At 73.3% G+C, this 46,570-nt stretch carries 44 protein-coding genes; 31 read left to right on the top strand and 13 right to left on the bottom strand.

What is annotated here, in order from left to right:
• Positions 1–645 (top strand): MFS transporter (locus tag V6U81_RS22300; protein ID WP_477463607.1); only part of this gene is annotated, 645 nt, incomplete at its 5' end.
• 9 nt (positions 646–654) lie between these two features.
• On the opposite strand, the gene V6U81_RS22305 is transcribed toward V6U81_RS22300, so the two are convergent.
• Positions 655–1,011, bottom strand: a complete 357-nt coding sequence (locus tag V6U81_RS22305) for an STAS domain-containing protein (RefSeq protein WP_334491838.1) — start codon at positions 1,009–1,011, stop codon at positions 655–657.
• A gap of 160 nt (positions 1,012–1,171) precedes the next feature.
• Between V6U81_RS22305 and V6U81_RS22310 the strand changes: the two genes are divergently transcribed.
• From V6U81_RS22310 to V6U81_RS22335, 6 genes are read left to right on the top strand one after another with little or no spacing between them, the layout of a single operon-like run.
• Positions 1,172–2,032, top strand: a complete 861-nt coding sequence (locus V6U81_RS22310) for an STAS domain-containing protein (protein WP_334491839.1) — start codon at positions 1,172–1,174, stop codon at positions 2,030–2,032.
• A complete protein-coding gene (locus V6U81_RS22315) occupies positions 2,032–2,454 on the top strand; it encodes an STAS domain-containing protein (RefSeq protein WP_334491840.1) in 423 nt (140 codons plus the stop codon). Before V6U81_RS22310 ends, V6U81_RS22315 begins: the two co-directional genes overlap by 1 nt.
• Positions 2,451–2,870 (top strand): ATP-binding protein, encoded by a 420-nt coding sequence (locus V6U81_RS22320; protein WP_334491841.1) that lies wholly within the window; start codon positions 2,451–2,453, stop codon positions 2,868–2,870. The genes V6U81_RS22315 and V6U81_RS22320 overlap by 4 nt, the downstream gene beginning before the upstream one ends.
• Positions 2,867–3,883, top strand: a complete 1,017-nt coding sequence (locus V6U81_RS22325; protein ID WP_334491882.1) for a SpoIIE family protein phosphatase — start codon at positions 2,867–2,869, stop codon at positions 3,881–3,883. Before V6U81_RS22320 ends, V6U81_RS22325 begins: the two co-directional genes overlap by 4 nt.
• Positions 3,884–3,906: 23 nt before the next feature.
• Positions 3,907–5,232 carry a sensor histidine kinase gene (locus V6U81_RS22330; RefSeq protein WP_334491842.1) on the top strand — a complete coding sequence of 442 codons (1,326 nt, stop codon included), beginning with the start codon at positions 3,907–3,909 and terminating at the stop codon, positions 5,230–5,232.
• Positions 5,229–6,773, top strand: a complete 1,545-nt coding sequence (locus V6U81_RS22335; protein ID WP_334491883.1) for a SpoIIE family protein phosphatase — start codon at positions 5,229–5,231, stop codon at positions 6,771–6,773. The genes V6U81_RS22330 and V6U81_RS22335 overlap by 4 nt, the downstream gene beginning before the upstream one ends.
• A gap of 346 nt (positions 6,774–7,119) precedes the next feature.
• On the opposite strand, the gene V6U81_RS22340 is transcribed toward V6U81_RS22335, so the two are convergent.
• Positions 7,120–7,932: a DUF6597 domain-containing transcriptional factor gene (locus V6U81_RS22340; RefSeq protein ID WP_334491844.1), complete on the bottom strand. Its 813-nt coding sequence runs from the start codon at positions 7,930–7,932 to the stop codon at positions 7,120–7,122.
• 31 nt (positions 7,933–7,963) lie between these two features.
• Between V6U81_RS22340 and V6U81_RS22345 the strand changes: the two genes are divergently transcribed.
• The 5 genes from V6U81_RS22345 to V6U81_RS22365 all read left to right on the top strand — a co-directional run bounded on the left by V6U81_RS22345 (position 7,964) and on the right by V6U81_RS22365 (position 12,533).
• Complete coding sequence (locus V6U81_RS22345) at positions 7,964–8,530, top strand: TIGR03086 family metal-binding protein (protein WP_334491845.1); 567 nt, start codon at positions 7,964–7,966, stop codon at positions 8,528–8,530.
• A gap of 47 nt (positions 8,531–8,577) precedes the next feature.
• Positions 8,578–9,114, top strand: a complete 537-nt coding sequence (locus V6U81_RS22350) for a PadR family transcriptional regulator (protein WP_334491846.1) — start codon at positions 8,578–8,580, stop codon at positions 9,112–9,114.
• Positions 9,111–9,857 (top strand): ABC transporter permease, encoded by a 747-nt coding sequence (locus V6U81_RS22355; protein WP_334491847.1) that lies wholly within the window; start codon positions 9,111–9,113, stop codon positions 9,855–9,857. Before V6U81_RS22350 ends, V6U81_RS22355 begins: the two co-directional genes overlap by 4 nt.
• Positions 9,858–9,975: 118 nt before the next feature.
• Positions 9,976–10,410 (top strand): hypothetical protein, encoded by a 435-nt coding sequence (locus V6U81_RS22360; protein ID WP_334491848.1) that lies wholly within the window; start codon positions 9,976–9,978, stop codon positions 10,408–10,410.
• A gap of 2 nt (positions 10,411–10,412) precedes the next feature.
• Entirely contained in the window at positions 10,413–12,533 is a 2,121-nt protein-coding gene (locus V6U81_RS22365; RefSeq protein ID WP_334491849.1) for a bifunctional polysaccharide deacetylase/glycosyltransferase family 2 protein, read from the top strand.
• A 75-nt stretch (positions 12,534–12,608) separates the two neighbouring features.
• Here V6U81_RS22365 and V6U81_RS22370 read toward each other — a convergent pair whose 3' ends face one another.
• On the bottom strand, positions 12,609–14,705 hold the full coding sequence (locus V6U81_RS22370; protein WP_334491850.1) for a S9 family peptidase: 2,097 nt from the start codon (positions 14,703–14,705) through the stop codon (positions 12,609–12,611).
• Between the two features lie 91 nt (positions 14,706–14,796).
• Here V6U81_RS22370 and V6U81_RS22375 point away from each other — a divergent pair, with 91 nt between their 5' ends.
• On the top strand, positions 14,797–16,170 hold the full coding sequence (locus V6U81_RS22375; RefSeq protein ID WP_334491851.1) for an FAD-binding oxidoreductase: 1,374 nt from the start codon (positions 14,797–14,799) through the stop codon (positions 16,168–16,170).
• A gap of 230 nt (positions 16,171–16,400) precedes the next feature.
• Here the strand turns inward: V6U81_RS22375 and V6U81_RS22380 are convergent, their stop codons facing one another.
• Positions 16,401–18,467 carry a SpoIIE family protein phosphatase gene (locus V6U81_RS22380; protein ID WP_334491852.1) on the bottom strand — a complete coding sequence of 689 codons (2,067 nt, stop codon included), beginning with the start codon at positions 18,465–18,467 and terminating at the stop codon, positions 16,401–16,403.
• Positions 18,468–18,651: 184 nt separating this feature from the next.
• Here V6U81_RS22380 and V6U81_RS22385 point away from each other — a divergent pair, with 184 nt between their 5' ends.
• Positions 18,652–23,022 (top strand): HAMP domain-containing protein, encoded by a 4,371-nt coding sequence (locus V6U81_RS22385; protein WP_334491853.1) that lies wholly within the window; start codon positions 18,652–18,654, stop codon positions 23,020–23,022.
• Positions 23,019–23,579 carry a response regulator gene (locus tag V6U81_RS22390; protein WP_334491854.1) on the top strand — a complete coding sequence of 187 codons (561 nt, stop codon included), beginning with the start codon at positions 23,019–23,021 and terminating at the stop codon, positions 23,577–23,579. Before V6U81_RS22385 ends, V6U81_RS22390 begins: the two co-directional genes overlap by 4 nt.
• Positions 23,580–23,583: 4 nt before the next feature.
• Here V6U81_RS22390 and V6U81_RS22395 read toward each other — a convergent pair whose 3' ends face one another.
• Positions 23,584–24,093: a GbsR/MarR family transcriptional regulator gene (locus V6U81_RS22395; RefSeq protein WP_334491855.1), complete on the bottom strand. Its 510-nt coding sequence runs from the start codon at positions 24,091–24,093 to the stop codon at positions 23,584–23,586.
• A 94-nt stretch (positions 24,094–24,187) separates the two neighbouring features.
• Between V6U81_RS22395 and V6U81_RS22400 the strand changes: the two genes are divergently transcribed.
• Both V6U81_RS22400 and V6U81_RS22405 read left to right on the top strand, forming a co-directional pair.
• Positions 24,188–25,096 carry an ABC transporter ATP-binding protein gene (locus tag V6U81_RS22400; RefSeq protein WP_334491856.1) on the top strand — a complete coding sequence of 303 codons (909 nt, stop codon included), beginning with the start codon at positions 24,188–24,190 and terminating at the stop codon, positions 25,094–25,096.
• Entirely contained in the window at positions 25,093–26,685 is a 1,593-nt protein-coding gene (locus tag V6U81_RS22405) for an ABC transporter permease (protein ID WP_334491857.1), read from the top strand. The genes V6U81_RS22400 and V6U81_RS22405 overlap by 4 nt, the downstream gene beginning before the upstream one ends.
• A 27-nt stretch (positions 26,686–26,712) precedes the next feature.
• Here the strand turns inward: V6U81_RS22405 and V6U81_RS22410 are convergent, their stop codons facing one another.
• Complete coding sequence (locus V6U81_RS22410; RefSeq protein WP_334491858.1) at positions 26,713–27,045, bottom strand: STAS domain-containing protein; 333 nt, start codon at positions 27,043–27,045, stop codon at positions 26,713–26,715.
• A 140-nt stretch (positions 27,046–27,185) separates the two neighbouring features.
• On the opposite strand from V6U81_RS22410, the gene hemL reads away from it, so the two are divergent.
• The 6 genes from hemL to ccsB are packed head-to-tail and all read left to right on the top strand — an operon-like array spanning position 27,186 to position 33,183.
• The gene (gene hemL / locus V6U81_RS22415; protein ID WP_334491859.1) at positions 27,186–28,526 is read left to right on the top strand and encodes a glutamate-1-semialdehyde 2,1-aminomutase; all 1,341 of its coding nucleotides are present in this window, start codon (positions 27,186–27,188) and stop codon (positions 28,524–28,526) included.
• Entirely contained in the window at positions 28,523–29,170 is a 648-nt protein-coding gene (locus V6U81_RS22420; RefSeq protein WP_334491860.1) for a histidine phosphatase family protein, read from the top strand. Before hemL ends, V6U81_RS22420 begins: the two co-directional genes overlap by 4 nt.
• The gene (locus V6U81_RS22425) at positions 29,170–29,742 is read left to right on the top strand and encodes a TlpA family protein disulfide reductase (RefSeq protein ID WP_334491861.1); all 573 of its coding nucleotides are present in this window, start codon (positions 29,170–29,172) and stop codon (positions 29,740–29,742) included. The genes V6U81_RS22420 and V6U81_RS22425 overlap by 1 nt, the downstream gene beginning before the upstream one ends.
• Positions 29,742–30,581 carry a cytochrome c biogenesis CcdA family protein gene (locus tag V6U81_RS22430; protein ID WP_334491862.1) on the top strand — a complete coding sequence of 280 codons (840 nt, stop codon included), beginning with the start codon at positions 29,742–29,744 and terminating at the stop codon, positions 30,579–30,581. The genes V6U81_RS22425 and V6U81_RS22430 overlap by 1 nt, the downstream gene beginning before the upstream one ends.
• The gene (gene resB, locus V6U81_RS22435) at positions 30,581–32,197 is read left to right on the top strand and encodes a cytochrome c biogenesis protein ResB (protein ID WP_334491863.1); all 1,617 of its coding nucleotides are present in this window, start codon (positions 30,581–30,583) and stop codon (positions 32,195–32,197) included. Before V6U81_RS22430 ends, resB begins: the two co-directional genes overlap by 1 nt.
• The gene (gene ccsB / locus V6U81_RS22440; RefSeq protein ID WP_334491864.1) at positions 32,197–33,183 is read left to right on the top strand and encodes a c-type cytochrome biogenesis protein CcsB; all 987 of its coding nucleotides are present in this window, start codon (positions 32,197–32,199) and stop codon (positions 33,181–33,183) included. The genes resB and ccsB overlap by 1 nt, the downstream gene beginning before the upstream one ends.
• Before the next feature lie 71 nt (positions 33,184–33,254).
• On the opposite strand, the gene V6U81_RS22445 is transcribed toward ccsB, so the two are convergent.
• Positions 33,255–33,725 carry a MarR family winged helix-turn-helix transcriptional regulator gene (locus V6U81_RS22445; RefSeq protein WP_334491865.1) on the bottom strand — a complete coding sequence of 157 codons (471 nt, stop codon included), beginning with the start codon at positions 33,723–33,725 and terminating at the stop codon, positions 33,255–33,257.
• A 63-nt stretch (positions 33,726–33,788) separates the two neighbouring features.
• Here V6U81_RS22445 and V6U81_RS22450 point away from each other — a divergent pair, with 63 nt between their 5' ends.
• Positions 33,789–34,349, top strand: coding sequence for a carboxymuconolactone decarboxylase family protein (locus tag V6U81_RS22450; protein ID WP_334491867.1), 561 nt, complete (start codon positions 33,789–33,791; stop codon positions 34,347–34,349).
• Between the two features lie 4 nt (positions 34,350–34,353).
• On the opposite strand, the gene V6U81_RS22455 is transcribed toward V6U81_RS22450, so the two are convergent.
• Complete coding sequence (locus V6U81_RS22455) at positions 34,354–35,226, bottom strand: alpha/beta fold hydrolase (RefSeq protein ID WP_334491868.1); 873 nt, start codon at positions 35,224–35,226, stop codon at positions 34,354–34,356.
• 156 nt (positions 35,227–35,382) lie between these two features.
• Between V6U81_RS22455 and V6U81_RS22460 the strand changes: the two genes are divergently transcribed.
• Positions 35,383–36,843, top strand: coding sequence for a menaquinone biosynthesis decarboxylase (locus tag V6U81_RS22460; protein ID WP_334491869.1), 1,461 nt, complete (start codon positions 35,383–35,385; stop codon positions 36,841–36,843).
• Complete coding sequence (gene mqnP, locus V6U81_RS22465; RefSeq protein WP_334491870.1) at positions 36,843–37,754, top strand: menaquinone biosynthesis prenyltransferase MqnP; 912 nt, start codon at positions 36,843–36,845, stop codon at positions 37,752–37,754. The genes V6U81_RS22460 and mqnP overlap by 1 nt, the downstream gene beginning before the upstream one ends.
• A 33-nt stretch (positions 37,755–37,787) precedes the next feature.
• Here mqnP and V6U81_RS22470 read toward each other — a convergent pair whose 3' ends face one another.
• Complete coding sequence (locus V6U81_RS22470) at positions 37,788–38,753, bottom strand: terpene synthase family protein (RefSeq protein WP_334491872.1); 966 nt, start codon at positions 38,751–38,753, stop codon at positions 37,788–37,790.
• A gap of 143 nt (positions 38,754–38,896) precedes the next feature.
• Here V6U81_RS22470 and V6U81_RS22475 point away from each other — a divergent pair, with 143 nt between their 5' ends.
• Entirely contained in the window at positions 38,897–39,526 is a 630-nt protein-coding gene (locus V6U81_RS22475) for a UbiX family flavin prenyltransferase (protein WP_334491873.1), read from the top strand.
• 81 nt (positions 39,527–39,607) lie between these two features.
• Here V6U81_RS22475 and V6U81_RS22480 read toward each other — a convergent pair whose 3' ends face one another.
• Positions 39,608–39,874, bottom strand: coding sequence for a BldC family transcriptional regulator (locus V6U81_RS22480; protein WP_088976967.1), 267 nt, complete (start codon positions 39,872–39,874; stop codon positions 39,608–39,610).
• A 268-nt stretch (positions 39,875–40,142) separates the two neighbouring features.
• Between V6U81_RS22480 and V6U81_RS22485 the strand changes: the two genes are divergently transcribed.
• The 3 genes from V6U81_RS22485 to cds1 are packed head-to-tail and all read left to right on the top strand — an operon-like array spanning position 40,143 to position 42,590.
• Positions 40,143–40,601 carry an Lrp/AsnC family transcriptional regulator gene (locus V6U81_RS22485; RefSeq protein WP_334491875.1) on the top strand — a complete coding sequence of 153 codons (459 nt, stop codon included), beginning with the start codon at positions 40,143–40,145 and terminating at the stop codon, positions 40,599–40,601.
• A gap of 47 nt (positions 40,602–40,648) precedes the next feature.
• Complete coding sequence (locus V6U81_RS22490; protein ID WP_334491876.1) at positions 40,649–41,476, top strand: SDR family NAD(P)-dependent oxidoreductase; 828 nt, start codon at positions 40,649–40,651, stop codon at positions 41,474–41,476.
• A 22-nt stretch (positions 41,477–41,498) separates the two neighbouring features.
• A complete protein-coding gene (gene cds1 / locus V6U81_RS22495) occupies positions 41,499–42,590 on the top strand; it encodes an L-cysteine desulfhydrase Cds1 (RefSeq protein WP_334491877.1) in 1,092 nt (363 codons plus the stop codon).
• Between the two features lie 37 nt (positions 42,591–42,627).
• Here the strand turns inward: cds1 and V6U81_RS22500 are convergent, their stop codons facing one another.
• The 3 genes from V6U81_RS22500 to V6U81_RS22510 form a co-directional block, all read right to left on the bottom strand.
• Positions 42,628–43,245 (bottom strand): putative glycolipid-binding domain-containing protein, encoded by a 618-nt coding sequence (locus V6U81_RS22500; RefSeq protein WP_334491878.1) that lies wholly within the window; start codon positions 43,243–43,245, stop codon positions 42,628–42,630.
• Between the two features lie 99 nt (positions 43,246–43,344).
• Positions 43,345–45,408, bottom strand: coding sequence for a DEAD/DEAH box helicase (locus tag V6U81_RS22505; protein WP_334491879.1), 2,064 nt, complete (start codon positions 45,406–45,408; stop codon positions 43,345–43,347).
• Positions 45,409–45,606: 198 nt separating this feature from the next.
• On the bottom strand, positions 45,607–46,065 hold the full coding sequence (locus V6U81_RS22510; protein WP_334491880.1) for a hypothetical protein: 459 nt from the start codon (positions 46,063–46,065) through the stop codon (positions 45,607–45,609).
• On the opposite strand from V6U81_RS22510, the gene V6U81_RS22515 reads away from it, so the two are divergent.
• Positions 46,034–46,561, top strand: a complete 528-nt coding sequence (locus V6U81_RS22515; protein ID WP_334491881.1) for a hypothetical protein — start codon at positions 46,034–46,036, stop codon at positions 46,559–46,561. The two genes, V6U81_RS22510 and V6U81_RS22515, sit on opposite strands and share 32 nt — an antisense overlap.
• Positions 46,562–46,570: the final 9 nt, after the last annotated feature.

The raw sequence follows: 46,570 nt of genomic DNA on the forward strand, positions 1-46,570 counted from the left end.
CCTCCGACTTCCCGCGCCGCCCGGCGGGCCGCGCCCCCGACGGCGGCCCCGGCGCCCCGCACCCGGGTCCGGCCCGGGCGCACCCGGCTCGGCTGGGCGATGGCGGTCTACTTCGGCGCGCAGTCGCTCAGCGGGTACGCGATCATGGGCTGGCTGGCCCAGCTCTTCCGGGACGCCGGCTACCGCCCCGAGACCGCAGGCCTGCTGCTCGCCGGCGTCACCGCGCTCGGCGTGCCGGTCGCGCTGGCGATGCCGGCCCTGGCCGGTAGGCTGCGCACGCTGCGGCCGCTGGTGTTCTCGCTGACCGCCTTCTCCGCGGCGTCCTACCTGGGCCTCGCGCTCGCGCCGCACGGCCTCGCGCCGCTCTGGGTCCTGCTGCTCGCGCTCGGCCAGGGCGCCTTCCCGCTGATCCTGACCACCATCGGCCTGCGCGCCCGCACCGCCGAGGGCACGGTCGCGCTCTCCGCCTTCGCGCAGAGCACCGGGTACGTCATCGCCGCGCTCGGCCCGCTGCTGGTCGGCATCCTCTACGAGGCCACCGGCGGCTGGACCGCGCCGATCGGCTTCCTGCTCGGCGCGCTCGCCGTGCAGACGACCGCGGGCATGGTGATCGCTCGCCCCCGGTTCGTCGAGGACGAGCGCTGAGAGAACCGGTCAGGAGGAGGCCGGTGTGGGGTCGCCCGCCACGGCCTGCTCGACCGTCGGGTAGGTGTGCAGCACCTCGACCAGGCCGCTGACCTCGAGGATGCGCAGCACGCCGCGCTGCGGGGCGGCCAGTCGGACCACGCCGCCGGCCTCGTCGCAGCTGTTCTTCGCGCGCACGAAGACCGACAGGCCGGTCGAGTCGCAGAACGACACGTCTGCGAGGTCGAACACGAGGCGGCTGCGGCCCTTGTCGAGCAGATCGGTGATCTGGTCCTGCAGCTGCGGCGCGGTCGCCATGTCGAGCTCGCCCGCGACCGACACCACGACCACGTCGCCGTGCTGTTCCGTGTGCACCGTCAAGGACATTCGGACCTCCTGTTATCGGGTGGAACGGTATCCCACAACGGGGGTCGCACGCAGAACGGGAGCGGGTTCCGGTGCGCCTGATCATTCCTTTGCAGCGTGACAACTACCGGGCGGGGTGCCAGTGATAGAGTCCGGCCGGCCCAGCTCACAGGAGGTAACCATGGCGTTGACAGCTGAGGAGAGCAGCCGGCTCGCCGGCCTGTTGAGCTCACACACCGATCGAGTCGTCCAGCTCTGGACGGAGACCGTCACCGCATCGCTGCGTGGCCGGCTCAGCCAGGCCGAGCTGCGACTCCAGGTGCAGGATCTGCACCGTAGCATGATCAATGCCGGCGCGGAGGGGCTTCGGGACATCCGCGCGGAGGAGGCCGGCGAGCTGCGCGCGCTGCTCTCCGACCTCTCCCGCAGCCGCGCCCGCCAGGGCTTCTCCGCCACCGAGACCGCGATCAGCATCTACGCCCTCAAGGACGTGCTGATCGAGCTGATGGAGGCCGGCGAGGTCGAGTTCTCGCTGCGCGACTTCGTCGCCGCCACCTCGGTGATCGACCAGATGGCGCTCTACACCTTCGAGAGCTACGTGCAGGCCCGCGAGGGCCACATCGCCGACCAGGCCGAGCAGCTGCTCGAGCTCTCCACCCCGGTGGTCAAGCTCTGGGACGGCGTGGTGGCCGTGCCGCTGGTCGGCACGCTGGACTCCGCCCGCGCCCAGGTGGTGATGGAGCGGCTGCTCCAGACCCTGGTCGACACCGGCTCGCCGTACGCGATCATCGACATCACCGGCGTGCCCGCGGTGGACACCCAGGTCGCCCAGCACATCCTCAAGACGGTCGTGGCCGCCCGGCTGATGGGCGCTGACTGCATCATCTCCGGTATCCGCCCGCAGATCGCGCAGACCATCGTCGCGCTGGGCATCGAGTTCGGAGACATCGCCACCAAGGCCAGCCTCGCCGACGCGCTGCGGCACGTGCTGCGCCTGCGCGGTGTCGAGACAGCCCGTCGCCACCCGCGTCGGGAGGCGTGATGGAGCGGGTGCCGATCCTCAAGATCGGCGACATCCTGCTCGTCTCCATCCAGATCGACATGTCCGACCAGACCGCGGTCTCCCTCCAGGAGGACCTGGCCGAGCGGATCGTGGTCACCGGCGCGCACGGCGTCATCATCGACATCACCGCGCTGGACATCGTCGACTCCTTCGTCGGCCGGATGCTCTCCACCATCGCCTCGATCTCCAAGGTGCTCGACGCCGAGACGGTGGTCGTCGGGATGCGTCCCGCGGTCGCCATCACCCTGGTCGAGCTGGGCCTGTCGCTCAACGGCATCCGTACCGCGCTCAACGTCGAACGGGGCATGGAACTCGTCGCGGCGACCCGCGACGAGGAGGACCTGGACTGGGACGACGAGCCTGAGGAGACGGAATCAGGAACGGCGGCGACATCAGCATGACCGCCGGCCTCGACCTGGGACGTCCGCAGGCGCAGACGATCAGCAGCGACGAGGACGTCGTCCGGGTCCGGCAGTTGGTGCGTACCGTGGCGGTGGCGGTGAAGCTCTCCCTAGTGGACCAGACCAAGCTGGTCACCGCAGCCAGTGAGCTGGCCCGCAACACGCTGATCTACGGCGGGGGTGGCAGCGCCGAGGTGACCGCGGTGGAGGACGGCCGCCGGCGCGGCGTCCGGATCGTCTTCGCCGACACCGGGCCCGGCATCCCCGACCTCGACCTCGCCCTCACCGACGGCTACACCACCGGAGGCGGCCTCGGGCTCGGTCTCAGCGGCGCCCGCCGGCTCGTCGACGACTTCGACCTGCACAGCGCCGTCGGCGAGGGCACCAGGATCACCATCACCAAGTGGTCCCGATGACCGCCGAGGTGATCGCCGACCCGGGCATCTGGTTCCGGGTCGAGAACGGCAGCGCGGCCAGCGCCGTCCGGCGGGCCGCCGAACGCCTCGGCGCCCAGCTCGGCCTCAGCGACGGCCGGATCGCCGACCTCGCCATCGTCGCCGCGGAGCTGACCAGCAACCTGGTCAAGCACGCCGAGGAGGGCACCCTGCTGCTGCGCCCGGTACGGAACGGCGACGTCGCCGGCGTCGAGCTGGTCGCGGTCGACGCCGGCCCCGGCATGGCCGACCTGACCGCCTCCGCGCGGGACGGCCACTCCACCACCGGCACCCTCGGCATCGGACTGGGCGCCATCACCCGCCAGGCGAGCTGGTCCGACGCCTGGTCCTGGCGGGGGAAGGGCACCGTCCTCGCCGTACAGGTCTGGCCGTCGCGGGTGCCCCCGCCGGCGGTCTGGGCGGCCGGCCTCGTCCGGCCGATCACCGGTGAGCAGATCAGCGGCGACGCGCAGGCCATCCGGGTCGTCGAGGGACGGCACCAGGTGCTGGTCTGCGACGGCCTCGGGCACGGCGCGCTGGCCGCCTCCGCCAGCGACGCCGCCCTGGCCGCCTTCCGGAACGCCCCGGCCGGACCCCCCGTCGCCGTGGTGCAGCACCTGCACCGGTCCATGTCGCACACCCGCGGCGCGGCCCTCGCGGTGGCCGAGCTGGACCGGTCGGCGGGCCTGCTGCGCTACTCCGGCCTCGGCAACATCGCCGGTGCCGTCCTCGGCGCGGACGGCAGCCGCCGCGGGCTGGTGTCGCTGCCCGGCATCGCCGGCCACCACCGCCCCGCCGTCCGGGAGTACGACTACCCCTTCCCGCCCGGCTCGCTGCTGGTGATGCAGAGCGACGGGGTGGTCGACCGGTGGCGGATCGAGGACTATCCGGGCCTCGCCGGCCGTTCGCCGCTGGTGGTGGCCGCGACCCTGCTGCGGGACGCGGGCACCCGGCGCGACGACGCCTGCGTGCTGGTCGCGAGGACACCGGAATGAGACCGCCGGAGCCGCTTCTGCAGATGGCTCTCCGGGTAGAGCAGGACATCTTCCTGGTCCGCCAGCGCGGCCGGGAGGTCGCCGCCGCCGTCGGCCTGGAACACCAGGACCAGGTGCGGGTCGCCACCGCGCTCAGCGAGGTCGCCCGGGACCTGCTGCGGATCGCCGACGGCGCGGACGTCACCTTCCTCGCCACCGGGGAGTCCGGCGGCCGGTCCGCCCTGCGGATCGACCTGGTTCCGGTACGTCCACTGCCCGGCGACCGGTACGAGCCGCAGTCGGGCGCGGTGTCGCGTCTTGTGGACACCCTGGCGGTGAACAGGGACGAGGGGGATACGGTCGTGAGGATGTCCCGACGTGTCCCCGCCACCGCCCCGGAGCTGACCGCGGCGCGCCTCGCCGAGCTGCGCGCGGAGCTCGGTCGCAGCGCGCCCGCCAGCGCCCTGGACGAGCTGGCCGCCCAGAACGGTCAGCTGATCGCCGCCCTGGACGAGGTGCGCAGCCAGCGGGACGAGCTGGCCGTGCTCAACTCGGAGCTGGAGGAGACCAACCGGGGCGTGATGGCCCTCTACACCCAGCTCTCCGAGGAGCTGGAGGAGACCAACCGCGGCGTGGTGGCGCTCTACGCCGAGCTGGACGAGAAGTCCGCGCAGCTGCGGGCGGCGAGCGAGTCGAAGAGCCGCTTCCTGGCCAACGTCAGCCACGAGCTGCGCGCCCCGGTGACCGCGATCATCGGGTTGGGGCGGCTGCTCACCGACTCCGCGTCCGACCCGTTGACCGCCGCGCAGTCCGAGCAGATCGAGCTGATCCGGGCGTCCGCCGCCGACCTGCTCTCGCTGGTCAACGACCTGCTGGACCTGGCCAAGGCGGAGTCCGGTCGGATCGAGCCGGAGTGGGCCCCGGTCGACCTGCGGGCGCTCTTCGGGCAGTTGCGCGGCACGCTGCGGGCGCTCGCCACCAGGTCGGCCGTGGAGCTGATCGTGGAGGAGCCGCCGACGCCGGCCGTGCTCCGCTCCGACGAGGTGCTGCTCGCCCAGGTGCTGCGCAACCTGCTGCACAACGGGCTGAAGTTCACCGCGTCGGGCGAGGTCCGGATGCGCGCCGAACGGGACGGCGACCGGTGGCGGATCTCGGTCTCGGACACCGGCGTCGGCATCCCGCCCGAGCTGCACGAACGGATCTTCGAGGAGTTCTACCAGGTGCCGGGCGCGACCCGGGCCGGCGGCACCGGCCTCGGCCTGCCGTACGCGCGGCGGCTGGTGACATTGCTCGGCGGCACACTGGAGCTGACCAGTGAGCCCGGGAGGGGCAGCACCTTCACCGTCGTCCTGCCCACGGACGAGGTCTGACCGTGGCCGGCGACCAGGCGACCGTGCTGGTGGTCGACGACAGCCGGACCAAGCGGTACCTACTGGTCAGCTGGCTCACCCGGGCCGGGTTCGACGTCCGCGAGGCGGAGACCGGCGCCGAGGCGTTGCAACGGGTCGGGGTGGATCCGATCGACCTGGTGGTGCTCGACGTACGGCTGCCGGACCTGAGCGGTTTCGAGGTCTGTGAGCGGATCAAGGCGGAGTATCCGGCGATGCCGGTGATCCACGTGTCGGCGCACGCGGTCGACGTCCAGGACCGCGCCCAGGGGCTGACCCGTGGCGCGGACGCGTACCTGGCCGAGCCGATCGAGCCGGAGGAACTGGTCGCCACCGCCCACGCGGTGCTCCGCTACTACCAGGCGCGGCAGCGGGCGGAGTTGCTCGCCGAGCGGCTCACCGGGCTGGCCGACACCACCGTCGCCGTGCACGCCGCGCCGAACTTCACCCGGCTGCTGGAGGCGGCGGCGGCCGGCGCGGCGCAGATCTTCAAGTCGCCCGCGGCCGTGGTGGCGGAGACCTTCGACGGGGACTGCCTGGCCGGGGTCGCCGCCGGCCCGGACGCCGCGCCGGTGATCGTGCCGTGGGTGGTCGACGACACCGGGATAGGGACCGGCTCGACCGTGCGGGAGTACGACCCGAGCGCGTGGGATCTGGTGCCGTGGCCGGCGGGTGACACGGTGACGGTGGCCGCCGCGAAGCTGCGGGAGGACCGCGCCCCGCTCTACGTGGTGGTCCCTTCGGCCACCCAGACCGCCCGGACGCCGGTGCTGGTGCAGCTGTCGCAGGCGGTCGCGGCGGCGGTGGAGGCGCAGCGCTCCTTCGACGAGGAGCACCGGATCGCGGTCACCCTGCAACGCAGTCTGCTGCCCCGGCGGCTGCCCGAGGTCGCCGGACTCGACCTGGCCGTGCGGTACGAACCGGCCAGCGCACAGACCGAGGTGGGCGGGGACTTCTACGAGCTGGTGATGCTGGACGGGCACCTGCTGATGGCGATCGGCGACGTCGCCGGCCACTCGCTGCACGCGGCGACCGTGATGGCCGAGCTGCGGCACGCGATGCGGGCGTACGCGGTGGAGGGGCACCAGCCGGGGGTGGTCCTGGACCGGCTCAACGAGCTGATGCGTACCCTGCTGCCGAACGAGCTGGCGACCATCTGCCTGCTGCTGCTGCATCCGCCCACCGGCCGGATCCGGCTGGCCAGCGCGGGGCACCTGCCGGCGCTGCTGGTCGGGGAGGGCGGGGTGCAGTTCGTCCAGCACTCGGCGCCGCTGCTCGGGGTGCGCGCGGACCGCCCCGCCGACCTGGAGTTCACCCTGCCGGCCGGCGCGACGCTGGTGCTCTACACCGATGGCCTGATCGAGCGGCGGGACGCCACCATCGACGACGGCCTGGCCGCCCTGGCGGCCTCCGCCCAGTGGGTGGACGACGACCTGGACCAGTTCTGCGAGCGGCTGCTGTTGGAGCTGGCCCCGCCGGAGATCCACGACGACGTCGCCGTGGTGGCCGTCCGCCGCCACTGACGGCGCCCCCTCCGTGCTGCGGTGCCGACCGGTGTCCGATGCCGTCCACCTTTTCCCCCGGTCACTCTGGGTGATCGGGTGCGGTGAGGCGAGGAGGATTACTGTCGGTAATCGACGCCCGGCGACCCGGCGCCTCCTTCTTTTCCTTTGCTCTGCTGCCGTATCGGCAACACAGATGATGAAATGGGGTTCCTTGTCCGGGAGCGGGGAGCGCCTCAACCGCACCGGTCACTGTCGGTTGCTGTTGCCGTGGGGGCAGCAGAGCAAAGGGAGCCGAGGGACTGGGTGGCAGTCGGCCGATTGTCGCGGCCGGTCACCGGACCCGGAGCGGGTGGTGCTGCCGCAGTCAGCCCAGTGAGCGGACGTAGACGGCGGGGGAGACGCCGGTGACGGCGGTGAAGTCGCGGATCAGGTGGGCCTGGTCGCTGTAGCCGAGTTCGGCGGCGACGGCGGACCAGTCGGGCGACGCCACGGCGGCCTGCTCGATCGCCTCCTGGAGCCGGTAGCGGCGGATCACCCACTTGGGACCCACCCCGACATGGTCGAGGAAGAGGCGCTGCAGCCGGCGGGTGGAGATCCGGTGCCGCTGGGCGAAGTCGTCCACCCGCAGCACGCTCCGGTCGACCCGGATCTCCTCGGCCAGCGCCACCGCCTCGGTGGTCGTCGGGTCGGGCTCCGGCGCCCACGCGGTGAGGAACGCGTCCAGGGCGCGGCGGCGCTCGTCGTCCGTACCCACGCACCGGTCCGGCGGATCGGCGGACCCGGCGGCGCGGGCGGCGGCGGGGCAGTGGGTGAGCGGGACCCGACGGCCGGTCAGCTCGGCGACCGGGCGCCGCCAGAACGGGCGGAAGCCGCCGGGGCGGAACTGGACGCCGCTGACCGTGCCGGTGCCGGTCAGCGTGATCGAGAAGAGCTGCCGGCCGACGCCGGCGATCTCGGCGGTCTCCGGGCCGCCTGCGACCCGCTGGAACACCACGTTCACCGCCGGGTGCGGCACCACCTGCTGCACGAACGGCGTGGTCAGCGCCCAGTCGATCAGCCAGTAGTGCTCGACCCAACCGCGCAGCGCGGGCGCGGGGAGGTGACGGCGGAAGCGCAATTCGCGCCGCAGCCGGTCGGGGTCGAGGATGCCCCGGTTGTCGCCGCGCGGCTGTCGCATTTGTTCAAGACCACCTTCATACGCTGGCCCTATGGCAACGAAGACTAGCGAACTGCTGGCCGCCGCCGCGCCAGGAACCGTGGCGGTGGTCCGCGCGATCAGCGACGACCAGCTCGGCCTGCCCACGCCGTGCCCCGACTACACCGTTCGCGACCTGCTCAACCACCTCTACGACGTGGTGGTCAACTTCCAGGTGCTCGCCGCCCGCCGGGAGGTGGACTGGTCGGCGAAGACCGAGCACCTGACCCCGGGCTGGCGGGACCGGTTCGCGGACGAGGCCAGGCGGCTGGTGCGGGCCTGGGACGACCCGGCGGCGGAGGAGGGCGCCTCGCCCGGGATGGGGTTGCCGCAGCGCACCGTCGGCCTGATGGGGCTGGTCGACCTGACCGTGCACGGTTGGGACCTGGCCCGGGCCACCGGGCAGCCGTACCAGCCGGCGCCCGAGGTGGCCGGGGCGGGGCACGGCTTCATGGACGAGATGGGCCCGATGGGCCAGCAGATGGGCGCCTTCGGCGAGCCGGTGCAGACCGGCCCGGACGTCACCGACCTGGACCGGTTGCTCGGTCGCACCGGACGGGACCCGGCCTGGACTCCCTGACCCGTCGAGGCTTGACCCTACTATTCACTCAGTGAATAGTAGGGCGGGTGTCCACATCGCACGTGCTGCTCGGCTTGCTGGCCGCCGGCAGCCGTCACGGCTACGAGCTCAAACGGGCGCACGACTCCCGGCTGCCGCGCGCCCGACCGCTGGCCTTCGGGCAGGTCTACGCCACCCTGTCCCGGCTGGAACGCGACGGGCTGGTGGCGACCGCCGGCCAGCAGCGGGAGGCCGGCCCGGACCGCACCGCGTACGCGCTGACCGCCGAGGGCCGGGCCGCGCTCGACGGCTGGCTCGCCACCGTCGAGCCGCCCATGCCGTACGTGACCAGCACGCTCTTCGCCAAGGTCGTGGTGGCGCTGCTGGTCGCCGACGTGGACACCGCCCGGTCCTACCTGGTCGCCCAGCGCCGGGCGCACACCGATCGGCTGCGCGAGCTGACCGCCATCAAGACGGCCCCGTCGGCCACCCTCGACGACATCGTCGCGGCCGACTACGCCGCCGCCCACCTCGACGCCGACCTGAGGTGGTTGCGGACCACCCTGGACCGGGTCGCCGACTGGCACCGGGAGGTGCACTCGTGACGCAACTATCGACACGCGGCGTGGTCAAGGCGTACGGGCCGACGCCCGCGCTGCGCGGCGTCACCCTCGACATCGCCGAGGGCGAGATCGTCGCCGTCACCGGCCCGAGCGGCTGCGGCGCCCTCGCCGCCCTGCTCGCCGCAGTGATCGTGGGCGGCGGCGCGGCCGGACTGCGGGCGTCCTACTCCGCCCACGCCGAGGTGGACCGGCTCACCGGTCAGGGCCTCGCCGGCGGTGACTTCTACCTGCGGACCATCGGCCTGGTCGACCTGGCGGTCTACGTGGCCATGGTGATCGCCGCCGGCGGGCTGATCGTCGCGCTGGTCGAGGGAATCGTCGCCCGGCGCCGGTCGTACGCCGCGCTGGTCGCGACCGGCGTTCCCCGGGGCACGCTCGGCCGGTCGATCGCCTGGCAGGCGCTGACCCCGGCGGTGCCGGCGGTGGGGCTCGCGCTCATCGTCGGACTGCTGCTCAGCCGGGGCATCGGCGGTCGCCCGGCGACCGGTGGCGGATCCATGACCCAGGTCTGCGACGGACCCGGGGCGCTCTGCGACGATCCGGCCACCCGGGCGCAGCACCTGAAGACCGTATGGGTGCCCGAGGTGACGGTGACGCCCGGCGTACCCGTGGAGCAGCTGGCCTGGGTCGCCGGCGCCGCCCTGGCCGCGGTGCTGGTCACGGTCGGTGTCGGCCCGCTCTTCCTGCGCGCCAGCACCGCCGTGGAGGAACTCCGGACTGCCTGAGCCGGGTGTAACGGCAGCACGGCGGGCGGCGCTGTTGACTCCGGAGGGCCGGCAGTCGGGCCCCCGTCCCCGGGGGTGGACCGGCCCCCGGCGGTCAGCGGCTTCAGGAGATCACCAGATGCACAACCAGCCGGGCGGTGCGCCGCCGGTGTTCGTCGACCGGACCGGGAAACGGCGCCGGCTCACGGTCATCGCCGGCACCGTGATGGGTGTCGGCCTGCTCACCAGCCTCTCGCTGATCCTGGCCGGCCTGTTCGGCGGCTCCGCCGTTCCCCTGCCCGGCTGGAGCGACCCGAAGGTCGCGCCGCCGATCGAGGCGGGCCTGGACGGTCCGAACGAGATCGGGCAGCCGGCCAGCCCGACCCCCGGCTCGCAGCCGATCCCGGCGACCAGCACCGGCGTCCCGGTGCCCAGCACCAGCGTGACCGGGGCTCCCGTCACCACCGCACCGTCCAACGCGCGGCCCACCGCGGCCACCGCCACCACCGTGCCCGCCCCGACCGACGTGCGACGGACCGGCAAGCCCACCCGTTCCCCGGGCAAGCCGCGCTGACGATGGCCCGACACGTCGCTCGCCGCGACCCGCGGGCCCACTGGGTGCTGCTCCTGCTCGGCCTGCTCCTGCTGCTCGCCGCGCTCACCGTCAACGGGCTGGTCACCGGGATGACCGGCGGTTCCGGCCCGGCCACCGGCCCGGCCGCGCCCGCCCCCCGGGCGGTCGCCACCGGCGGCCCGGTGCTGCGACTGGACCGCCCCGAACCGGTCAGCCGCCGGATGCCCGACCGGACGGTCGCGCTGACCTTCGACGACGGGCCGGACCCCGAGTGGACGCCGCGGGTGCTCGACGTGCTCCGCCGGCACCACGCGCACGCCACCTTCTTCGTGGTCGGCTCCCGGGTCAACGCGCACCCCGAACTGATCCGGCGGATCCTCGACGAGGGGCACGAGCTGGGGTCGCACACCTACTCGCACGCCGACCTCGCCGCGGTGCCGCGCTGGCGGGCCGACCTGGAACTGTCGCTGACCCGCAAGGCGATCGCGGCGGCCACCGGCCGGGAGGTGACCCTGCTGCGGCTGCCCTTCTCGTCCACCACCGGCACCCTGACCGCCGGGCAGTACGACGCGCTGCGCGCCGCCGCGGCCACCGGCCACGTGGGCGTACTCGCCGACCGGGACGCCAAGGACTGGCAGCGCCCGGGCGTGCCGGCGATCGTCCGGGCGGCCACCCCGCAGCCGGGACACGGCGCGGTGGTGCTGATGCACGACGGCGGCGGCGACCGCGGCCAGACGGTGGCCGCCCTGGACCAGCTGCTCACCGGGCTGACGAAGCAGGGTTACCGGTTCACCTCGGTCTCCGAGGGCATCGGCGCACCGCCGTCGACCGTCCCCGCCGGCGTCGGCACCCGGCTCAGCGGGTACGCGCTGCGCTGGACCCAGACGGCGGCCGGCGCTACCGCCGCGGCGATGGACGGGCTGCTCGCCGTGGCGCTGGTGCTCGGCATCGCCCGGCTGGCCGTGCAGGTGTTCTGCGCCCAGGCGCACGTGCGCCGGGTCCGCCGGCCGCGCGGCCCGCGCGTTCTCGTGGCCGCCCCGGTCTCGGTGATCGTGCCGGCGTACAACGAGGCGGCGAACATCGCCGCGACCGTGCGGTCCCTGGTCGCCAGCGACTACCCGGCGCTGGAGGTGATCGTGGTGGACGACGGGTCCAGCGACGGCACCGCCGACATCGTCGAACGGCTGCGGCTGCGCGGGGTCCGGGTCATCCGGCAGGCCAACGCCGGCAAGCCGGCGGCGTTGAACACCGGCATCCGGGCCGCCCGAGCGGAGCTGCTGGTGCTGGTCGACGGGGACACCGTCTTCCAGCCGGACACCGTGCACCGGCTGGTGCAGGGCTTCGCCGACCGGACCGTCGGGGCGATCTCCGGCAACACCAAGGTGGCCAACCGGCGCCGGATGCTCGGCCGCTGGCAGCACCTCGAGTACGTGATCGGCTTCAACCTCGACCGCCGGATGTACGACGTGCTGGAGTGCATGCCGACCATCCCCGGCGCGATCGGCGCGTTCCGCCGCGAGGTGCTGCTCGCCGTCGGCGGGGTCCCCTCGGACACCCTCGCCGAGGACACCGACCTGACCATGCAGGTGCTCCGGGCCGGCTGGCGGGTGGTGTACGAGGAGGGCGCGATCGCCTGGACCGAGGCGCCGTCGTCGCTGCGTCAGCTCTGGCGGCAGCGGTACCGCTGGTGCTACGGCACCATGCAGGCGATGTGGAAGCACCGGCACGCGCTCCGCGAGCAGGGCGCCGGCGGCAAGCTGGGCCGCCGTGGCCTGCCGTACCTGACGGTGTTCCAGATCGTGCTGCCGCTGGCCGCCCCGGCGGTCGACGTGTACGCCGTCTACGGCCTGTTCTTCCTGCCCTGGTCGACGCTCGTGCTGGCCTGGCTGGGCCTGCTCCTGCTCCAAGGGTTGACCGCCGGGTACGCGCTGCGCCTGGACCGGGAGCGTTACGGCCCGCTCTGGGCGCTGCCGTTCCAGCAGCTGGTCTACCGCCAGGTGATGTACCTGGTGGTGGTGCAGTCGGCGGTCACCGCGGTGATCGGCAACCGGCTGCGCTGGCAGCGGATGGTGCGGACCGGGGAGGCGGCGGCGCTGGTCGGCGCGGCGCCCAGCGTCCGCTGACGGCACGCCGCCCCATCCGGGCCGGGCGGTTCCTCGTCCGCCCGGTCCCCGTCGTTCGTGGTCATTCCGCCCCGGTCAGGCCCGGCCGAGCCGGTCGAGGATCCAGGCGTTGATGAACGCCTCCTCCCGCCAGGCGTCGTACCGGCCGCTGGGGCCACCGTGGCCGGCGCCCATCTCGGTCTTGAGCAGGTAGTCGCCCTGCGGAGCGACCGCGCGCAGCCGGGCGATCCACTTCGCCGGCTCGTGGTAGAGCACCCGGGTGTCGTTGAGGCTGGTCACCGCGAGGATCGCCGGGTAGTCCACGGCGGCCACGTTCTCGTACGGCGTGTACGACTTCATGTACGCGTACACCTCGGGGTCGTGCAGCGGGTTGCCCCACTCCTCCCACTCGGTGACGGTCAGCGGCAGCGACGGGTCGAGGATCGAGGTGAGGGCGTCCACGAAGGGCACCTGGGCGACGATGCCGGCGAAGGCGTCCGGGGCGAGGTTGGCCACCGCGCCCATCAGCAGGCCGCCGGCCGAGGCGCCCCGGGCGACGAGCCGGTCGCTGGCCGTCCAGCCGGCCTTGACCAGGTGCCGGGCGCAGGCGACGAAGTCGGTGAAGGTGTTCTTCTTGGTCAGCAGCTTGCCCTCGTCGTACCAACGTCGGCCCAGCTCGCCGCCGCCGCGGATGTGCGCAACGGCGAAGATGACACCCCGGTCGAGCAGGCTGAGCCGGGCGATCGAGAACCACGGGTCCATGCTGGCCTCGTACGAGCCGTAGCCGTAGATGACCGCGGGGGCGGAGCCGTCGCGCGGGGTGCCGGCGCGGCAGACCAGCGAGATGGGTACCCGGGTGCCGTCGTCGGCGAGCGCCCAGTCGCGGTGCTGCTCGTAGTCGGCCGGGTCGTACGCGCGCCCGTCCGGCCCGGGCCGGACCGGCTTGCGCCGGCGGAGCACCATCTGCCGGGTGACCAGGTCGTAGTCGTACACGGAGTCGGGGGTGACCAGCGAGGTGTAGCGCAGCCGGATCTCCCGGGTGCGGTACTCCGGGTTGGCGTCCAGCCCGACGCTGTAGATCGGCTCCGGGAAGTCGATGTCGTGGGCGTCGCCGTCGCCGACCGGGATGACCCGCAGCCCGGTGAGGCCGTTGCCGCGCAGCGAGACGACGAGGTGGTGCTCGAACGCGTCGACCGATTCCAGCCGGGTGCCGGGGGTGTGGTCGATCAGCGGCACCCAGTCGCCCGGCGCGTCCGCCGAGGTGTACGCCAGCGCGAAGTCCTCCGCGCCGTCGTTGTGCAGGATCAGGAACCGGTGGCCGTGGTGTTCGACGGCGTACTCGACGCCCTGCCGGCGCGGCGCGACCACGGCCGGCTCGCCGGTCGGGTTGGCCGCCGGGATCACCCGGACCTCGCTGGTGACCTTGCTGTGGATGTCGATGACGACGAAGCGCTCGGAGCGGGTCAGCTCGACGCCCACCCAGAACCGCTCGTCGTCCTCCTGGTGCACCACCACGTCCTCGCCCGACGGGGTGCCGACGGTGTGCCGCCAGACCCGGTTGGGCCGCCAGGCCTCGTCCACGGTCACGTAGAACAGCACCGACGCGTCGGTCGACCAGGCGGTGCCGTAGAAGGTGTCGGGCACCTCGTCGCCGAGCAGCTCGCCGGTGCTCAGGTCCTTGATCCGCAGGGTGAACCGCTCGTCGCCGGAGAAGTCCGTCGAGTACGCCAGCCAGCGCCCGTCGGGGCTGACGTCGAACGCGCCGAGGGAGAAGAAGTCGTGCCCCTCGGCGAGCTGGTTGCCGTCGAGCAGCACCTCCTCGCCGTCGAGCGGGGCACCGTCGGCGCTGACCGGGGGCGTCGTCTCACCGTCGCGGACGGCCCGGCGGCAGTGCACGCCGTACTGCTGCCCCTCGACGGTGCGGGTGTAGTACCAGTAGCCGTCCTTGCGGGTCGGCACCGACAGGTCGGTCTCCTGGGTGCGCCGCCGGGTCTCCTCGAACAGCTCCCCGCGCAGCGCCTCCAGGTGCGCCGTGCGGCTCTCGGTGTACGCGTTCTCGGCGGTGAGGTGGGCGATCGTCGCCGGGTCGTCCTTGGCGGCGAGCCAGGCGTACTCGTCGACGACGGTGTCGCCGTGGTGGGTGCGCTCGGTGGGCACCCGCTTCGCGACGGGCGCGGTGGTCTCGGTGGTCACGGCGTCACGTTACCGGCCGGCCACCGTCCGCGGCGCGGCGTCGTCCGGCGACCCGCCGCCAGCTCTTTCGAACATGTGTACGATGACCGCCATGGCGGCAGCAGCGAGTTCGACCGGCGCGGCGGAGATCACCCGGAGGCTGAGCGAGATCTGTGGGGGCTCCTTCGCCCGGTTCGCGGGGGTGGCCGACGAGGTGGCCGGGCGGGGGGCCCGCTGGGTGGCGGTCCCCGGCGGGCCGGCCGCGGCGGCGCGGGTGCTGCGACTGGCTGCCAGGCACGACCTCACGGTGGTGCCGCGCGGCGCCGGCACGAAGATCGACTGGGGTGCCGCCCCCGCGCGGGTCGACATCATGCTGGACACCGGTCGGCTCGCCGGGATCGGGCACCAGTCGACCGGCTCCCCGGTGGTCGAGATCGGCGCCGGCACTCCGCTGCGCGCGGTGCAGGCCACCCTGGAGCGCACCGGCCGGCGGCTGCCGCTGGACCCGCCGTCACCGGGCGCGACCCTGGGCGGGGTGCTCGCCGCCGACGAGGCCGGCCCGCTGCGCCACCGCTACGGCACCGCCTGCGAGCAGTTGGTCGGCCTGCGCTGGCTGGACGCCGACGGCGAGCTGGTCAGCACCGGGGCCGGCGGGGCCGAGCCGCCCGGCTCGGTGGGGCTGGACGTCGGGCGGCTGCTCTGCGGCTCCCAGGGCGCCCTCGGGGTGCTGGTCTCGGCGACGCTGCGGGTGCAGGCCGTGCCGGCCAGCCGGGTCTGGGTCTCCCGTCCGGTGTGGACCCCGCTGGAGGTGCACGACCTGGTCCGGGCGGTGCTCGCCGCCCGCCTCGATCCGGCCGCGGTCGAGCTGGACCTGCCGGTCGACGGCCGGCTGCCGCGTCGCCCGTTGGGCGCGACGGAGGCGGCGGCCCGGGCCAGCCACCCGTCGGCGGGCGGGCGCGGGGCGCGAGCCTCGGTGGCCCGAGGCGGCGCGGGCACCGTGACGGTGCTGCTGGAGGGGGGCCCGTCCGACGTCACCGAGCGGGCCGACGCCCTGGTCCGGCTGCTCGGCGCCGGGACGACCGTCGACCACGCCGCGCCGCCGTGGTGGCGGCGTTACCCGTTCGCCCCCGGCGACACCGCGCTGCGCGTCGAGGTGCCGATCACGGACCTGCACGCCGCGGTCTACGCGCTGCGCGACGCCGCCGGCGCGCCGGTCCCGGTCCGTGGCTCGGCCGGGCTGGGAGTGGTGCACGCGGCCCTGCCGGGGTCGCTCTCCGGTGAGCGGGTGGCCGCGATCCTCGCCGCGGTGCGGGGGGTGCTGCTGGCCCGGCGGGGCCGCTGCGTCGTGGTCGCCGCGCCCCCGCTGGTCCGCGAGGAGATCGAGCTGTGGGGCGAGCCCGCGGTGATCCCCCGGATCCGCGCGGCCAAGGAGCAGCTCGACCCGCACCGCCGCCTCGCCCCGGGCCGGCTCCCCGGCGGCCTCTGAATCCGGCTCGCCCGCCCGCCGTGCTCGGGCGTGTCGCGCGCGGGATCTGGATGGTGCCGTGAGGAATATGACTCAGCGGCATATTTATGACGGAGAGTCATACCGCTCACCGACAAATCCGGTCGCCGCCCGCGACACGCCTGAAGTTCGCCGCCCGCGACACGCCCGAAGCCTGCCTGCCGGCCGTCCCGCGGCTGGCGCCCACGGGCCGCCGACGCGGGCGGCGGAACTCAGACGGCGTCGTTGCGCAGCACGAGGATGGCGATGTCGTCCCTCGGCGACTCCACCGAGAAGTTGATCGCGGTGGAGCGCAGTCGCGCCGCCACCACGTCGGCCGAGTACCCGGCCAGCGGGGCGGCCGCGTCGCGCAGGCGCTCGGTGCCGAACAGCTCGCGGCCGCGCCGGCGCTCGGTCACCCCGTCGGTATAGAAGATCAGCGAGTCGCCCGGTCCGAGCGGAATCTCCGCCGTCGGCGAGGAGATCGAGTCGAGCAGGCCCAGCGCGGTGCCGCCGGCGCCGACGAAGGCGGCTCCGCCGCCACCGCGCAGCAGCACCGGACGGTCGTGCCCGGCCAGGTGCAGGGAGACGTCGAGCTGACCGCCCGTGCCCTGGCCGACCGCCGCCAGGGCCAGCGTGCAGTACCGACCGCCGCCCCGCTCGACCAGCGTCTCGTTCAGTCGGGCGAGCGCCTCGGGCAGCGGCTTGCCGTCCCCGACGAGCACCCGGATGACATCCCGGACCAGGCCGGTGACCGCCGCCGCCTGCACCCCCTTGCCGGAGACGTCCCCGATCACCACCAGCCAGCGGCCGTCGGGCAGCGGCACCACGTCGTAGAAGTCGCCGCCGACCTCGGCGTCGTCGCCGGTCGGCACGTACTCGGCGGCGAAGCCGATGCCCTCGACCACCGGGAGCACCGGCGGCAGCAGCGACTGCTGGAGGGTCTGCGCGACCCGCCGGCGCTCGGCGTGGATCCGGGCGTTCTCAATCGCCAGCGCCGCCCGGCGGGCCACGTCCTCCAGCACCGCGACCTCGTCCGGGTCGTGCCGGTGCCCCTGGTGCCGGCCCACGGCCAGGGTGCCGAGCCGTTGGCCGCGGGCGATCAGCGGGACCGCGAAACCCTCCATCGGCCCGCCGAGCGGCACCTGCGACGCGCTGCGGGACGCCTCGCGCAGCCGGGCCTGGACCGAGTCCGGGCCGGTCTCCTGGAGCACCTTGTGCAGCTGGGGTAGCACCGCCTCATCGGCGTGGCTGCTCGCCGCCAGCCGCAGCCGGCCCCACTCGTCGGTGGTGTGCACCGCGCACCACTGGCCGAGCCGGGGCACCACCAGCTGCGGGATCAACGCCATCGTCAGGTCGACGTCGAGCGACTGGGCGAGCAGTTCGCTCGCCTCGGCGAGGAAGGTCAGCCAGGCCTGCCGGCGGACGTCCGTCCGGCGCAGCCGGTCGTTCTCCAGGTGCAGCGACAGCCGCTCGGCGGCGAGCACGGCGAGCGGCCGGGCGTACGCCGAGGGCGCCGCGTCCAGCTCCAGCTCCCCGGCGTACGGCCGGTGCACGGCCAGCGGCACCTGGAGCAGCTCGTTGCCGGGGCGGGGGTGGCGGCCGTACCGGGCGAGCGCCTGCGGCCCCTGCCCGTCGCCCCGGTCCAGCCGGATCACGCCGCCGGCCGCCCCCACCATCTCGGCGACCCGGCTGAGCAGGTCGGTGGCGAAGTCGGGCAGCGGGTCGTCGGCGTACGGGTCGGGGCTGGTCTGGGTCAGCTCGCTCATCGCGGCGGCGCTCGGCGCCGAGGTGGCCGGTGCCCCCTCGCCGCCAGCGGCGGAGGCCTGCGGCGGGGCGGGCGGGTCGTCCGCGTCGATGCCGTGCCGGTCCAGCCGGAACCAGACGCCCTTGCCGCTGGGCAGGTACGTCGTGCCCCAGCGGCTGGCGAAGTGGTCGACCAGCAGCAGCCCGCGCCCACGCTCGGAGACCTCGTCGATCTCCGCGGTGTCGTTGCGGACCCCCACCATCAGCTCGTCGACCGGCCCGGAGGCGAAGTCGGAGACGGTCACCGTGAGGCCGATCCGGTCGGCGACGACCTCGATGTCCAGGTCGGTGCCGGCGTGCTCCACGGCGTTGGTGGAGAGTTCGGTGGTCAGCAGCAGCGCCTCGTTGAGCAGGTCGTCCAGCTCGGCCTCGGCGAGCACCGAGCGGACCAGGGCCCGGGCGGCGGCCGGGGTACGCCGGTCTGCGGGCAGCCGTACCCGCCGGACGTGCTCGTCCTGACCCGCCTCGACCGCGGGTCCCGCCTCCGCCGACACCCTCGTATCCTCCACCGCCACCGGCCGGGTGCCAAGCCGGACGGGGCGGCCTCACCCGCCCACCGGGGTCGCCACCTCGCGTGTCGCCGCCGCACCGCGGGTCCGTGGCGTCGACACCGGCCCGGGCACAATGATGGGATGGCGGCGTGTCGGCCACGCGCCGAAGGCCCGAGGCGAGCGAGGAATGATGACAGCGAAACAGTCGGTGACCGCTGATCCGTCCGCTTCCGAGCACGACGCGCTCCTGGTCGAGCTGGCGGAGGCGTTGCGGCGGGTCCGTCATGGCGAGTTCAAGGTCCGGCTGCCCCGGCGGGCGGGCGCGGCCGGTGAGGTGGCGGACGCCTTCAACGACGTGGTGGCGCTGCAGGAGCGCCAGCATCTCGACCTGCGTCGAATCAGCCGGATCGTCGGCCGGGACGGTCGACTGACCGAGCGGCTCGACGAGGAGGGGCTGGACGGCTCCTGGGCCGAGGGGCAGCGGGCGGTCAACTCGCTCATCGACGACCTGGGCCGACCCACCACCGAGATCGCCCGGGTGATCATGGCGGTGGCCGACGGCGACCTCTCCCAGCACATGGCGCTGGAGATCGACGGTCGCCCGCTGCGCGGTGAGTTCCTGCGCATCGGCCGCACCGTCAACACGATGGTCGACCAGCTCTCGTCCTTCTCCAACGAGGTGACCCGGGTGGCCCGCGAAGTGGGCACCGAGGGCAAGCTGGGCGGCCAGGCGGACGTGCGGGGCGTCGCCGGCACCTGGAAGGACCTGACCGACTCGGTGAACACCATGGCGTCGAATCTGACGTACCAGGTGCGGTCGATCTCGCAGGTGGCCACGGCGGTGGCCAAGGGCGACCTGTCCCAGAAGATCACCGTGTCGGCCAAGGGTGAGGTGGCCGAGCTGGCGCACACCTTCAACTCGCTCACCGACACCCTGCGGCTCTTCGCCGAGCAGGTGACCCGGGTGGCCCGCGAGGTGGGCACCGAAGGCAAGCTCGGCGGCCAGGCGGAGGTGCCGAACGTCGCCGGCACCTGGAAAGACCTGACCGACAGCGTCAACTCGATGGCGTCGAACCTGACCAGCCAGGTCCGCAACATCGCCCAGGTCTCCACGGCGGTCGCCCGGGGTGACCTGAGCCAGAAGATCACGGTGGCCGCGCAGGGCGAGATCCTGGAGCTGAAGGACACCGTCAACACGATGGTGGACCAGCTCTCGTCGTTCGCGGACGAGGTGACCCGGGTGGCCCGCGAGGTGGGCATCGAGGGCAAGCTGGGCGGTCAGGCCCAGGTCCGCGGGGTCTCCGGCACCTGGCGGGACCTGACGGAGAACGTCAACCAGCTCGCCGGCAACCTGACCAGCCAGGTCCGCAACATCTCCCAGGTGTCGACGGCGGTCGCAAAGGGCGACCTGTCGCAGAAGATCACCGTGGACGCGCAGGGCGAGATCCTGGAGCTGAAGAACACCGTCAACACGATGGTGGACCAGCTCTCGTCGTTCGCGGACGAGGTGACCCGGGTGGCCCGTGAGGTGGGTACCGAGGGCAAGCTGGGCGGTCAGGCGCAGGTGAAGGGTGTCTCCGGCACTTGGCGGGACCTGACCGACAACGTGAACTCGATGGCGTCGAACCTGACGTCGCAGGTGCGCAACATCGCCTCGGTCACCACGGCGGTGGCCAAGGGGGACCTGAGCCAGAAGATCACCGTCGATGCCCGGGGCGAGATCCTGGAGCTGAAGTCGACGGTCAACACGATGGTCGACCAGCTCTCGTCGTTCGCCGACGAGGTGACCCGGGTGGCCCGTGAGGTGGGTACCGAGGGAAAGCTCGGCGGCCAGGCCCAGGTCCGCGGCGTGGCCGGCACCTGGCGCGACCTCACCGACAACGTGAACTCGATGGCCTCGAACCTGACCGCCCAGGTGCGGAACATCGCCCAGGTCTCCACCGCGGTGGCGAAGGGTGACCTGTCGCAGAAGATCACCGTGGACGCCCGGGGCGAGATCCTGGAGCTGAAGTCGACGGTCAACACGATGGTGGACCAGCTCTCGTCGTTCGCGGACGAGGTGACCCGGGTGGCCCGTGAGGTGGGTACCGAGGGCAAGCTGGGCGGTCAGGCGCAGGTGAAGGGTGTCTCCGGCACTTGGCGGGACCTGACCGACAACGTGAACTCGATGGCGTCGAACCTGACGTCGCAGGTGCGCAACATCGCCTCGGTCACCACCGCGGTGGCCAAGGGTGACCTGAGCCAGAAGATCACCGTCGACGCGCAGGGCGAGATCCTGGAGCTGAAGTCGACGGTCAACACGATGGTCGACCAGCTCTCCTCGTTCGCCGACGAGGTCACCCGGGTGGCCCGCGAGGTGGGCATCGAGGGCAAGCTGGGCGGTCAAGCGCAGGTGAAGGGTGTCTCCGGCACCTGGCGGGACCTGACGGAGAACGTCAACCAGCTCGCCTCGACCCTGACCACCCAGCTGCGGGCGATCGCCCAGGTCTCCACCTCGGTGACCCGCGGCGACCTGACCCAGCGGATCGCGGTCAAGGCGCAGGGCGAGGTCGCCGAGCTCAAGGACAACATCAACCAGATGATCGTCACCCTCCGGGAGACGACCAAGAAGAACGCCGAGCAGGGCTGGCTGGACTCCAACCTGGCCCGGATCGGCGGCCTGCTCCAGGGGCAGCGGGACCTCGGCGAGGTCTGCCGCATGATCATGATGGAGGTGACCCCGCTGGTCGACGCGCAGCTCGGCGCCTTCTTCCTGGCGGACACCTCCGAGGGCGTGATGCGGCTGCGGCTCACCGCCTCGTACGGGTACGTGGCCCGGGGTCACGACGTCACCTTCGGCCCCGGTGAGGGGCTGGTCGGGCAGGCCGCGCTGTCGCGCCGGACGATCCGGCTGAACGCGCTGCCCGACGGGCGGCTCACGCTGCGCTCCGGGCTCGCCGAGACGCCCCCGGCCGACCTTGTGGTGCTCCCCGTCCTCTTCGAGGGCGAGCAGCTCGGGGTGATCGAGTTCGCCAGCGTGGCCCGCTTCTCCGGGCTGCACCTGCAGTTCCTGGAGCGGCTGGTGCTCACTATCGGCATCGCCGTCAACACCATCCAGGCCAACCGGCGTACGGAGGAGCTGCTGGCCCAGTCGCAGCGGCTCGCCCTGGAACTTCAGGACCAGTCGGCGGAGTTGCAGCGCACCAACGCCGAGCTGGAGGACAAGGCGAAGCTGCTCTCGGAGCAGAAGGGCAACATCGAGACCAAGAACCGGGAGATCGAACTGGCCCGGCTCGGCCTGGAGGAGAAGGCCCAGCAGCTCACCCGGGCGTCGGCGTACAAGTCGGAGTTCCTGGCGAACATGAGCCACGAGCTGCGGACGCCGCTGAACTCGCTGCTGCTGCTGGCCCGCCTGCTGGCCGAGAACTCGGAGCAGAACCTCACCCGCAAGCAGATCGAGTTCGCCCGCACGATCCACAGCGCCGGCTCGGACCTGCTCTCGCTGATCGACGACATCCTGGACCTGTCCAAGATCGAGGCGGGCCGGATGGACGTCGAGCCCACCGAGATCCGGTTCGCCGAGATCCGCGGCTACGTCGAGCAGGCGTTCGCCCCGCAGGCGGAGGAGAAGGGCCTGGACTTCCAGGTACGGGTGGCCAAGGAGCTGCCGCCGGCGCTCGTCACGGACGCCCAGCGGTTGCAGCAGATCCTGCGCAACCTGCTCTCCAACGCGGTGAAGTTCACCGACAACGGCGCGGTCACCCTGCGGATCGCCCCGGCGCCGGAGAACGCCGTCTTCGACGTGCCTGCGCTGACCAATGCCCAGCAGGTGATCGCCTTCACGGTGATCGACACCGGCATCGGCATCTCCGACGACAAGCTGTCGCTCATCTTCGAGGCGTTCCAGCAGGCCGACGGCACCACCAGCCGCCGCTACGGCGGCACCGGGCTGGGGCTGTCGATCAGCCGGGACCTGGCCCGCCTGATCGGGGGCTCGATCACCGTGTCGTCCGCGCCGGGGCAGGGTTCGACCTTCACCCTCTTCGTACCCGATGTGCTGGCGCCGGATTCGGTGGTGGCGCCGCAGTTGCCGTCGCCGCAGCGCGCGGGCCTGCCGTCGTCGCTGCTGATGCCCCCGATGGAGCTGCTGCCCGCGGCGCCGGAGGCGCCGGTGACCCGGCAGCTGGACGGCGCCACGGTGCTGATCGTGGACGACGACGTGCGCAACGTCTTCGCCCTGACCAGCGCATTGGAACTGCACGGGATGACCGTGCTGTACTCGGACAACGGGGCGGACGGTGTCCGCCTGCTGGCCGAGCATCCGGAGGTGGACATCGTGCTGATGGACGCGATGATGCCCGACCAGGACGGGTACGAGACCACCCGGCAGATCCGCCGCAACCACCGCTTCGCGGACCTGCCGATCGTCTTCCTGACGGCGAAGGCGATGCCCGGCGACCGTGAGTCGGCGCTGGCGGCCGGGGGTAGTGACTACATCACCAAGCCGGTGGACCTGGACGAGCTGATCGAGCGAATGGCGTCCTGGATCAGCGGCAGCCGAGGCGAGGAGAATTCGTGACGCAGATGGCCAAGGCGCTGCTGGTGGACGACCGGCGGGAGAACCTGATGGCCCTGGAGGCCATCCTCCAGGGGCTTCCGGTGCAGTCCGTCGCCGTGGAGAGCGGCGAGGCGGCGTTGAAGCAGCTGCTGGTGGACGACTTCGCCGTCATCCTGCTGGACGCGCAGATGCCCGACATGGACGGCTTCGAGACCGCCAGCCACATCAAGCGGCGGGAGCGGACCCGGCACGTGCCGATCATCTTCCTGACCGCGGCCGACAAGGACGCCCAGCTGGCGCTGCGCGGCTACGCGGTGGGCGCAGTGGACTACCTGACCAAGCCGTTCGACCCTTGGGTGCTGCGGGCGAAGGTGTCGGTCTTCGTGGAGCTGTGGGTGAAGACCCGCCAGCTGGCCGCCCAGTCCGACGTGGTGCGGGAGCGGGACGCACAGTGGCGGGTGCTCACCGACGCGGTGGACGAGGCGACGACGCTGCTGCGGATCGGCGACGACCCGGACGCCCAGGACCGCGCGCTGGAGATCCTGGAGCAGGCCCGCTGGGGCAACACCGCCCCCTGACCCGTCAGGGGGCGGTGCGGCGGTGGTGGCCGGCGGCGGCCCGACGGGCGCGCCAGCGTTCACCCAGGGAGTCGATCTCCTCCTGGACGAAGAGGAAGAAGTCGCGCATCTCGGCGACCCGCTCGCCGCCGGGGGTCGCCGGGCCGTGCAGCGCCTCGACGCCGGCGGACGAGATGTCGATGAAGTTCTTGTAGAGGCCGGTCTTGGTCACCGTCGCCTCGTACCAGGGGTTGTCGGGCATCCGGTAGCGGTCCCGGCGGGATCCCTTCACCGGCTCGCGGACGAGCATGCCGAACTGGGTGAGGTAGCGGACCGCGCCGGAGACGGCCGCGGCGCTGACCCCGAGCCGGTCGCCGATCTCGGCGGCGGTCAACGGGTCGTCGGCGCTCATCACGGCGAAGAGCACCCGGGCGGCCATCCGGGGGAACCCGACGTCCGCGAAGGCCATCGCCATCCGCTCGACGAAGAGGTGGACCTCGTCCTCGTCGGGGGTGGGCCGGCGGTCGTCAGGCATCGGGGTGGGCTCCTCGTCTGCGGGTCGGGAAGGCGATCGTGCCTCAGCTCTCACAGTCTTCACAACTTTGTGAAACGAGTGTAGCTTCCGATACATGGAAACTCCCATCGAGGTGACCGGCCTGGTCAAGACCTTCGGCCGGACCACGGCGCTCGACGGCCTCGACCTCACCGTCCGCGCCGGCGAGGTGCACGGCTTCCTCGGCCCCAACGGCTCCGGGAAGTCGACCACCATCCGGGTGCTGCTCGGGCTGCTGCGGGCGGACGCGGGGGCCGTCCGACTGCTCGGCGGCGACCCGTGGCGGGACGCGGTCGCGCTGCACCGCCGGCTGGCGTACGTCCCCGGCGACGTCACCCTCTGGCCCCAGCTCTCCGGCGGGGAGGTGATCGACCTGCTCGGCCGGATGCGCGGTGGCCTCGACCCGAAGCGCCGGGCCGAGCTGCTGGAGTCGTTCGAACTCGACCCGCGCAAGAAGGGCCGGGCCTACTCCAAGGGCAACCGGCAGAAGGTCGGCCTGGTCGCCGCCCTCGCCTCCGACGTCGAGCTGCTCATCCTCGACGAGCCCACCTCCGGGCTCGACCCCCTCATGGAGGAGGTCTTCCAGCACTGGGTGGGCCGGGCCAAGCGGGACGGCCGGACGGTGCTGCTCTCCAGCCACATCCTCGCCGAGGTCGAGGCGCTCTGCGACCGGGTGACGATCATCCGCAACGGCCGCGACGTCGAGACCGGCACCCTGACCGAGCTGCGCCACCTGCACCGCACGGCCATCGACGCGGAGATCGCCGGCCCGGTGGACGGCCTCGCCGACCTCGCCGGCGTGCACGACCTGCGGGTGGACGGTAACCGGGTCCGCTTCGACGTGGACACCGCCGCCCTGGACGCCGCGCTGCGGCTGCTCACCCGGATCGGCGTACGCAGCCTGGTCAGCAAGCCGCCCACGCTGGAGGAGCTGTTCCTGCGGCACTACGAGAGCACCGGCGAGCGCGCCGAGGCGTCCCGATGAGCACCCTCGCCGGCACCCGCCACCTGGTCCGGTTGATGCTGCGCCGGGACCGCGTCCTGCTGCCGATCTGGGTGCTGTTGCTCGCCGTGCTGCCGATGACGTACGCGGCCAGCTACTTCGAGCTCTTCCCGTCGGCCGCCGAGCGGGCCGCGTACACCGCCGGCACCGCCCGCAACCCGTCCATCATCGCCCTGCTCGGCCCCGTGTACGGCGAGAGCGTCGGGGCGCTGACCGCCCAGCGCGGCGGGTTCCTGTCGGTGATCATCGGGCTGGCCAGCCTGCTCACCGTCATCCGGCACACCCGCACCGAGGAGGAGGCCGGTCGCCGGGAACTGCTCGGTGCCACCGTGCTCGGCCGGTACGCCGGTCTCACCGCCGCGCTGCTGGTGACGTACGCGGCCGACCTGCTGCTCGGCCTGCTGACCGCCGCCGGGCTGGTCGCCACCGGCCTGCCGGCGGGCGGCTCGCTGGCGTACGGGCTCTCGGCCGCGCTGGTGGGCATCGTCTTCGCCACCGTCGGCGGGCTCGCCGCCCAGCTCACCGAGACCGCGGGTGGCGCCCGGGGAATCGCGATCGCCGTCCTCGGGGCGGCCTTCGGGCTCCGGCTCCTCGGGGACACCGCCAGCCACGACTGGCCGAGTTGGCTCTCCCCGCTCGGCTGGGCGCCCCGCATCCGGGCGTACGAGGGGGAGCGCTGGTGGGTGCTGGCGCTGCCCGTCGCGGCGACCGTGCTGCTCGCCGCCGTCGCGTACCCGCTGTCGGTCCGCCGGGATTTGGGCGCCGGCCTGCTGCCGCTCCGGCTCGGCCCGGCCACCGCGGGTCGCGCGCTCGCCGGGCCGTTCGGGTTGGCCTGGCGCCTGCACCGGGGGCAGATCCTCTGGTGGTCGGTCGGCTTCGGCCTGCTCGGGCTGATCCTGGGCGGGGCGGCGAACGCCGCGGGCAAATCGGTCGAGGGGAACCGCGAGCTGGAGCAGATCATGGCCCGGCTGGGCGGCGCCTCGGGGCTGGCCGAGGCGTACCTCGGGGCGACGTTGAGCCTGGCCGGCCTCGCCGCGGCCGGGTACGGCATCCAGGCGGCGCTGCGGATGCGGTCGGAGGAGACCGCCGGGCGGGCCGAGCCGCTGCTGGCCACCGGGGTGCACCGGTCCGGTTGGCTCCTGTCGCACCTGGTGTTCGCCCTGCTGGGGCCGGTCGTGGTGCTCGCCGTGACCGGGTTCGCCACCGGCCTGACCTACGGGCTGAGCGTCCAGGACGTGCCGCGCGAGCTGCCCCGGATGGTCGGGGCCGCGCTGGCCCAGGTGCCCGCGGCGTGGGTGCTGGCCGGTCTCGCGGTGCTGCTCTTCGGGCTGCTGCCCCGGCTCGCACCGGTGGCCTGGGCGGTGCTGGCCGTCTGCGTGCTGCTCGGTCAGTTGGGCGCGGTGCTGGAGTTGAGCCAGTGGCTGCTGGACGTCTCCCCGTTCAGCCACACCCCGCAGGTGCTGGGCGACCACTGGACGGCCGCTCCGCTGATCATCATGGCGGCCCTGGCCCTCCTGCTGGCGCTGGCCGGCCTGACCGCCTTCCGCCGCCGCGACGTCCCGACCACCTGACCCCGCCTCCCCGCTGCGGGGGGTGGGTCAGGAGGCGGTTTCGTTGCGGATCATCAGGGCGGAGCGGAGGCCGGTGATGTCCAGGACGCGGAGCAGGAAGTCGCCGACGTTGCTGAGCACCAGCAGGCTCCGCGCGTGGCTGGCCTTGCGGCTGAGCACCACCAGGGTGCCCAGGCCCTGGGAGTCGCAGAAGCTGACCCCACCCATGTCGAGCACGATGCGGGGCGGGGGATCGGCGAGCACTTCATTCACGACGGTCGACAGCTGGGCGGCGGTGAGCATGTCGATCTCACCGGCCAGGCGAAGCACGACCTCGTCGCCTGTCCGGTGTAGCGTGATGGACAGTTCGGCACGATCCACCGCGTCAGCCTATCGCGATCTCGACGGCCCGGCCCGGTGAGACGTCAGCCGCCCTCCCGCCCGCGCACGGCGTGAGTCTGGTAACCCCGCCCCGGGGTGGCTGCGGATCAACGCCCCGGCGCTGACACAATGGCGGCATCGTGACCGATACCTTTTCCGCCGGATCCGGCCGTTACCCGGCCGACGCGCCGGCCTCCGAGGCCCTGTTCGACCGCGCCAAGGCAATCGTGCCGGGCGGGGTGAACTCCCCCGTGCGCGCCTTCCGCGCCGTCGGCGGCACCCCCCGCTTCATGGTCCGGGGGGAGGGTCCCTGGCTCTACGACGCCGACGGCCGGCGCTACGTCGACCTGGTCTGCTCCTGGGGCCCGCTGATCCTCGGCCACGCCCACCCCGAGGTGGTCGAGGCCATCCGGGACGCCGCCGGGCGCGGCACCAGCTTCGGCACCCCCACCCCGGGTGAGGTGGAGCTGGCCGCCGAGATCGTCGACCGGACCCCGGTCGAGCAGGTGCGCCTGGTCAACTCGGGCACCGAGGCGACCATGTCGGCGATCCGGCTGGCCCGCGGCTTCACCGGTCGGCCGAAGATCATCAAGTTCTCCGGCTGCTACCACGGCCACTCCGACGCGCTGCTCGCCGCCGCCGGCTCCGGCGTGGCGACGCTCGGCCTGCCCGACTCGCCCGGGGTGACCGGCGCGGCGGCGGGCGACACCATCGTGCTGCCGTACAACGACATCACCGCGGTCGAGGCGGCCTTCGCCGCCGAGGGGCCGCACATCGCCGCGGTCATCACCGAGGCCGCCGCCGGCAACATGGGCGTGGTCGCCCCGCGCGACGGCTTCAACCAGCAGCTCGCGGCCATCGCGCACGCGCACGGCGCGCTGCTCATCGTCGACGAGGTGATGACCGGGTTCCGGGTCTCCCGCGCCGGCTGGCACGGCCTCGACCCGTCCGACGCCGACCTCTGGACGTACGGCAAGGTCATGGGCGGTGGGCTGCCCGCCGCCGCGTTCGGCGGGCGCACGGAGATCATGGAAAAGCTGGCCCCGGCCGGCCCGGTCTACCAAGCCGGCACGCTCTCCGGCAATCCGCTGGCCTGCGCCGCCGGCCTGGCCACCCTCCGGCTCGCCGACGACGCGCTCTACCGCAGGCTCGACGAGACGGCCGCCGTCGTGGGCAAGCTGGCCGCCGACGCGCTGGCCGCCGCCGGGGTTCCGCACCGCCTGTCGTACGCGGGCAGCATGTTCTCGATCTTCTTCACCGACGCCGACGTGGTCGACTACGACAGCGCCCGCGCCCAGCAGGTGCCCGCGTTTAAGGCGTTCTTCCACGCGATGCTCGCCGCCGGCGTCTACCTGCCGCCGAGCGCGTTCGAGTCGTGGTTCGTGTCGGCGGCGATCGACGACGCCGCGCTGGAAAAGATCTCCGCCGCGCTTCCGACGGCGGCGAACGCGGCGGCTGCGGCCGCGGGGGGTGGGGCGTGAGCAAGACGGTGGTCCACGTGCTGCGGCACGGCGAGGTCTACAACCCGGATCAGATCCTCTACGGGCGGCTGCCCGGTTTCCGCCTCTCCGAGCTGGGCGTCCAGATGGCCAAGGCGGCCGCCCAGGCGGTCGCCGAGCGGGAGGTCGTGCACGTGGTGGCGAGCCCGCTGGAACGCGCCCAGCAGACCGCCGAGCCGATCGCCGCCCAGTTCGGGCTCCCGGTCGGGGTGGACGAGCGGCTGATCGAGAGCGCCAACTGGTTCGAGGGCAAGAAGGTCTCCCCGGGTGACGGCTCGTTCCGCGACCCGCGCAACTGGTGGGTGCTGCGCGACCCGGTGACCCCGTCCTGGGGTGAGGCATACGTGGCCATCGCCGAGCGGATGTTCGCCGCGGTGCACGCCGCCCGGGTCGCCGCCGAGGGGCGCGAGGCGGTGCTCGTCTCCCACCAGCTGCCCATCTGGACGCTGCGCCGGTACGTCGAGCGCAAGCGGCTCTGGCACGACCCGCGCCGCCGCCAGTGCGGGCTGGCCAGCCTCACCTCCTTCCACTTCGACGGCGCGAAGGTGACCGGGATCGGCTACTCCGAGCCGGCCGCGCACTTGATCAACATCTCGCCGACCGCTCGGACGGCCAAGGGGGCCTGATGCTCACCCGGAGGCCGGTCGCCGCCCTGCTCGCCGTCGTCGCCGCCGCGACGGCGCTGGTCGGCTGCTCCTCCGGCAGCGAGGAGAGCCGCTGCGCCAACAACGCCGGCATCATCGAGTGCGCGCCGGACCAGCGGTCGAAGACCCCGAAGGTGAGCGGCGAGCTGCTCACCGGTGGCAGCTACGACATCTCCCAGGCCCGCGGCCAGGTCGTCGTGGTCAACTTCTGGGGCTCCTGGTGCGCGCCGTGCCGGGCCGAGGCCGACGACCTGGAGGCCACCTACCAGGCCACCAAGGGCTCGGGCGTGACGTTCCTCGGCATCAACGTGCAGGACCAGCGGGACAAGGCGAAGGCGTTCGAGGAGGGCCGGGTGAGCTACCCGAGCCTCTTCGACCCGGCCAGCCGGCTGGCGCTCGCCTTCGACATCCCGCCGAACACCACCCCCGCCACCGTCGTGCTGGACCGGGAGGGCCGGATCGCCACGGTGATCCGGGCCGCCGTCAAGCAGGACGGCCTGCAACCGCTCGTCGAGAAGGTCGCCGCCGAGCAGCCGGGCACCGGATCCCGCTGATGGGCGAGACCTTCCGCCAGCTCGCCGAGTCCGGCCCGCTGCTGCTGGCCATCGGCGCGGCGGCGCTCGCCGGGCTGGTCAGCTTCCTCTCCCCGTGCGTGCTGCCGCTGATGCCGGGCTACCTGTCGTACGTGACCGGGCTGGCCGGCGCGGACCTGGAGGGCCGGGCCCGGGCCGAGGCGCCCTCTGCCGCGGGCGACGGTGCCGCCGGCGGCGGGGTGGCCGTCGCCACCGCCGCGCCCGCCCGAGCGGCCGCCGCGGTCAAGGGCCGGGTGCTCGCCGGGACGCTGCTCTTCATCGCCGGGTTCACCGTCGTCTTCACCGCCACCGCGATCCTCTTCGCCAGCTTCGGCCGGGTCTTCTTCGACCACGAGCGGACCCTGGAGATCGTCATCGGGTCGCTGGTCGTGCTGCTCGGGCTCAGCTACCTGGGCGTGGTGCCGGGCATGCAGCGGGAGTTCCGGATCAACCGGCTGCCCGCCGCGGGGCTGCTCGGCGCGCCGGTCCTCGGCGCGGTCTTCGCGTTGAGCTGGCTGCCCTGCACCGGCCCGACCCTCGGCGCGGTGCTCGGGATGGCCACCGCGGCCGGCAAGACCGACCGGGCCGTGGTGCTGGCGGTGGCGTACTGCCTCGGGCTGGGGGTACCGTTCGTCGCCTTCGGGCTGGGCTTCCACCGCCTGCTCGGGGTCTTCCGCGCGGTGCGACGCAACAGCCGCTGGGTCACCCGGATCGGCGGCGCCCTGCTGATCCTGATCGGCCTGGCGCTGGTCACCGGTGGGTGGCAGAACTTCGTGATCTGGTTGCAGTCGACCGTGGGTGTGGGCGAGGTGAGCATCTGATGACGACCGTGGACGACCGGCCGGCGAGCCCGCCCGCCGAGGCGCCCCGCCGGCCCAACCCGGTGCTGGCCCTGCTGCGCAACTCGTGGCGACAGCTGACCAGCATGCGTACCGCGCTGGTGCTGCTCTTCCTGCTCGCGGTCGCCGCCATCCCCGGCTCGGTGCTGCCGCAGCGCGGGGTGAACCCGGAGAACGTGAACCAGTACTTCGTCGACCATCCCGACCTGGCCCCGAAGCTGGACCGGATCGGCGCCTTCGAGGTCTTCGGCTCGGTCTGGTTCTCCGCGATCTACCTGCTGCTCTTCACCTCGCTGGTCGGCTGCATCATCCCCCGGCTCCGGGACCACGTGCGGGCGCTGCGGTCCCGGCCGCCGGCCGCGCCGAAGCGGATGGAGCGGCTGCCGCAGCACGCGGTGCTGGAGTCGCCGGCCGCCGCCGACCCGGCGGCGATCGCCGCGGTGCTGCGCGCCCGCCGGTGGCGGGTCGAGGTCCGCGGCAACGAGGTCTCCGCCGAGAAGGGGTACCTCAAGGAGACCGGCAACCTGCTCTTCCACACCTCGCTGATCGCCGTGCTGATCGGGGTCATGCTCGGCTCCTGGTACGGCTGGCACGGCAACCGCCTGCTGGTGGCCGGCGAGGAGAACGCCTTCTGCAACACCCGGCAGCAGTACGCCGAGGCGACCCTCGGTCCCCGGCTGGACAGCGCCGACCTGCCGCCGTTCTGCCTCACCCTGGACCGGTTCGAGGCGGAGTACTTCCCGTCCGGGCAGCCCTCGCGCTTCTGGGCCACCGTGACCGTGGACGAGCAGGACGGCGCGACCCGGCAGGCCGGCTTCTCGGTCAACTCGCCGCTGCGCCTCGGCTCGGCCAACGTCTACCTGCTCGGCCACGGGTACGCCCCGATCCTGAAGTACACCGACCGGTACGGCCGCAGCCAGACCAGCACAGTGCCCTTCCTGACCACCGGGGACGCCAACGTCACCGAGGAGGGCGTGGCGACCTTCCCCGACGCGAACGTCGACCCGAAGACCGGCAAGCGCGCACCGGACCAGCAGGTGGCCTTCGACGCGATCTACATGCCGACGGCCCCGGACAGCCCACCGTTCAACCGCTCGGTCTGGCCGGAGGAGCGGAACCCGGCGGTACAGCTGATCGCCTACCGGGGCAACCTCGGGTTGGACGCCGGCATCCCCGGCTCGGTCTACGAGCTCGATCAGCGGCAGGTCACCAACGGCAAGCTCAAGCAGGTCGGCAACACGAAGCTGGGCCTCGGCGAGAAATGGACCCTGGACGACGGCAGCACGCTGGAGTTCCTCGGCACGAAGCCGTACGTCACGCTGTCGGTGCGGCACGACCCCGGCCAGACGCTGATGCTCGTTGCCTGCGTGGTGCTGCTGGCCGGCCTGATGGGTTCGCTCTTCGCCCGCCGGCGGCGGGTCTGGTTCCGGGTGACGCCCCCCGACAGTGGATCTCCGACGAGCGGTAGTAGCTTGGTGGAGGCCGGTGGGCTGCCGCGCACCGAGCATCCAGGGTTCGCCGACGAGTTCGCCCAGGTGGTCGCCGCGGTCAGCGACGGCGGGCGGGCCGACCGGCGGGCGCGAGAGGGAGTCGAGTGATGTCCGCAGTCTCCGACCAGCTGGTCACCTTCGCGATCCTGGCGTACCTGGTCGCGATGATCAGCCACGCCGTCGAGTACGCCCTCGGCAACGTCCGCGCCGTGTCGGCCGCCGCGCCGGCCCGCGAGCTGGTGGGTGCGGGCGTCGGGGCCGTGGGCGGCGCCGGTGGCGTCGAGGCTTCCGCCGGCCCGGCCCCGGTCGAGACCCGGCGCAGCCGGTCGGCGGAGCGGGCCCGGCTGGCCGGGCTGATCGCCACCGGGGTCACCGCGCTGGCTGCCGCGCTGCACCTGGGCGCGCTGGTCACCCGGGGCATCGCCGCCGAGCGGATGCCCTGGGGCAACATGTACGAGTTCGTGCTCACCGTCACCTTCATCGGGACGGCGGCCTGGCTGGCGGTGCTCTGGAAGCGCCCCGCGCTGCGCCGGCTCGGGCTCTTTCTGACCCTGGTCATGGTGCTGCTGCTGGCCTTCGCCGAGCTGAAGCTCTACGTGCAGGTGGTGCCGCTGATGCCGGCACTCCAGTCGTACTGGTTCGTCATCCACGTCTCGACGATCGTCTTCGCCTCCGGCATCTTCCTGCTGGGCGTGGTGCCGGCCACCGCGTTCCTGCTGCGCAACGGGTACGAGGCCGGCAAGCGGAGCTTCCCGTACACGCTGGCCCGGCGGCTGCCCGCGGCGGCCGGCCTGGAGCGGCTGACCTTCGCGCTGCACGCCTTCGCCTTCCCGATCTTCACCTTCGCGGTGATCGCCGGGGCGATCTGGGCCGAGGCGGCCTGGGGTCGGGCGTGGGGCTGGGACCCGAAGGAGACCTGGGCGTTCATCTCCTGGGTGGTCTACGCCGGCTACCTGCACGCCCGGGCGACGCCGAGCGTGAAGCGCAACGTGGCCACCTGGATCGCGGTGCTCGGCTTCCTGACCATGCTGATGAACCTGTTCGGGGTCAACTTCTTCTTCACCGGCCTGCACTCGTACGCCGGGGTCAGCTAACCGGCCCCGGCCGTCCGGGTCGCCCGACACGTACGCGTCGTCCATCCCGCCATTCTCGCCCGTCGGCGCGGTCAGGCGCCGAACCAGCCGGGGACGTCGAGGCGGAAGAGGTCGGCCGCGGTGACCCGGCGCAGATCGTCCTCCATCGCGTCGACCCGGTCCGCGCCCAGCGTGGCCGCCCAGCGGTCGCGCAGCGCGTCGAAGACGACCGCCGAGCGGCGCAGCCCGTCCAGGCCCCGCCCGGTCATCCGGACCAGCTTGCGGCGGGCATCGGCGGGGTCGTCGACGCGTTCCAGGTAGCCGAGGGCGACCAGCCGGTCGACGGTCTTGCCCGCCGCCTGCTTGGAGACGCCGAGCCGCTGGCCCAGCTCGGAGGCGGTGGTGCCGTCGACACCGACGGCCTGGAGAACGAAGCCGTGCAGCGGCCGCAGGTCGGGGTGGCCCTGCCGGGCCAGTTCGGCGTGCAGCTCGTCGATGAGCGTCCGGAAACCGGCGAGCAGCAGCAGGGGCAGCACGAAGCCCGGGCGGTCAGACGTTGTCATCTTCGACAACCTCGTTTACTGTCTGGTCAACCACGTTGACCATCTTAACCGAGGGGTAACGCCATGTCCCGACCGGTCTTCACCACCCACACCCACGACACCGCCCCCGACGCCGCCCGGCCGACCATGAGCGGGGTGCAGCGCAAGCTCGGCCACCTGCCCGCCGCCGTCGCCCTGATGGCCGAGTCCCCCGAACTGCTCAAGGGCTTCCTCACCGCCAACGCCACCTTCGAGGCCACCGACCTCGACCCGATCGAGCGGGAGGTGGTCGTGCTGACCGTGGCCACCCGCAACGAGTGCCACCTCTGCGTCGCCATGCACACCGCGACCCTGCACCGGCACGGCGCGGCCCCGGAGCTGGTCGCCGCCCTGCGGGCCGGCACCGGGCTGCCGGACCCCCGGCTGGAGGCGCTGCGCCGGTTCACCGCCGCCGTGCTGGACCACCGGGGCGCGGTGCCGGACGAGGAGTTGGGCGCGTTCCTCGACGCCGGCTTCCGCCCCCGGCACGCCCTCGACGTGGTGCTCGGCGTCGGGACGTACACGATCTCCACCTTCGCCAACCGGCTCACCGCAGCGCCGCTCGACCCGCCCCTGGCCGCGCACGCCTGGGAGCCGGCGGCCTGACCGGTCAGCCGCGCAGGAACCGCAGCAGCAGGTCGAGGAGTTCGTCCGGTCGTTCCTCGAAGAGCCAGTGGCCGCACTCCTCGACCACCTCACCGGTGACCGTGGTGGCGTACCCGCGGACCTGCTCGGCCACCCGCTCGCCGAGGCTGGCCCGGGCGCCCACGGCGAGCACCGGCATCGGCAGCTTCGTCGACCGGTACGCCGCGTTGTCCGCGACGTCCTGCCCGAACGCCCGGAAGTACTCGAAGCTGGCCCGCAGGTGGTCCGGTCTACGCAGGTGGCGGGCGTACTCCTCGACGTCGGAGGGGTCGATGCTGCCCTTGTTCACCATGATCGAGTCGGTGAACCGGTCCACCCAGAGCGTCTCCCGGCCGGTGACCAACTGCTCCGGCAGCCCGTTGACGACGTTGAAGAAGCCGAAGTTCCACACCGCCGGGCCGGCGGCCGTCAGGGCCGGGATCGAGTAGATGCTCTCGTCGGGGATGGGCGCCTCGGTGAGCACCAGCCGGGACACCACGTCCGGGTGGGCGGCGGCGTAGGCGTACGCGACCATCGTTCCCACGTCGTGGCCCACCAGCCGGACGTCGTCGGCCAGGCCGAGGCCGGTGAGCAGCCCGTGCAGGTCCGCCGCCAGGGTCTTCTTGTCGTACCCGCCGGGCGGGGCGTCGCTGTCGCCGAAGCCGCGCAGGTCCGGCGCCACCACCTCGTACGAGCGCCCCAGCTCGGGCAGCACGTGCCGCCACATGTGCCAGCACTGCGGATAGCCGTGCAGCAGCACCAGGGTCGGCCCACTGCCACCCCGGACATGGTTGATCGCCACGTCCCCGACCTGGACCCGCTGCTCGGTGAAGCCCGCCGGCACCCGCGCGCCACCCATCAACCGCCCCTTCCGCCGCCGCAGTCGCCGGGGACTACCCCGTCGGTCCCGGCCCATGCCGCCGCACCGGCACCGGTGCGGGACGTGGGGCGGCCCACACCGGCCACGACCACCCGGCATGGTTGGACCGTCCTGCCATGCGGGAGACTGGCAGCCATGGCGGCTCGTGGCTTCCCGTACACCGATCTCAAGGACTTCCTCGCGGCGCTGGAGCGCGCGGGCGAGCTGCGGCGGGTGAGCGTCCCGGTCGACCCCACGCTGGAGATCAGCGAGGTGGTCACCCGGACCGTCCGCGCGGGCGGCCCGGCGTTGCTCTTCGAGCACCCGACCCGGGGCGAGATGCCGGTGGCGATCAACCTGTTCGGCACCGAGAAGCGGATGGCGATGGCGCTCGGCGTCGACTCGCTCGACGAGATCGGCGACCGGATCGGCGCGCTGATCAAGCCGGAGCTGCCGGTCGGCTGGTCCGGCATCCGCGAGGGCCTGGGCAAGGTCATGCAGCTCAAGTCGGTGCCGCCGCGCAAGGTGAAGACCGCCCCCTGCCAGCAGGTCGTCTACCGCGGCGACGACGTCGACCTGAACAAGCTGCCCGGCCTGCAGGTCTGGCCCGGCGACGGCGGGATCTTCCACAACTACGGGCTGACCCACACCAAGCACCCCGAGACCGGCAAGCGCAACCTCGGCCTCTACCGGCTCCAGCAGCACGGCCGCAACACCCTCGGCATGCACTGGCAGATCCACAAGGACTCCACCGCCCACCACGCGGTCGCCGAGCGACTCGGCCAGCGACTGCCCGTCGCGGTCGCGATCGGCTGCGACCCGGTCGTCTCGTACGCCGCCAGTGCGCCGCTCCCCGGCGACATCGACGAGTACCTTTTCGCCGGCTTCCTGCGCGGCGAGCGGGTCGAGATGGTCGACTGCCTCACCGTCCCGCTCCAGGTCCCGGCGCACGCCCAGATCGTGCTCGAGGGCTACCTGGAGCCCGGCGAGCGGCTGCCCGAGGGCCCGTTCGGCGACCACACTGGCTTCTACACCCCGGTCGAGCCGTTCCCGGTGCTGCACATCGAGGCGATGACCATGCAGCGCAACCCGGTCTACCACTCGATCGTCACCTCCAAGCCGCCGCAGGAGGACCACGGCCTCGGCAAAGCCACCGAGCGAATCTTCCAGCCGCTGCTCAAGCTGCTGATCCCGGACATCGTCGACTACGACCTGCCGGCCGCCGGGGTCTTCCACAACTGCGCGATCGTCTCGATCCGCAAGCGCTACCCCAAGCACGCCCAGAAGGTGATGAACGCGATCTGGGGCGCCCACCTGATGTCGCTGACCAAGCTGATCGTGATCGTCGACGAGGACTGCGACGTGCACGACTACAACGAGGTCGCCTTCCGGGCCTTCGGCAACGTCGACTACGCCCGCGACCTGCTCCTCACCGAGGGGCCGGTGGACCACCTCGACCACGCCTCCTACCAGCAGTTCTGGGGCGGCAAGGTCGGCGTCGACGCCACCCGCAAGCTGCCCACCGAGGGCTACACCCGGGGCTGGCCCGAGGAGATGACCATGTCGCCGGAGGTTGCCTCCCTGGTCGACAAGCGCTGGAAGGAGTACGGGATCTGATGGCCGTCACCGAGGCCCCGGTCGAACACCCGGGACGGGTCAAGTCCTTCCTCAAGCTGGTCACGATCGAGCACTCGGTCTTCGCGCTGCCGTTCGCGTACCTGTCGGCGCTGACCGCGATGCAGGTCGACGGCGGGCACGTCCGCTGGCTCGACCTGCTGCTGATCACCGTGGCGATGGTCGGGGCGCGGACGTTCGCGATGGCCGCCAACCGCATCCTCGACCGGCGGATCGACGCGCGGAACCCGCGTACCGCGAACCGGGAACTGGTCACCGGGGCGGTGAGCCTCCGCACGGCCTGGACCGGCGCGGCCGTCGCCCTGGTGGTCTTCCTCGCCGCGGCGGCCCTGCTCAACCCGCTCTGCCTGGTGCTCGCCCCGCTCGCCGTGGTGCCGCTGGTCGTCTACCCGTACGGCAAGAGGTTCACCGACTGGCCGCACGCCATCCTGGCGATCGCCCAGGCGGTCGGGCCGGTCGGCGCCTGGCTCGCGGTCACCGGCACCCTGGACGGCTCCTGGCCGGCCTGGCTGCTCGGCGCGGCCGTCGGCCTCTGGATCGGCGGCTTCGACCTGATCTACGCCTGCCAGGACGCCGACGTGGACCGGGAGATCGGCGTGCACAGCGTCCCCGCGCGCTACGGGCTGCGCTTCGCGCTGCACGCCTCCACCGTCGCGCACGTGGTCACCTTCGGCCTCTTCCTCTGGTTCGGCGCGCTGGTCGGCTTCGGCTGGCTCTGGTGGATCGGGCTGGCGCTCACCGCGGTCGCCTTCGGCTACCAGCACCTGGTGGTCAGCCCCGCCGACCTGAGCAAGGTCAACCGGGCCTTCTTCACCGCCAACGGCTTCGTCGGCATCGCGCTCTTCGTCTTCGCCCTGCTCGACCTGGTGATCCGCCTCCACCTCCGCCCCTGACCCGGCCGGGTCGACCGCACCTGACCCGTCAAGTCAGGTGCGGTCCGGGACGGGATAGCGGGCGCTCTCCAGGGTCCAGTCGAGGGTGCCGCGGACGGCGCCGGCGACCCCGTCGAGGTGGCTGTTGACCGCCTCGTCCAGCGCCGGGCCGAACGACGGCACCGCCGCGCGCAGCACCACGAAGCGCCGCATCGACTCCCGCCAGCGCTCGGCGACCAGCTCCACCGCCCGCTCCAGCGGCACGCCCCGCTCCGCCGCCGTGGCCAGCACCAGGTTGTGGCCGCCCGAGGTGAGCCGGTCGCGCTCCAGCGAGGCGATGTCGTTGTACCAGGAGAGCAGGTCGTTGCCGAGCTCGCCGAGCCGGCGCAGCAGCGGGTGGTGGTAGACCGGGTCGGGCAGCACCCGGTCGGTGGCGAACTCGATCAGCGGGTACGACACGTACGCCGCCGAAGTGGCGCGGCGCAGCTCCACGTACTCGGCCACCCGGGGCGCCCGCCCGGCCTCCTTGGCGGCCGCCTCCCGCCAGGTCCCGTCGAGGTGGTGGCCGACCGCGTCGGCGAAGCGCAGCCGCCAGCGGGCCGGCATCCGCCGCCGGGGCACCCGCCACGCCTCGACCAGCAGCCGGCGAAGCGGGCCGCTGAAGCCGGGATGCCGGCGCCGGGGGCCGTCGTGCAGCAGGCCCAGCGTGCCGGCGCGCAGCGCGAGGATCTGCTCCGGCGTCAGCCGGTCAGGGCCGTCGCAGGCGTCGTCGACGAGGAAGAACCAGGTGAACAGGGTGGCCAGGGTACGCAGGTCCGGCTCGCTGGCGTCCGGGTGGAGACGGCCCGCGTACCGGGCGAAGCCGGCCCGGTCCAGCCGGTCCAGCGCCTGCGCGTCCAGCGGCAGGCCGAGCCGGGGGAGGCGGTCCAGCAGCCACTCCTGTACGCCGTCGGCGTGTGGGGAGAACCGGGAAGGGATGGGACAGTCGGACCGTAACGACCAGAGGACCTTGTCGATCATGCCCGATCCCTCCCGCGGCGCGGATCGCCGACGGCAGCATGTCAGGTCGGTGGAAATCCCGCCGCCCGGAGGGACGGCCGGTGCCGACCGCGACACCGGGGGTGGTCGTCCGGGCTCCGCGGTGACCAGGCAGGCTGGACGGCATGCGCGAACCATGGGTGGTCGGGATCTCCGGGGCGTCCGGCACGCCGTACGCGGCGGCGGTAGTCCGGGGACTGCTCGACGCCGGCGAGCCGGTGGACCTGATCGTCTCCCGGGCCGCCCGGCTGACCGTCCTCGACGAGACCGGACGCCCCTTCCGGGACGCCCACTGGGCCGAGGACCTGGCCGCCTGGCTGGGCCGGGACCTCGGCGACGCGGACGTGCGGCACTGGCCGGCCGGTGACCTCGCCGCCGGCCCGAGCAGCGGCTCCTACCGGGCACGCGGGATGGCGGTGGTCCCGGCCAGCACGGCGGCCTGCGCCGGCATCGCCATCGGCCTCTCCAAGGACCTGCTGCAGCGGGCCGCTGAGGTCAACCTCAAGGAGCGCCGGCCGGTGGTGCTGGTGCCCCGGGAGACCCCGGTGACCCGCAGCCACCTGGAACACCTGATCGCGCTGCACGACGCCGGCGCGGTGGTGCTGCCGGCCAGTCCCGGCTTCTACGGCGCGGGGGCGTCCGCCACCGCCCAGCAGCTGGTCGACTTCGTGGCCGGCAAGGTGCTCGACGCGCTCGGCGTGCCGCACACGCTCTTCCGGCGGTGGTCCGGGCAGCTCGCCGCGGACCGCTCCTGACCGGCGCCGCGCGGCGGAGGTTCAGTTCAGACGGAAGCGGACCGGTCCCTGCGGCCGGTCCGCGCTCCGATCTCGCACCATTCAGTACATCCCGGCGTTGGCCGGCCCCGGTCCGGTCGAGGCGGCGGGGCCCACGTTGCGTGGCTTGCCCATCTCTTCCGCCTCGTCCAGCATGCCCTCCCCTTCCAGCAGGGCCCGCACCTCGGATTCCCGAAACCGGCGATGCCCGCCTGGAGTCCGGATGCTGCCTATCCGGCCGGCCGCCGCCCAACGCGTCACAGTCTTCGGGTCCACCCGAAACAGCGCGGCGACCTCACCCGGTGTCAGCAGGCGATCTCCAGTGTCCACAGCCCCCTCCTCGCGTCGACGAAGCCCCCGGCTGAACACACTGCCCCCGGCCGGTGCGAGCCCAGAGCCGTCATGAGGGACGTATGGCAATTACAGCACCAGCGACCTGGCCTGTCCGCCAAACGCGAAAAACGCACTGAGTGGGAAGTTAGGAAATATTACCCGGGTCCGACCTCCATCACACCGAGTCCGCAAATAGTTACGTGTTGTCATGTTCAACGGATGCCGGGCATCGGGCGTTACGCCCGGGGAGCTAAGGTCACACTCCGTGGACGCCATCGACCTGAGCCTCGTGGACCTGCTGCGCGGCAACGCCCGCCTGTCGTACGCGGAGCTGGCCCGGCAGGTCGGCCTCTCCGCGCCGGCCGTGCACGAGCGGGTCGGCAAGCTGGAGTCCAGCGGGGTCATCCGGGCGTACCGGGCCGAGGTGGAGCCCGAGGCGATCGGCCTCGGTGTGACCGCCCTGATCGGCATCGTCGAGGACTCCAACGCCGACACCGACGACGTGCTCGAGGCGTTCCGGCAGATGGCCGAGATCGAGTCCTGCTACTTCATGGCCGGCGTGGAGTCGTTCCTGCTCAAAGCGCGGGTCGGCACGATCGCCGAGCTGGAGCAGCTGATCAACCGGCTGAACCGCACCCCCGGCGTCGCCTCCACCCGCACCGGCATCGCCCTGTCGACCAAGTGGGAGAACCGCCCCCAGCCGCTCGCCCCGCCCGCCCCCTGACCCGCGCGCCCCTGGTGCTGCCGGGCCGGTGGCGATAGGTTGCGCCGATGACGACGCCCGCGCCCCGAGCCGCCGTGGTGACCGGGGCGGCCGGCGGCCTCGGCCGGGCGATCGCCGCCGCGCTGCACGCCGACGGCTGGGCCGTACTCCTCACCGACCTGGACGCCGGCGCGGCCGCGGCGGCCGCCGCGCCGCTGGGCGGCTGGTCGAGGGCCTTGGACGTACGGGACGAGGAGGCCTGCGCCGAGGTCGCCGCCGAGGCGGCCGGCCGGGGCGGGCTCGGCCTCTGGGTCAACAACGCCGGCCTGCTGGTCACCGGCCCGTCCTGGACGCACGACGCGGCCACCCGACGGCGGCTGACCGAGGTCAACACCCTCGGCGCGATGAACGGCACGCTGGCCGCCCTGGCCGTGATGCGCGGCGAGCGGCGCGGGCACGTGCTCAACGTCGTCTCCCTCGCCGGGCTGATCGCCGCGCCCGGCGAGACCGTCTACGCGGCCAGCAAGCACGCGCTGCTCGCGTTCAGCCTCGGCACCCTGCACGACCTGCGGATGGCCGGGCTCCGGGACGTACACGTGTCGTGCCTGTGCCCCGACGGGATCTGGACGCCGATGCTGCACGACCGGCTGGACGACCCCGGCGCGCTGGCCTCCTTCACCGGGACGATGCTGACCCCGGAGCGGGTCGCGGCGCGGGCCGCGCGGCTGGCCCGCCACCCCCGCCCGGTGGTCAGCCTGCCGCGCTGGCGCGGCGCCCAGGTTCGGCTCCTGGACGCGCTGCCCCGGCTGGCGCTCGCGCTGACCCCGGTGGTCCGGGCCGCCGGCCGGGCCGGCCAGCGCCGACAGCGGCGCCGGGTCGGGCCGGACCCGAGCTGAGCTCGCTTGTAACGTTGCCGGCGTGACTCATCTGGACCGGTGCGACGAGGCCTGCCGAGCGTGGGTGACCGAGGCGATCGCCGCCGTGGAGGCCGACGCCAACCGGTCCGCCGACACCCACCTGCTGCCCTTCCCGCTGCCCCGGCAGTGGGGGATCGACCTCTACCTCAAGGACGAGTCGGTGCACCCCACCGGGTCGCTGAAGCACCGGCTGGCCCGCTCGCTCTTCCTCTACGGGCTCTGCAACGGTTGGATCGGGCCGTCCAGCACGGTGATCGAGGCGTCCTCCGGATCCACCGCGGTCTCCGAGGCGTACTTCGCCCGCATGCTCGGGCTGCCGTTCATCGCGGTGATGCCCGCCTCGACCTCACCCGAGAAGATCGCCCAGATCGAGTTCCACGGCGGCCGCTGCCACCTGGTGGCCGACCCGGCCAAGGTGGTGATCGAGGCGCGCTGGCTCGCCGAGGACACCGGCGGGCACTTCATGGACCAGTTCACCTACGCCGAGCGGGCCACCGACTGGCGGGGCAACAACAACATCGCCGAGTCGATCTACGCCCAGCTCTCCCTGGAACGGCACCCGATCCCGGCCTGGGTCGTGGTGGGCGCCGGCACCGGCGGCACCAGCGCCACCATCGGCCGCTACCTCCGCTACCGCCGGTTGTCCACCAAGCTCTGCGTGGTCGACCCGGAGAACTCCGCCTTCTACCCGGCCTGGCAGGCCGCCGACTGGTCGGTCTGCACCGGCCGGGGCTCCCGGATCGAGGGGATCGGCCGGCCCAGCGTCGAGGCGTCCTTCCTGCCCTCGGTGGTGGACCGGATGGCCGCCGTCCCGGACGCCGCCTCACTGGCCGCCATGCGGGCCGGCTCGGCGGTGCTCGGCCGCCGGGTGGGCGGCTCCACCGGCACCAACCTGTGGGGCGCCTTCGGGCTGATCGCCGAGATGCTCGCCGCCGGGCGCACCGGCTCGGTGGTCACCCTGATCTGCGACGCCGGCGACCGGTACGCCGACACCTACTACGCCGACGACTGGGTGACCGGGCAGGGCCTCGACCTCGCCCCGCACCTGGCCACCATCGAACGCTTCCTCACCACCGGCGCCTGGCCGGCCTGAGCCCGGTGGCGCCCGGCGGCCGGCCGGACGGACCGCCTCAGCCGTCGACCCGCTCGGCCAGGCCCGGGTAGCGCCGCACCAGGCCGTCGGCGTCCAACTCCAGGTCGGCCCGGAAGGTGTCGCTGACGAACCGGACCCGGCCCGGCCCGAGCGGCGTGTAGACCTGCTCGGCGGCGACCACCTCCAGGCTCGGCACCAGCACCCACGCCACGGTGACCGTCCGCGGCAGGTCCGGCGTCGCGCCGGCCAGCCCGAGCCGCCGCACCGGCAGGCTGTTGAAGAGCGGGGAGCCGCCGAGGTCCACGTCGAGGGCGTCGTACAGCCGGTCCGGGTCCTCGGCGCCCGGCAGGCCCGCCGGTGGGCGCCCGGCAGCCCGCAGCGCCGCGTCCAGGTCGCCCTGCTCGCCGGCCCGCACCCGCCAGCCGTCGCCGCCGCGCTCCAGCCGGACGTGCCGGGACCAGCCGGCTCCCTCGATCTCCACCTGCAGCGAGCCGGTGGCCCCGTCCGCGCCAGCGGCGAGCCGGTAGCGGCAGGTGTAGGCGATCGGGTCCACCGCCACCTGGGTGCCCCGGGCGCTGAACGTCGGGCCGTCGTCCAGCACCACGTGCTCGGCGCCGGCGGTGTCGGTCCGGCTCCAGAAGAGTGACTTCGGCATGGACCGGACGTTACGCGAGCCGGCCGACACGGGCAGCGCATGCGGAAACGCCGCCGCGGAGCGTGGGCTCCGCGGCGGCGTTCCGGGTGGTCGTGCCGATCAGTGGGTACGCGCCGGCGGCCGGCCGCCGGAGCCACGCCGGTCGTCGCGCGGCCGGTCCTCGCGCGGCCGGTCGTCCCGGCCCCGCCCGCCGGGACCGAAACCGCCCCGGTCAGCGCCGCGAGGCTCGCCGCCGAAGCGACGCTCGCCCTGCGGCCGGTCGCCGAAGCGCTGCTCGCCCTGCGGGCGGCCACGGAAGCCCTGCTCGCCCTGCGGGCGGTCACCGAAGCGCTGCTCGCCCCGGGTGTCCCGATCGCCGTAGCGGCGCTCGCCGGCCGGCCGGTCGGTACGGTCCCCGAAGCTCCGCTGGGTCCGGTCCCCGAAGTCGCGCGAGGCGCGGTCGCCGAAGTCCCGCTGGCTCCGGTCGCCGAACGAGCGGTCGCCGGTCGGGCGGTCACCGTAGCGGCGCTCGCCCCGGCCGTCGCCCTGCCGCTCGGTGCGGTTGTCACGGTCACCGAAGCTCCGCGGGGCGCGGTCGCCGAAGTCCCGCTGGCTGCGGTCGCCGAAGGAGCGCTCGCCGGTGGGGCGGGCGTCGTACCGGCGCTCGCCAAAGCGCTCGCCCCGCCCGTCCCGGTCACCGAACCGGCGCTCGCCGGTCGGGCGGTCACTGGTCGGGCGGTCACCGTAGCGGCGCTCGCCCTGCGGGCGGTCGCCGAAGCGCTGCCCGTCCCGGTCGCCGTAGCGGCGCTCGCCGGTCGGGCGGTCGCCGTAGCGGCGCTCGCCGCTCGGGCGGTCGCCGAAGCGGCGCGGGCCACCGGCACGGTCGCCGTGCCGGCGCGCCTCGGGCTCCTCGCGCACCGGGACACCGCTCGGCTCGCGGGCGCCGGTCAGCTCGGTCAGCGCCGGGTCGCCGGCCCGGACCCGGGTCTCCTCCGGCGCGACGCCGGCCTTCTCCAGCATGGCCAGCGTGGTCCGACGCTGCTTGGGCAGCACCAGAGTGGCCACCGCGCCCGACTCGCCGGCCCGAGCGGTACGGCCCGCGCGGTGCAGGTAGTCCTTCGGGTCCTTCGGCGGGTCCACGTGCAGCACCAGGGAGACCCCGTCGACGTGGATGCCGCGGGCGGCGACGTCGGTGGCGACCAGCACGCTCGTCCGGCCCTCACGGAACTCCGCGAGGGTCTTGGTACGCATCCGCTGGGTCTTGCCGCCGTGCAGCCCACCGGCCCGCACACCGACGGCGGCGAGCTGGTCCACCAGCCGGTCGACGCCGAGCTGGGTCCGGGCGAACACCATCGTCCGGCCGTCCCGCGCGGCGATCGACGCCGTGACGGTAAACTTGTCGTGCGGCGGGATCAGCAGCAGGTGGTGGTCCATGGTGGTCACCGAGGCGGTCGACGGCGCGGTCGAGTGGGTGACCGGGTCGGTCATGAACCGCCTGACCAGCGCGTCCACGTCACCGTCGAGGGTGGCCGAGAAGAGCAGCCGCTGCGAGCCGGCCGGGGTCTTGGCCAGCAGTTCGGTCACCTCGGGCAGGAAGCCCATGTCGGCCATCTGGTCGGCCTCGTCGAGCACGGTCACCTCGACGTCGTCCAGGTTGCAGATGCCGCGCGAGATCAGGTCGCCGAGCCGGCCCGGGGTGGCCACGATGATCTCCACACCCCGGCGGAGCGCGTCGATCTGCCGGTCGTACGGAACGCCGCCGACGGCGGTCTTGAGGAAGATCCCGACCGCCTTGCCGAGCGGCATCAGCGCGTCGTTGACCTGCATGGCGAGTTCCCGGGTGGGGACCAGGACCAGCGCCCGCGGGTGCATCGGACGGGCCCGGTTGCGCTCGGCGAGCCGGGCGATGATCGGCAGGCCGAAGGCGAGGGTCTTGCCGGAGCCGGTCTGGCCCCGGCCGAGCACGTCCCGGCCGGCGAGCGCGTCGGGCACGGTGGCGCGCTGGATCTCGAACGGGGCGGTGATGCCCTGCCGGGCGAGCGCCGCGACGAGCGGCTGCGGGAGCCCGAGGTCGGCGAAGGTGACGTCGGCGACGGGCGCGTCCTGCGCCGGCAGGTCGACGGCGTCCTGCGCCGGGAGGTCGAGGGCGGACGGAATGGTGCCGTGGTCAGCAGAGGTGGTCAAGAAAAGCCTTTCGAGCGGGGCGCATCTTCGCGATGGCCCGCCGCGGCTGTGCTCGCCGCCGAATCGCCCGCAAGATCGCCCATGGGCGCGCACCGTGCGCGCCAGGTCAGTGATCGAGGCAAGTGTACGGCGCGCCGCCGACATCGACAGCCGACCGCGCGCGGGTAGTGGGCGGGCTCACGATGCTTCCGCCCGTGCTCACTTGTTCAGGACGCCGCCCACCAGCCCGTCCATCGCGTCGTTGGCGAGCAGGACGACCAGCACGCTGATCGCCACCAGCAGCCCCAGCGAGGCGGCCAGGACGATCACCACGCGGGTGGTCTTCGACCGGGAGGTGGGCGTGTCGGCCCAGCCCTGGGCGAGGATGTGCCCGGTCAGCGAGCCGGAGTTGTCCAGCGGGTTGCCGGCCGGGAAGGAGACCGTCGAGAAGCCCGGCCCGTCGGTCCCGCCGTAGGCCGTGCTGGCCAGGTCGGGTCCGCCCCGGTAGGCGGTGCCCGCCGCGCCGGCCGCCGGCCTGCCGGACGGCGCGGAACGTTCCGCGCCGGCCCGGCGGGTGGTGAGTTCGGCCGAGGGCGGCCAGGCGGGCAGCGCCGGCGCGGGCACCACCGGCGGCGCGGAGACGGGCGTGGCGGCCCGGTACGGCGGCGCGGAGCTCATCGGCGGCGCGGAGACGGGCGTGGCGGCCCGGTACGGCGGCGCGGAGCTCACCGGCGGCGCGGAGACCGGAGCGGCGGCCCGGAAGACGGACCCGGGGCCGGCCGGCGGTGCGGAGACCGGAGGGGTGAAGGCGGGCGGCCCGGGCACCGGCGGCGTGCTGGCCGGTGGCGCGGAGACCGACGCGGCGGCCCGGAACGTCGGCGCCGGGGCGGGTGGCGCCGACGCCGGCGGAGTGGCTCGGTCGAACCCGGACGGCCCGGCCGGTGGCGCGGAGACCGGGGCGGCGCCGAACGCACCGGGCACGGCCGGTGGCGGCGGAAACGGCGGTGCCGGCATCGGGCCGGGCGGTGGCGGCGGGCCGGGCAGCGGTGGCCCGGGTGGCGGCTGGGGCGGGCCGGGCACGGGCGGCACCGGCCCCGGGGTGGGGCGCGGCCCGGGCGGCGGGGTCGGCAGCGGTGGCACCGGCGGCGGGAACGGTCCGGGCGCCGGTGGCTAAGTCGGAGGC

Source organism: Micromonospora lacuserhaii, assembly GCF_036902735.1.
In the GTDB taxonomy this organism is placed as follows: Bacteria; Actinomycetota; Actinomycetes; order Mycobacteriales; family Micromonosporaceae; genus Micromonospora.

Bases quoted from the DNA above. Each gene is read 5' to 3' on its own strand.
- V6U81_RS22400 (WP_334491856.1), top strand. From the start codon at position 24,188: ATGGAAACTCCCATCGAGGTGACCGGCCTGGTCAAGACCTTCGGCCGG.
- V6U81_RS22325 (WP_334491882.1), top strand. From the start codon at position 2,867: ATGACCGCCGAGGTGATCGCCGACCCGGGCATCTGGTTCCGGGTCGAG.
- V6U81_RS22430 (WP_334491862.1), top strand. From the start codon at position 29,742: ATGGGCGAGACCTTCCGCCAGCTCGCCGAGTCCGGCCCGCTGCTGCTG.
- V6U81_RS22315 (WP_334491840.1), top strand. From the start codon at position 2,032: ATGGAGCGGGTGCCGATCCTCAAGATCGGCGACATCCTGCTCGTCTCC.
- V6U81_RS22455 (WP_334491868.1), bottom strand. From the start codon at position 35,226: ATGGGTGGCGCGCGGGTGCCGGCGGGCTTCACCGAGCAGCGGGTCCAG.
- V6U81_RS22445 (WP_334491865.1), bottom strand. From the start codon at position 33,725: ATGACAACGTCTGACCGCCCGGGCTTCGTGCTGCCCCTGCTGCTGCTC.
- V6U81_RS22395 (WP_334491855.1), bottom strand. From the start codon at position 24,093: ATGCCTGACGACCGCCGGCCCACCCCCGACGAGGACGAGGTCCACCTC.
- V6U81_RS22360 (WP_334491848.1), top strand. From the start codon at position 9,976: ATGCACAACCAGCCGGGCGGTGCGCCGCCGGTGTTCGTCGACCGGACC.
- V6U81_RS22470 (WP_334491872.1), bottom strand. From the start codon at position 38,753: ATGATCGACAAGGTCCTCTGGTCGTTACGGTCCGACTGTCCCATCCCT.
- V6U81_RS22375 (WP_334491851.1), top strand. From the start codon at position 14,797: ATGGCGGCAGCAGCGAGTTCGACCGGCGCGGCGGAGATCACCCGGAGG.
- V6U81_RS22365 (WP_334491849.1), top strand. From the start codon at position 10,413: ATGGCCCGACACGTCGCTCGCCGCGACCCGCGGGCCCACTGGGTGCTG.
- V6U81_RS22490 (WP_334491876.1), top strand. From the start codon at position 40,649: ATGACGACGCCCGCGCCCCGAGCCGCCGTGGTGACCGGGGCGGCCGGC.
- V6U81_RS22385 (WP_334491853.1), top strand. From the start codon at position 18,652: ATGATGACAGCGAAACAGTCGGTGACCGCTGATCCGTCCGCTTCCGAG.
- ccsB (WP_334491864.1), top strand. From the start codon at position 32,197: ATGTCCGCAGTCTCCGACCAGCTGGTCACCTTCGCGATCCTGGCGTAC.
- V6U81_RS22305 (WP_334491838.1), bottom strand. From the start codon at position 1,011: ATGTCCTTGACGGTGCACACGGAACAGCACGGCGACGTGGTCGTGGTG.
- V6U81_RS22340 (WP_334491844.1), bottom strand. From the start codon at position 7,932: ATGCGACAGCCGCGCGGCGACAACCGGGGCATCCTCGACCCCGACCGG.
- V6U81_RS22405 (WP_334491857.1), top strand. From the start codon at position 25,093: ATGAGCACCCTCGCCGGCACCCGCCACCTGGTCCGGTTGATGCTGCGC.
- V6U81_RS22320 (WP_334491841.1), top strand. From the start codon at position 2,451: ATGACCGCCGGCCTCGACCTGGGACGTCCGCAGGCGCAGACGATCAGC.
- V6U81_RS22475 (WP_334491873.1), top strand. From the start codon at position 38,897: ATGCGCGAACCATGGGTGGTCGGGATCTCCGGGGCGTCCGGCACGCCG.
- V6U81_RS22310 (WP_334491839.1), top strand. From the start codon at position 1,172: ATGGCGTTGACAGCTGAGGAGAGCAGCCGGCTCGCCGGCCTGTTGAGC.
- V6U81_RS22510 (WP_334491880.1), bottom strand. From the start codon at position 46,065: ATGAGCTCCGCGCCGCCGTACCGGGCCGCCACGCCCGTCTCCGCGCCG.
- V6U81_RS22330 (WP_334491842.1), top strand. From the start codon at position 3,907: ATGGCTCTCCGGGTAGAGCAGGACATCTTCCTGGTCCGCCAGCGCGGC.
- V6U81_RS22345 (WP_334491845.1), top strand. From the start codon at position 7,964: ATGGCAACGAAGACTAGCGAACTGCTGGCCGCCGCCGCGCCAGGAACC.
- V6U81_RS22500 (WP_334491878.1), bottom strand. From the start codon at position 43,245: ATGCCGAAGTCACTCTTCTGGAGCCGGACCGACACCGCCGGCGCCGAG.
- mqnP (WP_334491870.1), top strand. From the start codon at position 36,843: ATGGCCGTCACCGAGGCCCCGGTCGAACACCCGGGACGGGTCAAGTCC.
- V6U81_RS22450 (WP_334491867.1), top strand. From the start codon at position 33,789: ATGTCCCGACCGGTCTTCACCACCCACACCCACGACACCGCCCCCGAC.
- V6U81_RS22425 (WP_334491861.1), top strand. From the start codon at position 29,170: ATGCTCACCCGGAGGCCGGTCGCCGCCCTGCTCGCCGTCGTCGCCGCC.
- V6U81_RS22460 (WP_334491869.1), top strand. From the start codon at position 35,383: ATGGCGGCTCGTGGCTTCCCGTACACCGATCTCAAGGACTTCCTCGCG.
- resB (WP_334491863.1), top strand. From the start codon at position 30,581: ATGACGACCGTGGACGACCGGCCGGCGAGCCCGCCCGCCGAGGCGCCC.